The sequence below is a fragment of the Pseudomonas sp. WS 5146 genome, from assembly GCF_012985495.1.
In the GTDB taxonomy this organism is placed as follows: Bacteria; Pseudomonadota; Gammaproteobacteria; order Pseudomonadales; family Pseudomonadaceae; genus Aquipseudomonas; species Aquipseudomonas edaphica.
Window position 1 is genome coordinate 1 of record NZ_JAAQWL010000016.1, and the last position, 55,299, is coordinate 55,299.

Here is a 55,299-nt window from a genome sequence, read left to right on the forward strand (position 1 = left end):
GACAGTGATTTGGGGGGTAAACCGGCAGGGACGCCGGTTTAGCCGCGCTGGGCCAAGGATGGCCCATCGCGGCGGCCCCCCAAATCACTGGCGGATTGCGGGCATGCCGAGCCATAGCGAGGCACCGAGTGTTGGGGCGAGGACCTTTTGCTTACTTTTGACTGGGCCGGCATTCCGGTCCTTGCAAAAGTGAGCCGCCGTAAGGGCGGAACCATAGGCCGCCGTTACCGCAGCAACGGATATGTACACCTACCCCCCCAAAAAAACATTCGGGATTGATGTATAGCCTGATTAGGCTAAGGTGCTGCCCACACGCGTCCACCGCCGAGGCATCCCATGCGCCACCTGATTTTCGCCAGTGTCTGCCTGCTGACCACCGCCCTGACCGGCTGCCAGCAGACCCCGCCGGCCAACGACCAACTCGACGCCGTGCTCTGGACCCAGACCTCCATCGAACACGAGTTGATCTACCGCCAGCTGTTCGCCAACGCCACCCGCCAACTCGACGTGGCCCTGGCCGACCCGACCTGGGATGCCCTGCCCTTTCCACCCCGCAACCTGAACGGTTTACCTCCAGCGGTGGTGGTGGATATCGACGAAACCCTGCTGGACAACGTGCCGCTGAACGCGCGCGACATCATTAACAATCAAATCTATTCCTACGATCGCTGGAACACCTGGGTCGACCAGGCCAAGGCCCAGGCATTGCCGGGCGCAGTGGCTTTCCTGCAAGCCGCCGAGCAAAAAGGCATCAAGGTTTACTACCTCACCAACCGCGAACACAGCCAGGTCGCGGCCACTGTCGCCAACCTGCGCCTGCGTGGTTTTCCGGTGACCAGTGACACGCAGGTCCTGGCCGCCAGCACGCCAATCGGCCATTGCGAAAGCGCCGGCTACGGCAAGACATGTCGCCGTCAGTGGGTCGCCAGCCATGCCCGCGTATTGCTGATGGCCGGGGACTCGCTGGGTGATTTCGTGCAGGCCGACCACAACACCCTGGCCGCCCAACGCAAGGCAGTCGAACCCTATGTGAGCTGGCTGGGGCAGCGCTGGTTCCTGCTGCCGAACCCGAGTTACGGCAACTGGTACAGCGCGCCGTATGGGGATGATGAGAAGTTGCCGTTTGAACAAAAACGCAAGCTCAAACAGCAGGCATTGCAGTTGGAACAATAAGAGGCTGGCTGGTGCTCAGGCTTTGATGTTCTGCCGAATGTTCCAGCCAAACTTCACTGGCCCGCCGTCCTTGGTACCGTCGGCCTTCTGCGGCTGGTAGCTGACGTCGACGCTGGCGAAGTTGAGGGCGAAGCGGTCATGCACGACGTCGGTGTTGCTTTCAGCATTCGTGCTGTAGGACACCACCATGACTTCCTTCAGGGTGATCACCAGATACTCCACCGGGCTGGCACCGCCGGCCTTGCGTAGCACCAACCTGGCCTCGGGGTAATGCTTGCCGCTGGCGCAGGCCATCATCAGGTTGGGGCTGGATTTATCCAGCGGTTTTGTCAGGTTCAGGTTGGCGATATTGACCTTGCCCGCACCGCCGCCCGTACCGCTGTGCATCGAACCCGACTGCGACATGCCCCACGCCCATTGGGTGATGTCGATTTCGTCGCGATGAGCCTGGTCCCTTGATTCACCCTTGATATCACCCAGCTTCAAAAACATATCGACTGCCATGTTTGCTCCCTGCCTTGGTATACGTCGATAGTGACGTGGGGCGCACTTTTCCTCAGCCGCCGCGGCGCACGCAAGACGCTAACGCCGGTTAGAGACGCACCCGACGTGAAATGGCGAACCTTCCGACATTCAGCGCCACCTCCTCATCTTTAGGCTCTCGACTCCCGCAAAAACAGGAGTTAAGGATGGCGGCTTCCCTGCTCAAAGATGGACTCCCTTCGGCGCACCGCACCACACGTCAGCGGATTGAAAGCAGTATTGATCTGCGCAAGTTGTTCTTCACCATCGATAGCGACCCGGCACTGATTGGCGCGGGCGTGGTGTATATCGATGGCATGTTTAACGTGGTGGTACTGCGCGAGTTTCAGGCGATTTGCAGTGTGCGGCCGATCAAGGTCGTGCTGCGTGAGGCTCCGAAACATGTGGGGCCGGTGGAGTTCAAGCGGATGTTGGAGCATGAGCCGCGAGAGTCGGAATGGGTGGCTGAAGCGCTTGGCACGGCGGTGACCTGTACGGGGGCGATTCTGAGTTGGGTAGTCATTACCAGTGGCGTGATGTTGATGCCCTTTACGGCGGGGACGAGCGCGGTAATTACGTTTATCGGCAAGGCTGCTCTGGCTGCCAGTATGACCCAATGCGCCATCGGGTTAGGTCGAACCAGTGTAGAAGCGTTTGCGCCCCAATACCTTGATCTTCTGGATAACGAAACCTGGTATCAGGCCGTTGTTACGACGCTGGATGCCATTGCATTACTTGGCGTCGCCACTTCTGCCTTGACCACAATCAAAACAATAAACACAGCAACAAGAGTCACTGGCAAACCTCTCAAACAAGTACTCAAAGGTCTGAACCGGCAAGAACGAGCGAGACTGAATGATGAATTGCTCAGGCTTCGTGATCCTCGATTAACCCTAAAAATCCTCAAGGTGAAACAAGCCACCGGCGTATTACCAAAACGAATCAGTGCCACAGAAATGCAACTTGCTACCGCCAATCACATAAAAGACACCTTGGCTGCAACCCTGGGTTTCGCGAGCAGCTCGATGCCAGGAAATATCAAGACGTGGGCTATTGGTATCTACGAGGAAGTCAGCCAGTGAGCAAGCATGTACCAAAAAAAGGTCTTAGCGGATCCGAAAAGGATGAAATATATGAAGATCGCAAAGCCCTGACCTCTGAGGATCGCGCTTACGCATACTTCTATTTTGAGAACCCACAAACGTTCAGGAGACGCTACGCGCTAGTGATTGGCGCCGATCTAATTACCGGCTGCTCCACGATTGCAATGACTGCCGTCTTACTGTTGCTGACCTTTCTCTCCAGACTTCCGGAAGACCTTGCAATTAAGATCTGTTTTCTCGGCAGCATCGCAGCAGGCCTTGTCCTGTTTTTTTCCAAGGCTCAGGTCAACTATGGGCATATCCGCGCGGTATGGATCAGTGTCGGTATTTACTTAATTTGCTTGCTGATATCCCTACCCGCAATTGCGTACCGCCCGCCGCTTTTTCTCTACGCTATGTCACTGCTTAGCCCACTGACCGGCCTGCTGATCCTCAACAGCAACCGCTGCCGCGAACTGCGCCACAAGATGGTCGAAATCCGCCTCAAGCGCGAAGACATCATCGCCACCCTGAAAAAACAGGGCCGCTGGAAATGGTGGTGAGCGCCCTGCCACCTGTATTCGCTCAACGCCCATCAAGCCACGTTCTGCAACCGCCACAACAACTGCTCGCCACTCATCGCCGGCGCATACACATACCCCTGGCCCACCCTGCAGCCCATCGCCAGCAATTGCCGCTGCTGCTCCTGGGTTTCGATACCTTCCACCACCACGCTCATGCCCAGGCTATCGCCCAGCGCCAGGGTGCTGTGGATCACCGCGCAGCAGCGTGGGTCGGCGGTCATGCCGCGCACAAACTCGGCATCCAGCTTGATCTCGTTGAACGGCAGCTGACACAGCCGTTGCAAGGATGAAAACCCGGCGCCGAAGTCATCCAGGGACAGGTTGCAACCGAGCATGCGCAAACGCATCAGGCACGCCAGGCTGCTCGCCGAGGCTTCCAGCATGCCGCTTTCGGTCAGCTCGAAAGTCAAGCTGGAGCGCGGTGCCTTGAACGGCGCCATGACGTCTTTGATCTTCAAACTCAACCCGCCCTGAGCCAGCTGCTGAGCGTGCAGATTGAACGCCAGGTTCAAGGTCATGCCTCTTGCCCTGACGTGTTGTTGCAGGGTTAAGGCCTGGTGCATCTGTGCAAACAGCAATGGGTCGAGCAGCCCGCAACGCTCCAGCACCGGCATGAAGGCCATTGCCGGTAACAAACCGTAAAGCGGGTGCTGCCAGCGGCTCAACACTTCCACGCCGATCATCTCGTTGGTCCACAGGCTGAATTTGGGCTGGTAGTACGCGTGCAGCTGGCCGGCAGCTAATGCGTCGCATACTTGCGCCTGAGTAAACAATGGCAACGCAGGTGAAACCGCAGGCACGATCCCCCCAACAGGCTGATGACGATGCAATACCTCTTCGAGCTGATTGAGGGTCGCCAGCTTTTCGACATGGCCAAGCAAACACACGCCGAGCAGGCTGGTGAACTGTTGCAGGGCTTGGCTGATCCCGGTCGGCTGATGGCCGCTGACAATCACGCCATGCAGCCACCCTCGTTGCGCGGCATGTTGCAAAAACTCCAGCCCATCCATGCCGGACATGGACAAGTCGCACAGTACGACATCCACCCCGTGAACGCTTTCCAGGAGGGCCAAGGCTTCAATGGCATGCGTCGCCTCGATCACCGCATGCCCCAACCGTTTGAACCGGCTCACGACGACGGCGCGCTGAGAGGCTTGCTCCTCAAGGATCAGGACGCGTAAAGGCTGGCTCGTCATTGGCGTGGGCTCGTGGGTGGTGGACCCAACGATTGTCTAAAACTGCCCGGAAAAAGCGCGGATGTTTAATCCTTTATGAACGTAGGATATTTCTCAAAATACTAACTCCCGGCCAAAGGCAGCGGATCGGTTCAACGCTATCCGCCGCCTCAGGGTTTGCTACACCGGCTTGCCCATCAACGGGTCACTGATGCTATGCGCCCCCGTCTCAACCCGCCCCGCCACCCGGCGCACCCAGCCATGCTCATTACGCACGGTGAAGTCATACCAGCCACCGCTCGGCTGACGGGAGAATGTGCGTTGCTGCGAGCTGTGGCCAGCAATCTCCAGCAGCCATGGGCCTTGATGGGTGTAAGGGCAGCGCTTGATCGTCACCGAGGCTGGATGCTTGCTGGGGTTGATCACCGTCAGTTGAACGCTGTCCCCCTGGTAAGCCACTGACAGTTCGGGTTCGCGGCGTTGCAGATCACCCTTGAATGACCGGTGAAAGCCGTTCGGCCCCAATAGCCACAGGTCATAGCCACCAGCCACTGGCCAGGTATCACTGAGGTGCTGTTCGGCGCCAACGGTGTAGCGCCGTGGGATGTCTTCCAGGTGCAGTCGGTCGTAGACGTGGAAGACCGCGCCCTGTTCGCCATGGTTGAAGAAGTTCAACGTCAGCTCACCGGCGCGACGATCAACGTCACCTTCGACGTTCAACTGGTATGGCAACGCACGGGATGGCCGAGCCATGCGCGCCTGATGCGGCGCCTGTTGCCGACCTTCAGCAGGCACCACAACCTGGGCCAGTTGTTCCTGGCGCTGGCGCAGCAAATCCGCCGCCCGGCGGGTGGTTTCATGCAGTGGCGGCAACAACTCGGTGTTGGGGTTGACGAAGTTGAACGCCGAGGTGAGGTCGCCGCATACGGCGCGGCGCCAGGCGCTGATATTGGGCTCGCGCACCTGGAAGCGCTTCTCCAGAAATTGCAGCACCGAGGTGTGATCGAACGCCTGGGAGTTGACCCAACCGCCGCGGCTCCAGGGCGACAGCACCAGCATCGGCACCCGTGGGCCAGGGCCGTAAACACCACCGTCAGGCGCAGGCTGTTGCGTGGTGCCGGGCGGCGCCGGGTGCGTGAAGATTTCGCTGTCGAACTTGACCGTGGATTTACCGGCAAAGCTGCCATCGGCACGCTTGGACGGGGCTGACGGTGAAGGGACGTGGTCGAAGAAACCGTCGTTTTCATCGTAGTTGACCAGCAATACAGTCTTGCTCCAAACCTCCGGGTTTTCAGTCAGCGACTTGAGAATCTCCTGGGTGAACCAGCCACCCTGCACCGGGCTCGAAGGCCCAGGATGTTCGGAGTAATTGGCCGGGGCGACCAGCCAGCTCACCTGAGGCAAGCGGCCGTGTTTTATGTCATCGCGAAAGCCCTGGATGATCGCTTCCAGGTCACTGCCGTTTGCCGATGGCAGTGTGTTGCCGTTGCCTTTGTACAACGGCACGCGGGCGTTGAGTTGATCGCTGTAGGGCACAAAGGCCTTGAAGTCTTTCGGCGGTTCCGCCGGGTTACCGGCCGCGACACTGGCGGCGCGGTACTGGCGAAAACCAGCCAGCGGGTTGTCGCCAAAGTTATCCGGCAAGAACTGGTAGACCTTCCAACTCACGCCCGCCTCTTCCAGACGCTCAGGGTAGGTTTTCCAGGTGTAACCCACGCTCACTGCGCCAGGGCCGTCCCATTCATTGACCACCGCAGCCACATTGGCGCCGGTCGGGCCGTTGGTGCCGGTCCAATGGAACAGCCGGTTCGGGTTGGTGCCGGCGTGCACCGAACAGTGGTAGGCATCGCACAGGGTAAAGGTGTTGGCCAACGCAAACTGGAACGGCAATTCCTGCTCGCGGTAATAGCCCATTGACGTGTTGGTCTTGTAGGTTGGCCAGGCATTCATGCGGCCGCTGCCCCAGGCGGCGTGTTCGTCAACCCAGGAATGTGGCGTGCCGTCGACACGCTGGGCATTGCCGCGTGAACTGTCCAAATGATAAGGCAATACGCGCCGTCCCTTGCCCTGTTGCTCCCAGACTTTGCGGCCGCCCGGCAGCGGAATGGTGAAGCGGTCGCTGAAACCACGTACGCCGGGCAAGGTGCCGAAGTAGTGGTCGAACGCGCGGTTTTCCTGCATCAGGATGACTACGTGTTCCACATCCATAATCGTGCCGGTGCGGTTGTTGGCGGGGATCGCCAGCGCCTGGCGGATGGAGTCGGGTAGCAGGGTGTAGGCGGAGCCGATGGCGGCGGCCTTCAGCAGGGTGCGGCGGGTGAGAGTTGGCATGGCACTAATCAATCCCTGGGGTGCTTGAGATAAAAACGCTCAAGACAAAGTAGAGACTGCAAGCGACAAAAAGGTGACATGCGGTTACTGACAATCCGATGATCTGTTCACGGGCCTGCCACCAATGGTGGTGAGCAGCTTGTTGTGGCTAGAGGCTTATTGTGGCAAACAGGCTTGTTGTGGCAAGCCTGCTCGCCACAACAAGCCACAGCAAGCAAGCTATCCATAACAGCGCATTCAATAGAGTCAGGCCGTTCTGGCCGCAATCGCCTCCACTTCCACCAGCGCCCCTGGCAACGGCAATGCCACCACCTGCAACGCCGTGCGCGCAGGCTTGTTCGGCTGCTCTGGCGTGGCGAAGAACTGCGTGTAACCACGCTGCAACCCGGCAAAGTCGAGCTTGCCGTCGGTCTCTTCGCCCCCCACCAGAAACACGCGCAATTGCACGATATCGCCCAGGTCCAGGTCTTGCTGCTGGAGGATCTTGCGCAGCTTGTTGAACACCGACACCGTCTGCACTTCGGTATTGCCGTAAACCCCTGGCACGTTCGGGTCGGCCAGGTCGGGCAAGGTGCCGCTGACGAAAATCAGGCTGGCGGAGGCCGGTACGGTGACGGTTTGCGAGATGGGAAAATCGCCGACGCTGGTGCGTTGAATGCTGTCGCTCATGGTGATGCTCCTCAGGAGGCGGCGAGTGCCGCAATCTGTTGTTGTTGGGTAACGCGCTCGGCCAGCTGCGCGACCACATGCCGCGCCGAGTTGGCTGCCGACTCCTGCCAGATGCCCACACCGCTTTGCACCAGGCCGTCGCCGGCGAAGTACACGCGGCCGTGGGCCTGTTCCAGCAAGGCACTGGCGTCGGCCGGGAAGTGTTCGCGTTGCAGCCATGGGCCTTCGCTGTAGGGGATCTGTTCCCAGGACACCGCCAGCGGGTGGCGCAGGTGTTTTGAATAACCCGGATGCAGCAGTTCCACGGCTTCTTTGGACGTGGCGTACTGCCGGTCGAACGGCTTGGCACCAAATACGTCGGCGCCCTCCCCGGTCACGTAACCGGCCACCAGCAAACCGTCGCGGGTGTTGAGGTCGTTGCTGGGGTACCACAGCAGGCGCGCCGGGTGTTCGATCCACGACAGGCCGCCGTAGGTTCGATAGTCGGTTTCCCAGAAGCGCGGCGATTGCCACGCCACTTTGGTCGCCTGATCACTGCGGGTGCTGAGCAAGGCGGCTTTGACCGGGTCGCTGAAGTCGGTGTCGAGTTTGGCCAACAGCGGCAACGGCAAGGTCGAGACCAGGTAATCGGCGCGCACCACCTGTTCGCGGCCGCTGAGCTGGTCGTGGTAGGTCACCGCCACGCCGTCTTCAAGCTGGCGGATCTGCCGCACCTGGGCGCCGAGTTGCACGTGCTCGCGCACGCGCTGGTAGAAGGCGTCGGTGATGCGGTCCATGCCGCCGACAGGTTGGAACATGGTGGCGGAAAATTCCGGGAATTCGGTGTGCAATAACGCGCCCCACAACTCCGGATGCAGCAGCCGGTCCAGCGCCAGCGGGCTGCGGCTGGCGGGCAGTGCGCCGGGGTGGGCAGGCGACTCCAGGTGACCGGAGCGCAAGCTGCCTTCAAAGGCCAGTTCCTGCGACAGATCGCCATACACCTGCAAAAACGCCAGCAAGCGCGTGCGCTCTTCACTGCTCAACACATCATCGAGGGCATCGCGCTGCACGGCTTTGGCCAGCAAGCCGGACAAATGCCCGCGCGTGTCATTGATCGCCTGGCCGACGGTGAACGCCGGCTGTTGCAGGTCGGGCCGCACCTGGGCGCCGTGGCTGCTGTTGACCAGCACTTCCAGCGGCACACCCAGCTCGCTGCAATAGTCGAGAAGCGTGCGGTGCTGGCTCGGAATCCTGGCGGGACCGGCGTTGAAATACAGGCCGTTATCAAACGCTACGGTTTGCGTGCGGCCGTCCTTGTAGTCCACGCGGTCGCCATTGCGCAGGGTCCAGGTGCGCCCGCCCACGCGGTTGCGGGCCTCCAGTATTTGCACGCTGAACCCGGCGCGGCTGAGTTCCAGGGCCGTCACCAACCCGGCAATCCCGGCGCCCAGCACCAGCACACGAGTGCCCTGCCCCAGGCCCGCGTTGAGTTTCAGCGGTTGCGGGCGGCGATGTGACGACGGCCCCAAACCCAATACCGCCAATGCATCCTTGACGGCCTTTTCGCCGCCTACAGCAGCGATGCTCGACAGCGCTTCACGGCGTGTCAGTCCCATGTCGATGCTCCTAGTCCGGCAGGCCCGGTGGGTTGATCAGCGACGTGTCGACACGCTCGATGTCCAAACCCCAGCGTTGCAGCACCTGTTCGTATTGGCCGCCGGCGATCGCGCCTTCCAGGGCGGTGTGAATCGGTTGGATCAGGCCGTTGTCCTTGCGTGTGGTCACGGCAATATCTGCCTTCAACGGCCAGCCGCCGTTCACCGTGCCCACCAGCTTGATGCCACCGGTGACCGCCGCCGAATAGGCATACACCGAGTTAGGCCCGAACAGCGCATCGCTGCGACCCGATTGCACCGCCAGTTGCGCGGCGGCCTGGTCGTCGATGTATTGCAGGAGCGCAGGCTTGATACCGGCCTTTTCATTGGCCTCGTTCCAGGCCAGCAAGACCTTCTCCTGGTTGGTGCCGGAGCCGACGATGATCTTCAGCCCGGCAATGTCGGCGGCCTGTTTGATCTCGGTGATTTTGTTGGTGCTCTTGACGTAAAAGCCGAGCACATCCTGGCGATAGGTGGCGAAGTCAAAACGCTTCTTGCGCGCCTCGGTCACGGTGACGTTGCTGATCACCGCGTCGTACTTGCCGGAGCTGACGCCCAGCGGCCAATCCTCCCAACTGGTCTGCACCACATTGAGCTGCAGGCCGAGGCTGTCGGCCACCAGCTGCGCGGTGTCGGCTTCGCTGCCAATGGTGGTCTTGTCGTCATTGGCCAACAGCGCCAGCGGCGGCCCGGCCACGCCGGACACGGCCACGGTGAATTTGCCGGGCTGGGCGAACTTGAAGCCCGGCGGGATCTGCGCAATCGCCGCTTCATTGCGCGGTACATGGATACGCACGCGGTCGGGGCTGAAATCCACCTGTTGCACGGCGAACGCGGTTTGCGCAGCACCGACGGCAAGCGTCAGCAAGGCCACGCGGGCAGTATTGATGAACATGGGCAGTCACTCCTTGAACTAAAGCACCTTGCCCAGAAAGGCCACGGTGCGGGGATGTCGGGGTTGGCGGAACATCTGTTCGGGCGGGCCCTCTTCGATCAGTTGGCCGTCACACAGGAACACCACGTGGTCGGCCACTTCGCGGGCAAACCCAATTTCGTGGGTGACGATCACCAGGGTCACACCCAGTTGGGTCAGGCTTTTGATCACGTCGAGCACTTCGCCCACCAGCTCCGGGTCGAGGGCTGAGGTGGGTTCATCAAACAGCAGCACTTTGGGATCCAGCGCCAAGGCGCGGGCGATAGCCACGCGCTGTTGCTGGCCGCCGGAGAGCTGCCGTGGGTAGGCATCGACTTTGTCGGCCAGGCCGACCTTGGCCAGCAGCTCGCAGGCCTTGGCCTGCGCCTCGGCCTTGCTCCAGCGCTTGTGGGCCAGCGGTGCTTCGGCGACGTTTTCCCAGGCGGTGAGGTGCGGGAACAGGTTGAAGTTCTGGAACACAAAACCCACGTCGATGCGGCGCTTGAGAATCTCGCGTTCTTTCAATTCGTAGAGCAGGTCACCCTTGCGCCGATAGCCGACGTATTCACCGTCGATGGTGATGTGCCCGCTGTCGATTTTTTCCAGGTGGTTGATGGTGCGCAGCAAGGTGGATTTGCCCGAGCCGGACGGCCCGAGAATCACCGTGACCTTGCCTGGGTCGATGGTCAGGTCGATGTCTTTCAACACCTGCTGGTTGCCAAAGCGCTTGCCCACGCCCTGGATCTGAATGCGCCCGGCGCGTGCTTCAGCCATGGGTTTTCTCCTTGAGCCAGCCGCGCAGGCGTTGCAGCGGTGTGGGCGGCAGTACCCGCGCCGTACCACGTGCAAAGTGGCGCTCGACGTAGTACTGGGCGCTGGTCAGCACCGTGGTGATGATCAGGTACCACACGGTCGCCACCACCAGCAGCGGGATCACCGCCTGGGTGCGGTTGTAGATGACCTGCACGGTGTAGAACAGCTCCGGCAAGGCCAGCACGTAGACGATGGACGTGCCCTTGACCAGGCCGATGATTTCGTTGAAACCCGACGGCAAAATCGAGCGCAGCGCCTGGGGCAGGATGATGCGAAAAATCCGTCGCGAAGCCGGCAAACCGAGGGCCGCCGCCGCTTCATGCTGGCCGGCATCCACGCCAATCAAACCGCCACGAATGATCTCCGCCGCATAGGCGGCTTGCATCAGGCTCAGGCCCAACACCGCCACGGTGAATTGGCTGAGCACATCCACGGTCGACCACTCGGCGAACACCACGCTGGTGAGCGGCACGCCGAGCACGATGTGGTCATACAGGTAGGCAAAGTTGTAGAGGATGATCAGCACCAGCAGCGCCGGCATCGAGCGGAAAAACCAGATATAGCCCCAGGCCAACGCCGCCAGCAATGGCGAGCCCGACAGCCGTGCCAGCGCCAATGCAGTGCCGAAGAGGATGCTGAACACGGTACTGAGCAGCGTCAGCAGCAGCGTCTGGCCGAGGCCGCGCAGCACCGAGGCGGAAAAGAACCACTGGCCGAACACGCCCCACTCCCAACGCGGGTTGGTGGCCAGTGAATGCACGATGGCGAGCAGCACCAGCGCAGCGAAGATCGACCCGGCCCAGCGCCACGGGTGGCGGGCGGGAACCACTTGCAGGGCCTTGATGGGCGTTGCAACGCGGCGCTGGCGAACCGGGCTGACGTCTTCGATCAGGTCATAGGATTTGGCGACAATGGGCATGTTCTATTCCTCGCGGGTTGCGGCCTTAGAAGGCGTAAGTCAGCCGGGTGTAGTAGTACCCGCCGGTAAAACCGTAGGGCGAATAAGTGCCGTAGCTGGCGAGCATGGTGCTGCTCGGCACGCCTTGTTTCTTGGGGTAAAGGTCGAACAGGTTCTTGGCGCCGACGGCGATGTTGAGGGCTTTGGTGAGGTTGTAGCCAAGGTCGAGGTCAGTGATCCAGCGGGCGTTGTAAACCCGGTCCAGGTCGCGATTGGCCGAGGAATTGACCTCTTTGTAGGCGCCGTAGCGGGTCAGGGCCAGGTTGAGGTTGAAGCGGTCGATGCTCCAGTCGCCGCCGAGGATGAGTTTGGTCTTGGGCTGCACATCGGTGATCAGGCCACGGGCCTGGCGGTCCATCAGGTCATAGGGCGTGCCGAGGATATCGGTGGACGCCTTGTAGTTGAGGATCTTGGTCTGGTTCCAGTTGAATGCGGCGGTCCACTTCAAGGCGCCGAACTGGCCGAGGTCCTGGTTGTAGTTGCTGACCAGATCCACGCCCTTGGTGCGGGTGTCGGCGCCGTTGATAAAGTACTGGCCGCCGGAGGTGGAGTTGATGCCGTTGCTTTGCAGTACCTGAGTGACTTCGGGGCCGAGCAAGGTGCCGGTCAGGGTGATGCGGTCGCGCAGGTTGATCACGTAGGCGTCGGCGGTGAAGTTCAGGCGGTCGGTGGGCGTAAGGGTGAAACCCAGGCTGAAGTTGGTCGAGCGCTCGGGTTTCAACTCCTGGGCGCCGAGGGCCTTGGCCGCCGCCGAACCCACCGGCAATACGCCGTAGTTGATCGACTGATACACGCCGTCGACCACGCCATACGTGGTGGAGCGCGCGCTGAACAGGCTGTTGGCCAGGGACGGCGCACGGAAGCCATTGCTGACGGTGGCGCGCACGGCAAATTGCGGGGTGAAATCGTAGCGTGTGGTCAGCTTGCCGCTGCGGGTGGCGCCGACGCCTTCGTTGTAATGCTCGTAGCGAAAGGCGGTGCCGATGTACCAGTCCGGCAGCGGGTTGAAGCCCACATCGACGTAACTGGCGAGGCTGTTGCGCGAGGCGCTGCTTTCTTCATCCGGCGAAATGCCGTTGGTGACTTGCGCCCCGGATGACGCGCAGTTGCCGGGCGCCACGCAGTAGCCGCCATTGACATAAGACGCGTAGTCACCCGCCTGCACCTCATAGGTGTCGCGCCGATGTTCGAAGCCGTAGGACAGGTCCAACGGTTTTTGCAGGCCGACATCAAAGCCACGCTTGAAGTCGAGGTTGGTGGTCAGCTCGGTGGAAATCCAGGTGCCAGAAGTGAAGCTGTTGGGCGTGTACTCGCCCAGCGACGGGTTCTGGTTGTGGGTGGTGCCCTGCTCCGCTTCGTTGCGCCCGTAGGTGGTGGACAAATCCCAGTCCCACGCGCCAACGGTGCCTTTGCCGCCGAACGCGGCCTGGAAATCGTCCTCGTCGATGTACCAGGTCGGCGTGTACCCGGCCGGGTAGCCATTCGGCCCGGTGGTGATGGTGTTGGTGATGGTCGGCAGGCGGTAGTTCTGCCCCTGCTCGGCCTTGCGCCGCGAGTAGGTGGTGAAGGAATACAGGCTGAGGCTGTCATCAATCGGCAGCTCGGCGTTGTAGCCCAGGGTCAGCAGGTTGGTCTTGGGCGTGCCGTAACCGCCGTAGGTCGATCTGCCGGCCTGGTTGTAGGCTTGCTCATAGGTGTAGCCGTTGGCGCTGGCTTTGTTGTCGTCATTCTGGCTGCGGGCATCCAGGGCCAATTGCACGACGCCGCCGTTGCCGATTTCAAAACCCTTGTTGAGGCTTTGTTGCACGGTTTGCTTCTTGCCGTCGTAGCCCTGACCGACGTTGGTGACGGCGGTGCCGCTGGTATCAGCCTTGAGGATCACATTGATGACCCCGGCGATGGCATCCGAGCCGTACTGGGCGGCGGCGCCGTCGCGCAGCACTTCCACATGGTCGATGGCACTGATGGGGATCAAATCCAGGTCAGCCGGCGCCGCGCCGGTGTTGATGCCATTGATGTTCAGCGTGGCGCTGGTGTGACGACGTTTGCCGTTGACCAGCACCAGCACTTCGGCAGCACTCAAGCCCCGCAGGTTGGGCGCACGGGCAATGCCGCTGGCGTCCCAGCCGGTTTTTTCCGGCAGGGTCAGCGACGGGATCACCGCGCTCAAGGCTTCCATCAAGCCGGGCTTGCCGGTGCTTTGCAGTTGCCTGGCGCTGACCACATCGATCGGCACCGGGCTGCTGGTGACGGTGCGCTGCTCGGCGCCACGGTTACCGGTGACCACCACGGTGGACAGGGTGCTGTCGTCCTGGGCGGATGCAGTGCCGGCCAACAGGGCCAGCGTGAGTGCGGCGGTGGGGGGTAAAACTTGCTTCATGACCACTCCAGGCTTTCCGAATCGCGAAGTCGGGCAGTCGCGCGGGCGGGCGCGGTGCTCGTTTTTCAGGGTGCAGCTGCGATGGGAACTAGGTGTGGAGCGAGCGAGGGGTTTGAATCGGCAACATACGTTGAACTCCCTTCCAACGATTCTGCCGCGGGGTCTTTACCCGGTTATGGCGCGCAGAATCTGAATCACGCTGGGTACCATCCGAGGTCAGGGGTAGGCTGTTGCGATCAAACATAACGGAATGGATTTTAAAAATATAATGCTATTTGGGCATAAGCTAATATTCTCTACTTTCATTATTAGCGAATAACTTTATTCATATAAATAATGTTTTCCTGCTGATCGTTCCCACGCTCCGCGTGGGAATGCCTCATGGGACGCTCCGCGTCCCGCCCTGCAACCGGCAACCTTGTGACGCGGAGCGTCACGGGCTGCATTCCCACGCGGAGCGTGGGAACGAGCATTGGTGCGTGGGAACGAGCAGGGTCAGGCGTGGGTGCGGGTGCTTTTTTCCACCAGGCACATTGGCGTGCCGGAAACCGGCTCCTGCAGGATCTGCACCTGCACGTCGAACACCTGGCGCATCAGCTCGGCGCTGATCACTTGGGCGGGCGGGCCGTCAGCCACCAGCTTGCCGGCGTGCATCACCGCCAAGTGGTCGGCGTAGCGGCAGGCCTGGTTGATGTCGTGCAGTACGGTGATAACGGTTTTGCCCTCGGCGGCCAGTTCGCCCATCAGGTCGAGCAGTTCCACCTGATGGCTGATGTCGAGGTAAGTGGTGGGTTCGTCGAGCAACACCACTGGCGCATTCTGTGCCAGCACCATGGCCAGCCAGGCGCGCTGGCGCTGGCCGCCGGACAAATCCGCCAACGCGCGGTCGCCCAGGCTGTCCAGCTCCAGGCGCTGCATGGCTTGGGTCACCTGGGCCTGATCATTGCCACTCAAGCGCCCCCACAACGAGTTATGCGGGCTGCGGCCATAGGCGACCAACTGGCGCACGCTGACACCTTCCGGCACCGGCAATACCTGCGGTAAAAATGCGATCTGCCGCGCCAGTTGCCGAGCGGACAGGCTGGCGTAGGCGTGGCCATCCAGGGTCAACTCGCCCTGGGTCGGCTTGAGGATGCGCGCAAACGCCTTGAGCAAGGTGGACTTGCCACAGCCGTTGGGGCCGATCAGCGCGGTGACGCGACCTGTCGGCGGTGCGAACGAAAGGCCCTGCACGATACGCGTGGCGCCGTAGCCGATGTCGAGTTGGTGTGCCTGCAAAATACTCATGTCATCAACCCTTGAACCGTGCCAGCAACCAAAGAAAATACGGCGCACCAATCACCGCCGTAAGCACGCCCGCCGGGATTTCGCTGGGCGCAATCAACGTGCGTCCAAGCGTGTCGGCCAGCACCAGCAATAACGCGCCAATCAGCATCGCAGCCGGCAGCAGGTACTGATGATGCCCACCCACCAGGCGCCGCGCCATGTGCGGTGCGACCAGGCCGATAAAACCAATCGGCCCGATCACGCCGACACCCAGGCTGGTGAGCACCACCGCGCAGGCCATCGCCCACCAACGGGTACGGCCAAGCGCAGTGCCCAGGCTGTGGGCGGCCTCATCGCCGAGAGCAATGAGGTTCAGGGGTTTAGCCAGGCACAGGCCCAACGGGATCAACAGCAGAAACGGCAACACCAGCGCCACATGGTGCCAATTACGGCTCCACAAACTGCCCGTCAGCGCGAGCAACGCGGTGTTGATATCCAACGGATGGGACAGGATCAAAAACTCGGTGACGCTGGACAAGGTCACCGCAATCGCCACCCCCGACAGCGCAAAACGCACCCCGGAAAAACTCACGCCGGTGTTGTACAGCGCCAGCAGCAAGGCCCCACCGGCGCCGCCCAGGCAGGCCACCAGTGGCAGCCAGGCCATCGGCAGGTGTGGCCAGCTGATGATCGCCACGGTCAGCGCCAGCCCGGCGCCTTGGGTCACGCCGAGAATTTCCGGCGAGGCCAGCGGGTTGCGGATCACGCCCTGCACAATCGCACCGGCCAGGCCGAACGCGCAGCCAGCCAGAATGGCGATCAGGCTGCGTGGCAGGCGGTGGTTCCACACTTCAAAATCGAGGGCATCGTGGGCCAGCAGGCGCTCCAGCACGGTGGCAGGTTTGAGCCACACCGTGCCGGCGCTGAGGCTCGCCAGCAACGCCACCAGCAGCAAGCCCAGCAGCAGCCATAAACGTAAGCGTGGCCGAATCATAGGGTGCGCCTGGCAAGAAACAGGAAGAACGGTGCGCCGATCAACGCAGTGACCACACCCGCCGGGGTTTCCACTGGAAAGGCCACCGCGCGACTGAGCAAGTCGGCGCCCAGCACGATCACCGCGCCCAACGCCGCGCTGAGCGGGATCAGCCATCGGTAGTCGTTACCGAGAAACTGGCGAATGATATTGGGCGCGATCAGCCCGACAAAGCCAATGGGGCCGACCGCGCAGACGCTGGCACCCACCAGCAGCAAGCTGGCGACAAACACCTGCAAGCGCAGGCTGGCGATACCGACGCCCAACGAGCGCGCGGCGTCTTCGCCGAGGTTAATCAGGTTCAGCCGCGGCGCACACCACAGCGCCCACACGCCGCCGATCAGCGTGCACGGCCAGAGCAGTTGCACCTGGGCCGCCCCCACATTGGCCAGCGACCCGGCCAGCCAGTTCAGCACGCTTTGGGCCTGGGCCTCGACCAGAATCACCGTGAGCCGGGTCAAGGCCGCGCACAACGCAGCAACCGCCACACCGGCCAACACCAGCCGACCTTGCGCGGTGTTCGGCGACCACGCGCCGCCGAGGCTGAACACCGTGACCCAGGCCAGCGCGCCGCCCAGGCAGGTCATCAACAGGGCGCCACCGGCAAAGGGCGGCGCGACCAAACCGGTGGAAAACAAGGCCAATCCCAATGCCGCGCCAGCCGTCACGCCGAACAACGACGGCGATGCCAGGCGGTTGCGGGTAATGCCTTGCATCAATGCACCGGCCAGGCCCAGGCAGGCACCGACCAACGCCGCGCACAACGCTCGGGGCACGCGCAGCTGCGCCACGATATAGGCCATATTGCCGCCCACGCTGCCCTGGTGAATCAGGCCGTTCCAGGCATCTGTCGCGGTGATAGTGAACGGCGACCAGCTGTACAGCGAGTACCAGAACAACACGGCACCCAGCAGCACAATGCCTGCCGCCGCGAAACTGCGCTGCACGGTTATTGGCTCAATACGGCTTTGCCGCCCTTGAGAATCGCCAAGGTGTCTTCAGCGATTTGCTCCGACGCCAATACACCTCGGTTACGCGCCCAGCTGTCGCCATCGACCTCGGCCACTTGATGATTACGCACCGCACCGAGCACTTGCCACAACGGCTGCTTGCTCCAGGTGTCGACGATACTTGGGCGACGATAGTGACCAACCAGCAACCAGCCAGGGTCAAGCGCGAGCAATTGTTCCAGGCTGACAAATTCAGTTGGCGCAGCCTTGGCACGTACCGACGGCACTTTCAGGCCGATGGCTTGCAGCACGCTGCCGGCGTAGGAGTCAGGCCCGTGTACGGAAAAGCTGTCTTCACGGGCAACCCCGAACAACACGCTGGCACCTGCCGGAATCTGCTTGGCAATCGCCTGCAAGTGCTCACGGTTCTGGGCGATGCGCGCGTGCATCTGCGCGCTTTTGCCCAGGGCCGTGCCGATCAGTTCGGCGGATTTGAGGCTGCCTTCGTAATCCTCTCCACGTGATGGCAGCAACAAGGTCGGCGCGATGCTCGCCAAGTCGCTGTACAACGCCTGATGACGATTGAGGTCGGCAACGATCAAGTCCGGCTTGAGCCGGGCGATTTCTTCGATGCTCGGTTGCGAACGCAGGCCCACCGACTTCCATTGGCCGATGGCCTGGCGCACACGCGGCAAGACGCGGTTGGCATCGCCATCGTCCGCAGCACCGACCGGCGTAACGTCGACGGCGGCGAGGCTGTCGAGAAAGGAGAACTCCAGCACCACCACGCGCTTGGGCGCATCCGGCAGGTGCACCGCGTGCTGGCCATCATTAAGGTCGATGGGCGCGGCGTTCAACACGCTGGAAGACAACGCCAGGAGGCAGGCGGCAAGGGTCGGGATGGAGCGCAGCATTCGCATGACAAAGACCTCGGCGTTAAAACACCCCGGCTGGACGGGCCGGAGAAAACGGCGGGTACTATTCCATATTGAGGCGATGCAATCAAAAAACATTCTTATTAACGCGGCACGTCCGTGGTGTGGGCTGGCTTATGTGGTCAGGGCTATGTGGCAGTTGGCTTGTGTGGGAGCTGGCTTGCCTGCGATAGCATCGACCGGGTCTTACTGACAGACCGAGGTGCCTGTATCGCAGGCAAGCCAGCTCCCACATTGGTCTTCCCCTCATGATCGTTGCGTTTAGAAGTCGACGGTGGCCGACAGCAAATACGTGCGCGGCGTGGACAGGGTCAGGCCCGGCTCACTGTCATCCGAAGCACCCGCTGAACTCCAGTAGCGTTTATCGGCGACGTTCTCGACGTTCGCCCGCAAGGTGATGTGCTTATCGTCGACCTTGAAGGCATAGCGCGCACCGACGTCAAGGCGTGTCCAGGCGTCGATTTCCTTGACGTTGGACTGGTCCAGGTACTGCGAGCTGGAATAGATACCCCGGCTGGTCAGGGTCAGGCCTTCCACCGTCGGCACATCCCATTCGGCGCCCAGGTTGACGTTGTACTTGGGCGTGGCCGGGGCGCGGTTGCCGTCGAAAGTACCGTTGGTGGTGTGGGTCAGTTCGCTGTCGATAACCATCACGCCGCCCAGCAGGCGTACGCCCTTGAGCGGCTCGCCGAACACGCTCAGCTCCACGCCGTCGTTCTGGCGTTTGCCGTTGGGCCCGAACACTCGCGTAGTAGCGTTGGTTTCGTAGGCTGGCTGCTTGATGCGGAACACCGCGGCCGTCACCGCAAACGCGCCGGCGTCGTATTTGGCGCCTACTTCCACCTGGCGGCTGACAAACGGCGGGAAGATTTGATCTTCGTTGATCGAGGTCGACGGCGCGATTTTGCCTTGGCTCAGGCCTTCCATGTAGTTGGCGTACAGCGACAGTTTGTCGGTGGCTTTAAACAGGATGCCGCCGGAGGGCGAGACTTTTTCCTCATCGTAGGCCGTAGCGCCTTTGACGTTGTCGGTCCAGTCGTCGACCTTGACCCGCTGCCAGCGCGCGCCAAGGGTCAGCAGTAAACGTTCGTCGAAAAAGCCCAGGGTATCGGACAGCGCCACGCCACTGAAGCGGTTCTCGGTGTAGACCTTGGAATCCAGGCGTGTTGGCCGTGAAGGGGTTGGGGTTTCTACCGGGTTGTACAGGTTGCTCGGCGCCGCCGCGTAACGGGCGCCGCCGTTTTCAAAGTCCATGTAGAAGTAGCTGGCCGCCAGGTTGATCTCATGGCTGACCGGCCCGGTATGCAACCAACTGCGCACCCCGGCGGTAGCGGTGCGCACGTTTTCATCGCGGGTGAAATCCCGTGGCAATACGCTGAAATCCCCGGCGTTGTTGGTGACGGACACCGCGTGACGCAAGAAGTCGTGGTTGCTTTTACGCGCGCCGACGCCGCCATACAGCATCACGCTGTCACTGAGGTCGAACTCGCCGTTAATCGTGCCGAAGGTGTCATCGGTACGGGCTTTGCTCCAGGGCTGTGCGTAGTTATGCCGTACGTCATTGGCACTCGGCACCCTGGCATTGGCGCCGACTTGTACACGTTCTTGCGGCGCGTCCGTGTCGCGCTCGGTGTGGCCGACATCCGTGGAAAGGCGCAGGCGCTCGCCGCGAAAATCCAGGCCCAGTACCGCCATTTCACGGTCGACGCTCTGGTGATCCCATTCGGTATCGCCGGACTGCTTCACGCCATTGAAACGAATGCCGAACTTATTGTCCTCACCAAAGCGCCGCCCCACATCTACTGCGCCACCGGCCTGGCTGCCGGAGGCCCAGGTGCCGGTCAGCGAGGTGATGTCCTTGTCGGTGGCGCGCTTGGGCACCACATTGATCCCGCCGCCCACGCTGCCGCGCGGCGAGATGCCGTTGATCAACTGGCTCGGGCCTTTGAGGATGTCGACGCGCTCGGCCATTTCCATGTCGATGGTGTAGGTGGGCAGCACGCCGTAAAGGCCGTTGTAGGCCACATCACTGTTGAACAGGCTGAACCCGCGAATGGTGAACTGCTCGTAGCGCCCGCCCGCCGGGTTGGTGGCGCGCACCGACGGGTCGCTGGCGACCAGGTCGCCGAGGGTGCGCGCCTGCTGGTTCTTGACCGCCTCGGCGGTATAGGTGGTCATGCTGAACGGCGTTTCCATAAAGTCCCGTGAGCCGAGCAGGCCTTGCGAGCCACGCCGCGCCACCTGGCCACCGGCATAGGTATCGCCATCGGCCAACCCAGTGGTACCGACGATGGACGTGGGTGCCAGTTGCAGGCTGCCGCTTTCCGGCACCGGCATCAGCCTGTAGGCCTGCGTGCCCATCGGTTGCAATTGCAGGCCCGAGCCCGTCAGCAACTGGGCAAAGCCCTCCTCCACGCCGTATTCACCCGACAAGCCGGCGCTGCTGCGACCGCTGACCAGCGCCGGGTCCACCGACAGATTGACCCCGGCGAGCCCGGCGAAGCGCGTCAATGCGGCGCTCAGGCTACCGGCCGGCACCTGGTAACTGCGGCGGGCGGTGCTGTCTTCGGCATAGCTGAGCGGGACAAATAACGGGCTGGCACTGAGGCTCAGCATCAGGCTCAGGTTCAGCAACGGGCGCAAGCGCATGGGTCGGACTGCGGGCATGGGGAGTAGCTCTCGATTTTGTTCACTTGCCTGGAATGACAGGCGAGGCGCAAAAAAGGGACAGGGGTTGGCGATTTTTTTCAGCAGATAAAGCCTTCGTCTTGCATAGAGGGCAGCCATTGCTCACGATGTCGCCTGATTTCAATCTCTGCATAAAGGCTCACCGCATGAAGTTATTGCGTAAATGGCGCGAAAAAAAAGCGCGCAAGGCAATACGCGCGCTCTCCCCGCTGGAGCGCTCGACGCAAAAACTGCGCAACCGCTATCCAAACTACAGCTTTGGCATAGGCACCTACGGCGATTTGAAGGTGCACGACTGGCATGAAGGCACGACCCTGCGTGTCGGCGCCTACACCTCGATTGCCGGCAATGTGGAAGTGTATTTGGGCGGCCATCATCGCACCGACTGGCTCAGTTGCTACCCCTTCCCCGCCAAGATGAAAAGCCTCGCGCACATTACCGACTTTGGTGGAAGCAAAGGCGACGTGATCATTGGCAATGATTGCTGGATCAGCTCCCACGCGAAGATTCTGTCGGGCGTGACCATCGGCAATGGCGCAGTCGTGGCGGCAGGCGCGATTGTGACCAAGGATGTGGCGCCTTACGCCATCGTCGGCGGCAACCCGGCCAAACATATCCGTTGGCGTTTTGATGAATCGACTCGGCTGATCCTTGAGCAATCCGCCTGGTGGGACTGGCCGGAGGCTGAGGTGCGTGAGGTGGCGCATTTGCTGTGCAGTACGGATATCGGGCCGTTTGTGGAGTACCTCAGCCAGCGCGGGCGTTCGGCTGGCTGAAGCCTTCAGCGCTTGATCCAATCCAGATCCACGGCACCTTGAATGCCATCGACCTGGCCTTTGCTGCTGTGCTGCCACCAGTGCCAGCGCTTGCCGTGGCTACGCCAGGTTTCGGGCACCGTCGGCTGCTTGGCATCCCAGTGGGCGATCCACAACGGGCACCGGCTGAAATCGTACTTGCGCCACGCCACACGGTCAGCCCAGATGCTGGGTGACGTGTAGATGTAGGGATGGGCGCCATCGAGCACCTGCGTGCTGAGCAGCATTACCAGTTCGTACAAGGCATCGGCCATCTGATCCGGGCTCGCCGTTTCGTTGCGCGAGGTTTCTACATCAATGGCCAGGATGTGCTTCCCGACCTCGAAGTTGGCCTCGCAGAGCCGCTGCCGAATATTGGCCAGTTGTTCGCCGGGGGTACTGCTCAGTGCACGAAAGTAGTGGTAAACCCCCGCAGTCAAACCGTGGGCCAGCATCCCGGCAAAGTTTGTTGCAAACCGAGGGTCAGTGTAGGTGCCCCCTTCGGTCATCTTCACAATGGCATGGGTGACACCGGCTGACGCGACGCGGCGCCAGTCGATCTCTCCTTGCCAGCGCGATACATCAATGCCACGAGCATGGGTGGTAGGGGTTTGCTGTTCACAACTCATGAGTTTCTCCAAGACGCTGGGTGCTTTATGCAACCTTTCATCTCGGATACTTTCATTCTAAAGCGCCGAAAAACCGTATAAGAGTACTGCCTGCTTAGGGATGCGCTTGGGTATGGCAGACGGTACAAGGGTGAAAAATTGGGGCGTTCCCCAAAAAACGCGCACATGAAAAAGCCCAACCTTTTCAGATTGGGCTAAGTCATTGAAAAATATGGTCGGGACGGAGTGATTCGAACACTCGACCCCTAGCACCCCATGCTAGTGCGCTACCGGACTGCGCTACGCCCCGACTAGGCGTGTTACTGGGTTTGCTTCGTAACGAAGCGATCCGGAATATACCGCAAGCTTTTGAAATGTGGAAGTATTTTAAAAGCTTGTATCACTTCTTCAGAACCACCAGCACATCTTCGAGTTCGGAGATCATCTGGCGGATCATTTGCTTGTATTGGGTGGTGTCGTCTTTGGCTTCATCACCGGACATACGCTGGCGCGCGCCGCTGATGGTGAACCCCTGGTCGTACAGCAACGCACGGATCTGTCGGATCATCAGCACATCCTGGCGCTGATAATACCGACGGTTCCCGGTGCGTTTGACGGGGTTGAGTTGAGGAAACTCCTGCTCCCAATAGCGCAGCACGTGCGGCTTGACCGCACAGAGCTCGCTGACTTCACCAATGGTGAAGTAGCGTTTGCCTGGGATGACGGGTAGTTCGTCGTTATGACTTGGTTCCAGCATAAGCCTCAACTCGGGCCTTCAACTTCTGCCCTGGACGAAAGGTGACCACACGGCGAGCCGTGATCGGGATTTCTTCTCCCGTTTTTGGATTGCGGCCAGGCCGCTGGCGTTTGTCCCGCAGGTCAAAATTGCCGAAACCGGACAATTTGACCTGTTCGTTGTCTTCCAGAGCGTGCCGAATTTCTTCAAAGAACAGCTCGACCAATTCCTTGGCTTCGCGTTTGTTCAGACCCAACTCTTCGTACAGACGTTCCGCCATCTCAGCTTTCGTCAAAGCCCCCATACGTCACTTCCTTAACGTGGCGTTCAACCTTTGTTCGAGCGAGGTGAGGATATTTTGTGTCGTGGTATTCACCTCATCGTCATTAAGAGTGCGCGATGGATGCTGCCAGGTCAAGCCAACTGCAAGGCTTTTTCTATGCGGATCAATGCCTTTACCCTGATAGACGTCAAATAGCCTGAGGTCTGTCAGCCATTCCCCTGCATTTTCACGGATTACGTCCAGAACGGCAGTGGCGGCCACTTCACGGTCGGCGATCAGCGCGAGGTCACGACGCACTTCAGGGAAGCGCGACAACTCGCTGAATTTAGGCATCTTGCCCGACGCCACTTCAGCCAGAACCAGCTCAAAAACAAAGACCGGACGGTCAAGGCCCAGGGTTTTCGACAGCTCAGGGTGGATAGCACCGACAAAACCCACCAAACGCCCTTCGCGCTCGATACGTGCAGTCTGGCCCGGGTGCAATGCCGGGTGGCTACCAGGCACAAACGTGAAGTCATCCAGTGCACCGGCAAAGCCCAGCACCGCTTCCACATCGGCTTTAACGTCGAAGAAGTCCACGCCATCGCGGCCCTGTGCCCAGCCTTCTGGCAGGCGGCTACCGCAGACAACACCGGCCAGCATCGGCTCTTGCTTGAGGCCGTCGAGTTGGCCGACAAAACGCAGGCCGCTTTCGAACATGCGCACGCGGTCCTGCTGACGGTTCAGGTTATGGGAAAGTGCCTTAACCAGACCCGGCCACAGCGACGAACGCATGGCAGCCATGTCATTGGAGATCGGGTTAGCCAACAGCAACGGCTCAACACCTGGGTTGAACAGCTCAAACTGCTTTGGATCGATGAAGCTATAAGTCACCGCTTCCTGGTAGCCACGGGCAACCAGCAGGCGACGCAACTCTGGCAGGTGCGCACGCGCCTCGGCCTTGGGTTGCGGTGCCAGACGCGCTTGCGGGTAGCGAACCGGCAGGCGGTTGTAGCCGTACAGGCGGGCCAGCTCTTCGATCAGGTCGACTTCCAGGCTGATGTCGAAACGATGGCTTGGCACTTCTACGTGCCATTGCCCTTCCCCACCGGCGGAAATACCCAGGCCGAGTGCGGACAGCAGTTGCTCGATTTGCGCAGGTTCAATCACCAGGCCAAGCATTTGCTCGACGCTTTTGGCGCGCAGGGTGATCGGTGCAATCGACGGCAGGAACTGCTCGTTGACGGTTTCAGTGATCGGGCCGGCTTCGCCGCCAGTGATTTCCAGCAGCAGGCCAGTGGCGCGCTCCATGGCTTCACGGGCCAGTTTCCAGTCCACGCCACGCTCGTAGCGGTGCGACGCATCGGTGTGCAGGCCGTAGGAACGGGCCTTGCCAGCGATGGCGATCTGGTCGAAGAATGCGCTCTCAAGGAAAATATCGCGGGTGGTTTCGGACACGCCGCTGTGCTCGCCACCCATCACGCCGGCAATCGCCAGGGCGCGGGAATGGTCGGCAATTACCAGGGTGTCAGCGCGCAGGCTGACTTCCTGGCCGTCGAGCAATACCAGCTTCTCGCCTTCTTCGGCCATGCGCACGCGGATGCCGCCATTGATTTCGGCAAGATCGAAGGCGTGCAGCGGTTGGCCCAGCTCCAGCATCACGTAGTTGGTGATGTCCACGGCGGCATCGATGCTGCGCACGTCGGCGCGACGCAGGCGCTCAACCATCCACAGCGGGGTTGGCTTGGACAGGTCGACGTTGCGGATCACACGACCCAGGTAACGTGGGCAGGCGTTTGGCGCCAGTACGTCGACAGGGCGCACTTCGTCATGCACTGCAGCGATTGCGGCAACCACTGGGCGGGTGACCGGGGCGTTGTACAGCGCACCCACTTCGCGGGCCAGGCCAGCGAGGGACAGGCAGTCACCCCGGTTCGGGGTCAGGTCGACCTCGATGCTGGCGTCTTCCAGTTCAAGGTAAACGCGAATGTCCTGACCCACTGGCGCATCGGCCGGCAGCTCCATCAGGCCATCATTGCCTTCGCCGACTTGCAGCTCGGCCTGGGAACACAGCATGCCGTTGGACTCAACGCCACGCAGCTTGGCTTTCTTGATCTTGAAGTCGCCCGGCAGTTCGGCGCCGATCATGGCAAACGGAATCTTCAGGCCCGGGCGCACGTTTGGCGCTCCGCACACGACCTGGAAGGTTTCCACGCCATTGCTGACCTGGCACACACGCAGCTTGTCGGCATCGGGGTGCTGCTCGGTGCTCAGCACCTCGCCCACCACCACGCCGGTGAAAACACCGGCGGCCGGCGTTACGCTATCGACCTCAAGGCCGGCCATCGACAGACGAGCAACCAGCTCGTCGCGATCTACCTGCGGGCTTACCCAGCCACGCAGCCATTGTTCACTGAATTTCATCCTGCTCTCCTAAAGATTCGTTACGACTAGCGAAATTGCGCGAGGAACCGCAAGTCGTTGTCGAAGAACAGACGCAAGTCGTTCACGCCGTAACGCAGCATGGCCAGGCGCTCAACGCCCATGCCGAAGGCAAAGCCCGAGAACTCTTCCGGGTCGATCCCGGACATGCGCAGCACGTTAGGGTGAACCATGCCGCAGCCCATCACTTCCAGCCAGCCGGTCTGCTTGCAGACGCGGCAGCCTTTGCCGCTGCACATCACGCATTCCATGTCGACTTCAGCGGATGGCTCGGTGAACGGGAAGAACGATGGACGGAAACGCACCGCCAGCTCTTTCTCGAAGAACACCCGCAGGAACTCTTCGATGGTGCCTTTGAGGTCGGCGAAATTGATGTCGCGATCGACCAGCAGGCCTTCGACCTGGTGGAACATCGGCGAGTGGGTGATATCAGAGTCGCTGCGGTACACACGGCCTGGGCAGACGATGCGGATCGGCGGCTTGTTCGCTTCCATGGTGCGGACCTGTACCGGCGAGGTATGGGTGCGCAACAGCATGTTCGCGTTGAAATAGAAGGTGTCGTGCATCGACCGGGCCGGGTGATGGCCTGGGATGTTGAGCGCCTCGAAGTTGTGATAGTCGTCTTCGACCTCGGGGCCTTCGGCAATGCCGTAACCGATATGGGTGAAGAACTGCTCGATACGTTCCAGAGTCCGGGTGATCGGATGCAGACCGCCCGAGGCCTGGCCACGACCAGGCAAGGTGACGTCAATGGACTCGGCGGCGAGCTTGGCCGCAAGATCGGCCTCCTCGAGCGACGCCTTGCGCGCATTGAGCACCTCGGTGACACGCTCCTTGGCGACGTTGATCAGCGCGCCGACTTGCGGACGCTCTTCAGCCGGCAAATTCCCCAGGGTCTTCATCACCTGAGTCAATTCACCTTTTTTGCCAAGGTAGTGAACCCGGATTTGCTCCAGGGCATTTACATCTTCAGCGCTATGCACAGCCTCAAGAGCTTGGGCAACGAGCGCATCCAGGTTTTCCATGTACAGACTCCAGATACAAAATAGGGGAAGAGCTTGAAGGCTCTTCCCCTATTTATGACGTTTACCACCTTGGGCTACAGGAGCAGCCCAAGGTGACTGTCGGGGGTACTTAAGCCAAGGTGGCTTTAGCTTTCTCGACAATCGCAGCAAACACCGCTTTTTCGTTCACGGCCAGTTCAGCCAGAACCTTACGGTCGATTTCGATGGACGCTTTTTTCAGGCCAGCGATGAAACGGCTGTAGGACAGACCGTTAACACGTGCACCAGCATTGATACGAGCGATCCACAGAGCGCGGAACTGACGTTTTTTCTGACGACGGTCGCGGTAGGCGTATTGGCCTGCCTTGATTACCGCTTGCTTGGCAACACGGAATACGCGTGAACGCGCGCCGTAGTAGCCTTTAGCAAGTTTCAGAATTTTTTTGTGACGCTTACGGGCAATGACGCCACGCTTTACACGAGCCATGAGTTATTCCTCTATTCTTGACTAAAATTAACGAAGGCGCAGCATGCGCTCGACTTTTGCCACGTCAGACGGATGCAGCAAGCTGCTACCGCGCAGTTGACGCTTACGCTTGGTCGACATTTTGGTCAGAATGTGGCTCTTGAAAGCGTGCTTGTGCTTGATACCGTTAGCAGTTTTCAGAAACCGCTTAGCAGCACCACTTTTAGTTTTCATCTTTGGCATGTTCGGTACTCCGCATTCAGTTGATAAACATAATCAGAAGGCCTGCCGTGCCCTGTTGATTACTTCTTCTTTTTCGGGGCGATGACCATAATAAGCTGGCGTCCTTCCATCTTAGGATGCTGTTCGACCGAACCGTACTCGAGCAAGTCAGCTTCAACCCGCTTGAGGAGTTCCATCCCCAGCTCCTGGTGGGCCATCTCACGGCCGCGGAATCGCAAGGATACCTTGGCCCTGTCCCCATCACTCAGGAAACGTACCAGGTTGCGCAGTTTTACCTGGTAATCCCCTTCCTCCGTCCCTGGACGAAACTTGATTTCTTTTACTTGAATCTGCTTCTGGTTCTTCTTCGCTGCGGCAACCTGTTTCTTCTTCTCGAAGATCGATTTGCCGTAGTCCATCACCCGACAAACAGGTGGGATTGCATCGGCGGAGATTTCCACCAGGTCCAATTTGGACTCTTCAGCAATACGAAGCGCTTCATCAATCGAGACGATGCCAATCTGCTCGCCGTCAGCGCCAATTAACCGAACCTCGCGTGCCGAGATATTCTCGTTGATCGGGGCTTTCGGTGCAGCTCGTTTATCTTGTCTCATTTCACGCTTAATAATAATTACTCCGAATCTGGGCGACCACGCCGGGAAACCGCTTGCGCGAGGAACTCAGCGAACTGGGCGACGGGCATCGAGCCCAGGTCAGCACCTTCACGAGTACGCACAGCGACAGTCTGCATCTCGACTTCCCGATCTCCGATAACCAAAAGATAGGGAACCTTGAGCAAAGTATGCTCGCGGATTTTAAAGCCGATCTTTTCATTTCTCAAGTCGGACTTGGCACGAAATCCGCTTTCGTTGAGAGTTTTTTCAACTTCAGCGGCAAAATCGGCCTGTTTATCAGTGATATTCATGATCACTGCCTGGGTCGGAGCCAGCCACGCAGGGAATGCACCCTCGTAGTGCTCGATCAGGATACCGACGAACCGTTCGAACGAGCCGAGGATCGCCCGGTGCAGCATAACCGGGTGCTTGCGGCTGTTATCTTCGGAGACGTATTCGGCTCCCAAACGGATCGGCAGGTTAAAATCGAGCTGCAGGGTACCACACTGCCAGACGCGACCAAGGCAATCTTTCAGCGAGAACTCGATCTTCGGACCGTAGAAGGCCCCCTCACCCGGCTGCAGATCGTACGCAAGGCCCGCGCTATCTAGCGCAGCGGCCAGTGCAGATTCAGCGCGATCCCACAGTTCGTCGGAACCAACACGTTTTTCCGGACGAGTGGACAGTTTCATTTCGACTTCGGTGAAACCGAAATCGCGATAAACATCCATGGTCAGCTTGATGAACGCGGCGGATTCAGCCTGCATCTGCTCTTCGGTGCAGAAGATGTGAGCGTCGTCCTGGGTGAAGCCACGCACACGCATGATGCCGTGCAGCGCACCCGACGGTTCGTTACGGTGGCAGGCACCGAACTCGGCCAGGCGCATCGGCAACTCGCGGTAGCTCTTCAGGCCCTGGTTGAACACCTGCACGTGGCATGGGCAGTTCATTGGCTTGATGGCGTAGTCGCGGTTTTCCGACTGCGTGGTGAACATGTTGTCGGCGTAGTTGGCCCAGTGTCCGGATTTCTCCCACAGGCTGCGGTCAACAACCTGAGGCGTCTTGATCTCCAGGTAGCCGTTGTCACGCTGAACCTTGCGCATGTACTGCTCGAGCACCTGGTACAGGGTCCAGCCGTTCGGGTGCCAGAACACCATGCCCGGCGCTTCTTCCTGGAGGTGAAACAGGTTCAGGCGCTTGCCGATTTTGCGGTGGTCACGCTTTTCAGCTTCTTCGATGCGCTGGATGTAGGCCGCCAGTTGCTTCTTGTCAGCCCAGGCCGTGCCGTAGATCCGCTGCAATTGTTCGTTCTTCGCATCACCGCGCCAGTAGGCACCGGACAGCTTGGTCAGCTTGAACGACTTGAGGAAGCGTGTGTTCGGCACGTGCGGACCACGGCACATGTCGACATATTCTTCGTGGTAATACAGGCCCATGGCCTGTTCGTCCGGCATGTCTTCCACCAGACGCAGCTTGTAGTCTTCGCCACGGGCGGTGAACACGTCGATCACTTCGGCGCGCGGCGTGACCTTCTTGATCACGTCGTAATCTTTTTCGATCAGCGCGTGCATGCGCGCTTCGATAGCGGCCAGGTCGTCCGGAGTGAAAGGACGCTCATAGGCGATATCGTAGTAAAAGCCTTCGTCAATGACCGGGCCGATCACCATTTTTGCCGTTGGGTACAGCTGCTTGACCGCATGGCCAATCAGGTGCGCGCAAGAGTGGCGAATGATCTCCAGCCCCTCTTGATCCTTGGGCGTGATGATTTGCAGGCTGGCATCACCAGTGATCAGGTCGCTGGCGTCAACCAGCTTGCCGTCGACCTTGCCGGCCACGGTGGCCTTGGCAAGACCTGCACCAATGGATGCGGCGACCTCGGCTACGGAAACCGAATGATCGAATGAACGTTGACTGCCGTCGGGAAGAGTAATAGTTGGCATGGCGCCTCCTCTCCTAGTGGTGACCCCTACCAAAGGTCACGTGGGTTGGGATGAGCCAGTACAAGATCCAACACCAGGCCGTTCAATGATGAACGCCTGCCTTACAGCGGCAGGAGCCTTTCGGCCAACCGATAATCGAACCAGAGTGACTGGAGTGAACTCAAAAAACATGGCAAGGCGGCAATGGGCGCGCCTGGAAATAGCCAAGCAGAGGATGCTAGCACAGATGAACGGTCATCGCGCCTGCCGCGCCTGATGAAACATAAAATCCCGTGTTTGATGCCTGTAAAAGTGAACTTGAGCTGTACGAAAGCCCTCAAACCCGCTGAGAATCGCTGTTTGCCCACGAATCAAAGGAGCACTTCATGATGCGCTTTACCTCGACCCTCGCTCTCGCCGCTTCCCTGGCTTTCTTGTCTGTTGGCGCGCACGCCGCCGCCCCTTCGAACTGGCCTGAAGGTGCCCGTGACAGCTTCATCAAGGATTGCAGCTCGGCAGCCCAACAAAACGTGGACGCCAAAACCGCCAAAAGCCATTGCGAATGTGGCGCGGACAAGATCAATGCCGAATTGAGCACCGCTGAAATCAAAGAGCTCATGACTAACCCGAACTCCAGCCCCGAGCTAAAAAACAAAGCTGTCGCGGCTATTTCGTCCTGCAAAGTCGTGAAGAAAAAATAACAACGACCACTGATCAGACGGCCATTTGACTGAAAAAACAGCCTGAAAACTGCCATTTCGCACAAATTACGCAGCTTTTACGGCTTTTTTTAACAGCTGGTATTTCGCTGCAAAGCCCCGTAGATCGGGGCTTTCAGCCAACCAAGGCACTAAACGCAACGCTATTGATTAGCAAACAATGCCTTGGGGGGGCTTACAAGCCGAACATTTCGACTATGATACCCCGGTGTGCCCAGTTGGCCTGAGCAGCACAGCACTACTGAAAATATATGTTTCTTGGAGATACACCATGTCTAATCGCCAAACCGGCACCGTTAAATGGTTCAACGATGAAAAAGGCTTCGGCTTCATCACTCCTCAAGGTGGCGGTGACGACCTGTTCGTACACTTCAAAGCTATCGAAAGCGACGGTTTCAAAAGCCTGAAAGAAGGCCAAACCGTTTCCTTCGTGGCTGAGAAAGGCCAAAAGGGTATGCAAGCTGCACAGGTTCGCGGCGAGTAATTCTCCGCTGAGCTAAAAAAAACCCCGTCCATGTGACGGGGTTTTTTATGGGCGCTGCAAAAGCCGGGAGGCGATCAGCCGCAGTTGACCCGCGTGATCACCAGGTTGTCGTCGGTGTTCAGGTTCAGACGGTCGGAGCGGTATTCCAGGGTGATCATGTCGTTAGGCTTGAGGATACGTGCGTTCTGCGCGCCGGCACGGGTACGCGCCTGCTCCAGCAGTTGAGGCGAGGCTTTCTGGCCGATAGCGAATTCGGCAGCCTTCGACTCGCAGCGAGTGTGACCTGCATCGGCAACGGCGGCATCTTTGCCCGGCTCAGGGGCACCCGGGGTGCTGCAACCCGCCAACGCGAGTGCTGCCAACAAAGTACCGAATGATGCGAGCTTCCAAGGCATGAAGCCTCCTATGAAAAAAATGGACAGAGATCGTGCGACAGCGATCTGGCGGTTTGGTTTCAAGACGTAAATCGCCTAAGAGCAAGTCTGCCTGACTCAAGGCGAGCATTCGCCGGATCAATCGTCACCAGATATGAACGAATTCAGTAGATATCGATGTAGTCAAACGGCGGCTTCGGCCAGTTCTGCTGGAGCGCGTTGAAAATCTGCCGGACCCAGACTTCATCGCTGGCCGCGACGTTACCGACATAACCCGAGCCTTTGGCCCAGGTCTCGAGGCGAAACAGCAGGCCGTCGATGTCGACTCCGCCTACGGCCTTCCCGGAAGAAATAAACGCGATACCGCCCTTGGTCACCCGCAACTGGGTGTGCTCGTCGTCACTGGCACTCGCGAGCAACTGGCGCACGGCTTCCAGCGTGAGGTTCTCGGGGTTGTTCAAATCGATCTGCACCTGGTGTCCCCGGCAATTGAATGGGGTAACAGTGTCGCACAGCATCGGCCTCATCCCGAAACGTCTCATGCCTAAGTAGCACTGCCAAACCCTACGCAAAAATGGTTAACTGCCCCGGTTAGAACCGCGTTCCAGCGCATTGCCCAGCCTTCCCGCCCCGTGAGCCCCGACCATGAGTACCGTAACCCTCCAAGCCGACATCAAAGCCAAGTGGCCTCAAGGACAAAGCTCCTACAGCCCCGGAAGCCCGGAGGAGTTGGCCATCATCGGAATCGACCTGCTGGTCAAGGAGCTCGGCACTCAGGCCGCACAGGCGTTCATCGGCCAGGTATTCGAGAAATACCCGGCCGACCACATGGGCGCTCATAACCCCGAGCGCGAATAAGACCCGGCCGGCGAGCGCCGACCGGCAAACACCTTACTTCAGACGGGCCAGGCGCTCGGTCAACAGATCGAAGAAGCCCTGGGCGTCGCCGTTCTCAACCCAGAATGCGTTCTTCGGCTGCTTGAGGCCGTCATACCAGTCGACGACGGTCTGGCCGAAGGTCGGGCCTTCGCGGCTGTCGATCACCACGTTGACTTCACGGCCGCTGAACAGGGAAGGCTTGAGCAGGTAGGCAATCACGGTAGCGTCATGCACCGGGCCACCCGGGATGCCGTAGTGCTCCATGTCGCCCTTGACGTATTCATTGAGAATATCGCCCACCACCTTGCTCGCATTGTTCTTGATGTCGGCAATCTGTTTCAGGCGCGCGTCACTGGTCAGCACCTTGTGGGTCACGTCCAGCGGCAGGTAAGTCAGCTTGACGCCACTTTTGAGCACAATTTCAGCCGCGACAGGGTCCGCGAACAGATTGAACTCAGCCACCGGGGTGATATTGCCGCCATTAAAATGCGCCCCGCCCATCACCACCACTTCCTTGATGCCTTGGGTGATCTCCGGCGCCTGGGTCAACGCCAGTGCCAGGTTGGTCTGCGGGCCGAGCATGGCGATGGTGATGCTGTGAGGCTTGGCGGTGCTGAGGGTCTTGATCAGGTAGTCAACGGCATTGCCTTCGGCCAGGCCTTTTTTCGGCTCATACACGGCGACCCCGGAAATACCTTCCTTGCCATGGATATTCTCCGCATAGATCGGCGTGCGCAGCATGGGTTTTGGCGCGCCGGCGTACACCGGGATGTCTTCGCGCCCTGCCCACTCGCGGGCCAGGCGCGCGTTGCGGGAGGTCTTGTCGAGGCGCACGTTACCGGCGACGGTGGTCAGCGCACGAATGCTCAGCTCCTGCGGGGACGCCATGGCAAACAGCAACGCCACGACGTCATCGGCGCCTGGGTCGGTGTCGATGATCAGGTCGATTTTTTCCGCCGCGTGGGCGCTGGCTGCGGTGAGTGCGGACAAAAGCAGGACACTCCGAAATAGATTCTTCAGGGTTGGGAGACCACGTTGCATGAAACACTCCTTGTCGTAGGGAAACTCTAGAAGGTAACGCCGGACACCAGCGCGATATTGCAATACGGCTGGCACTCGCCCGTGCGCACCACGGCGCGGGCCTTGCGGCTGAGCTGCTTGAATTCTTCATGGCTGACCAAACGGCGCTCGCCCAAGGCGGCCTGTTCGGTCAACACATTAAGTGGCGTCAGCGCAGGTGGCTGCTTGAGCAGGATCTCTTCGGCCAACACATGGCTTTCTACCTGCATCTCGCTGAGCACAATGCGCAGGGTGCTGATGAAATCCGGAATGCCCTGGGTGAGCGCCAGGTCAATCAACTCGACGCCTGGCGGCACTGGCAGGCCGGCATCACCGATCACCAGGATGTCACCGTGGCCGAGGGATGCGATCACGCGCGACAGCGCAATATTGAGCAATGGTGTCTTTTTCATGAGGGGATAAAACCTTGTACGTCCTGCAGCGTAGGAATAGAGGGTTGCGCACCCGCCCGCGTGACCGACAGCGCGGCAGCCACCTGGCCAAACCGGATAGCTTCGGCTTCACTTTTGCCATTGGCCAGCGCCGCGGCAAAACCACCAACAAAGGTGTCACCGGCAGCTGTGGTGTCCACCGCCTTGACCTTGGGCGCCTGCAAGTGCTCGAAACCTTTGCCATCGGCAAACAACGCGCCCTGACTGCCAAGGGTAATAATGACCTTGCCGGCACCCGCCTTGAGCAGCAGCGTTGCGGCAGCCTTGGCGCCGTCGAGTGAATCGACCGTCACACCACTCAAGGCGCTGGCCTCGCTTTCGTTGGGGATCAAATAATCGATCGAGGCATACCATTCCTCTGGCAGCGGGCCACTGGCCGGTGCCGGATTGAGGATCACGGTCTTGCCCAATTCACGACCGCGCTTGAGCGCCTGGCCAACCGTGTCCATCGGCACTTCCAACTGGCAGACAATGACATCTGCTGCCTGCAGTACCGCGTCAGCCGCCTGCAACGACGCGGGCGTGAGCTCACCGTTGCTGCCAGCCACGATCACAATCGCGTTCTGGCTGCTGTCATCCACCACAATCAACGCCACGCCGCTGGAGCCATCCACCGTGCTGACGGCCTGGCAATCGATGCCCTCCACCAGCAGCGCATCACGCAATTGCGCGCCGTAGGCATCCGTGCCCACACAGCCGATCATCGCCACCTCAGCGCCAAGGCGCGCAGAGGCCACCGCCTGATTGGCGCCCTTGCCGCCCGGCACGGTGGAAAACGTCTGGCCGATCAGGGTTTCACCGGCGCGCGGCAAGCGACTGGCGCGGGTGACCAGGTCCATGTTCAAGCTGCCTATTACCACTACTTTTGCTGGCATACATCAGTACTCATCAATTCGGTTCAGCGGTATTGGGCGAACACACCGGCAAACGGCGCCGTCGACTCACGCAAAACAATGCTCGGCGTCACGATGCGCTGATCGATCGGCAGTTGGGGTGTTGCAATTCGTCGCAGTAAAAGCTCGGCCGCCGTCTCGCCCAGTTGCACGATCGACTGCCCGACCGTCGTCAGCGCCGGGTACACGTAGCGACCCATTTGAATGTCGTCAAAACCAATCACCGACAGCTCGCCAGGCACACGGATATTGCGCTCGGCGGCTGCACGCAACACGCCGAAACCAATCATATCGTTACTGGCGAAAATCGCGCTGGGCGGGTTTTCCGACAGCAGATGTACCGCCGCGGCATAACCACCGGTGCTGGTGAAATCGCTTTCCTGGGTGCGATTGGCCAGCACTTCCACGCCCGCCTCACGCAGCGCGCGGTGATAGCCGGCAAGACGCATTTGCGCCACGCGGGTATGACTGGGGCCGCCAATGCAGGCGATGTCGCGGTGACCAAGCTCCAGCAAATGCCGGGTTGCCAGGTAGGCACCCTGCTCATGATCGATGCGCACCAGGTCGACATCAATGCCGTCCAGTGCTCGGTCGACAATTACCATGGGGGTGCGCACTGCGCTCAAGCCTGCGGCAAGGCCACTGTCGTCGCCGCCCACCGAGGTTACGATCAGGCCGTCGATGCGCTTTTCCAGCAACACGCGCAGATAGCTGCGCTGCTTTTCGGCGTTATCGTCGGAGTTGCAGAGGATCACGCAATAGCCATTACGCTCGCAGTAATCCTCGATACCCCGCGCCAGCTCGGCAAAATACGGGTTAAGGCTGTTGGGCACCAGCAGGCCGATGGTCGCAGTGGTCTTGGCCTTGAGCGAGCGCGCGACGGCACTCGGCACGTAGTCCAGTTGCTTGATCGCCGCTTCCACCTTGATGCGCACAGGCTCGCTGACCGGCCGCGTCTTGTTCACCACATGGGACACGGTGGTGTAGGAAATACCTGCAAGCGCGGCCACATCCTTGATCGTTGCCATGGTTCAGCCCCGCCGACTGGCGCGCTGGCTGCGGTAGGTGTCGAGGACCACGGCAATCACGATTACGGCGCCGGTAATGATGCGTTTGGTTGGCTCTGTCGCACCGATCTGCGCAAGGCCGGCGGCCAGTACCGAAATAATCAGCACACCGAAGAAGGTGCTGATAACCGAACCGCGCCCACCCATCAGGCTGGTGCCGCCGATCACTACGGCGGCGATAACTTGCAGCTCCAGGCCGGAGCCGGCATTCGGGTCCGCCGCTTCCAGGCGGGAAATCTGGAACAATGCCGCCACCCCGGCCAGCAGGCCCATCAGGCTGAACACCAGGATCTTGTAAGGCTTGGGGTTGATACCGGCCAGGCGCACGGCTTCTTCGTTGGTACCGATGCCGATCAGGTAGCGACCGAATACGGTACGGGTCAGCACCAACTGAGCGGCGATGATCACCAACAGGGCAATGATGAACGACGGCGAAATCCCGAAAGCCACTGGGTTCGACAGCCAGGCATAGGAGTCACCGATATAGGCGGTGCGCGAGCCGGTCATCTGGTAGGCCACGCCACGCGCCATTTCCAGCACGCCAAGGGATACGATAAACGACGGAATGCGCCATGCCACGGTAATCGAACCCGTAATGGTGCCCGCCAACGCAGCGCAGCCCATGCCCAGCAATGCGGCTGGCAACACGCTCCAGCCCCAGCCCAGAATCGCCACACTGACCGCCGAAGCGGCCAGTGCCAGCACCGAGCCCACCGACAGATCAATGCCGCCGATGATCAGGATGAACGTCATGCCCACCGCCAGCACCATCAGGTCCGGGATCTGGTTGGCCAGGGTGCTGAAGGTGTCATAGGACAGGAAGTGGTCGCTGAGCACCGAGAACAGCGCAATCATCGCGAGCAAGGCGCCGGCCAGCCCCAGGTAGGTGCCCAGGCCGTAGAAGTTGCCGCCGGTTTTTCCCGGGGAAGAAGTGGTTTTCATGGTGTTTCCCTAAGCACTGCGTCGTTGAGCAGCGCGTCACGTTTTTGATAGCCGGCAAAGGCGGCGGCGAGCAATTCGTCCTGGGTCCAGCTGTCGCGCTCGAAGGTCTCGATCAAGCGCCCGGCAGACAGCACACCGATGCGATCGCAGATCAGCATCAGTTCGCGCAGGTCACTCGATACCACCACCAGCGCTTTGCCCTGGCGCGTCAATTCGCCGAGCAAGGCATAAATGTCGAACTTGGCGCCGACGTCGATACCGCGAGTCGGCTCATCGAACAGCATTACCGCGCAGTCGCGCTCCAGCCAACGGCCAATCACGACCTTCTGCTGGTTGCCGCCCGACAACTCGGACACCAACTGCGCCGGGCTGGAGCTGCGGATGCGCATGGCATCGATCTGGCGCTTGGCCAAGGCAGTTTCGTCGCGGCTGTTGACCACGCCGCCACCGGAGATTTCCGGCATGTTGCCCAAGGCAATGTTGGCGCTGATGGATTGGGTCAGCAGCAGGCCTTCGCCCTTGCGGTCTTCGGTGATCAGCGCGATGCCATGGCCCACTGCGTCCACCGGCGAGCGAATGCTCACCACTTGGGCTGGCGAACCCAGGGCCACGGTGCCGCTGTCGGCCAGGTCGGCACCGAAGATAAGACGCAGTAATTCAGTGCGGCCGGCGCCGATCAGGCCTGAAATGCCATAGATCTCACCAGCACGCACCTCAAAGGACACATCGCGAACCTTGTCCGAACGGGTCAAGCCTTTGACCGTCAGCGCCGGGCCGCCAATGGTGCGTGGCCCCAGGTCGATCTGCTCACCCAGCTCGCGGCCGACCATCAAGGTCACCAGCTGCTCACTGTTGTAGTTGGCCATCGGCTCGACGCAGACCAGCTTGCCGTCACGCAGTACTGCAATGCGCTGGGCAACACGGGCGAGCTCTTCAAGCCGGTGTGAAATATAAATGATCGCCACGCCCCGAGCCTGCAGGCGGGTGATTTGTTCAAAGAGCATCTCGACTTCACGGGCCGTGAGCATGGCCGTCGGTTCGTCGAGGATCAGTACATGGCAGTCGCCGATCAGGTTGCGGGCGATCTCGACCATCTGCTGATGGCCAATGCCCAGCGTCCCCACCAGGGTGTCCGGGTCGATCGCATCCAGGCCGACCTGGGCCATGGCTTCGATCGCAGCTTTACGCAGTTGCTTGCGGTTGATCCAGCCACAGTTGCGGGGCAGGTTGTCCAGGAACAGGTTTTCGGCCACGGTCAGGGTCGGCAGCAGGTTGAGTTCCTGCATGACCATGCGCACGCCCAGCTCTTCAGCCTGGGTGCGGCTGCCGGGACGGTAATCCTGGCCATTGAACTGCATGTGCCCGGTGGTCGGCGTGACCAGCCCACCGATGATTTTCGACAAGGTGCTTTTACCTGCGCCATTCTCACCGGTCAGCGCCAGCACTTCCCCGCGATTGAGCGTCAGGGTGATGTCGGACAGTACCGGTTGGGCATAGGTCTTGCCGATACCGCTGACCGAGAGGACAGCGTTCGGGGCGGAAGATGACATAGGAAAATCTCCAGGCGCCCGCTCAGGACGAGCGGGCGCTGTTGGGTGCTGCCAGGATTACTTCTTGAGGACGAGTTCGACCGGGGTTTCGATCACGCCGTCTTTGGCATCGACTTTTTCACCCTTGACCAGCTTGAGCGCGTTCTGGATACCGAACACCGCTTGCTGGGCCGCGGCCTGGTCGGCGGTCGCGAGTACGCGGCCGTCTTGCAACATAGGCTTGATGGCTTCGATATTGTCGTAGCCAACCACCAATACCTTGCCGGCCTTGCCTGCCGCACGTACGGCGGAGACAGCGCCCAGGGCCATGTTGTCGTTACCCGCCAACAGCGCCTTGAGGTCCGGGTATTCGCTCAGCATGGCGGACGCCACTTTCTGGCCCTGGTCGATTTCCCAGTTACCCGATTGGGTGGAAACAATCTTCATGCCTGCCGCGTCCATCGCATCCTTGTAGCCTGCGGTGCGCTGCTGGGCATTGGTGGTGGTCGGCACGCCTTCGATGATGCCGACCTTGTCACCTGCCTTCAGTTGCTTGGCCAGGTAGTCACCCACCAGCTTGGAGCCTTTGCGGTTGTCCGGACCTACGAACGGGATATCGAGGTTTTTGCTTTTGAGCACGTCCGGGTCAAGGCGATTATCGATGTTGACGACCTTGATGCCGGCATCGGAGGCTTTCTTCAACACGGTGACCAGCGCCTTGGAATCAGCCGGAGCAATCACGATGGCGTTTACTTTGGCGAGGATCATCTGGTTGACGATATCGATCTGCGCGCTGGTGTCGGTTTCGTTCTTGATCCCGTTGGTGATCATGTCGAAATCGGCGGCGTGTTCTTTCTGATAAGCCTTGGCGCCGTCCTGCATGGTCACGAAAAATTCGTTGGCGAGGGACTTCATCACCAGGCCGACCTTGGGTTTGGCGGCGGCGTCATCGGCAAAAGCAGAGGAAAGGGGCAGAGCAGCGGATGCGGCAGCAAGCACAGCGACAGCAAGAAGACGTCCAGCAAATGGCAGCTTCATGGGTTCACTCCGATCTTATGATTATTGTGAGCAACGCTTGCACTGCGAAACATCTCGCAAACGTTTGCGTTGTTCAAACTATGAGAACCTTGTCGAGATTTGTCAACGGGTGAAAAGCGTCTTTCATCCAGGCGCTCGGTTACCTTCCCCTACACCCTGCGGGTCGCAGGATTGAACCTCAGCTTCTCCCGGTCGTTGTCTAAAACGACAGGCTATGGCGCCCAAGTCCCACACCCACCGTTGATATTCCATCATGGTTTTCGGACAACCGAACGCAATACCACCCTGCTGTTCGGAATGCCGGACGAGCACGCTGCCCACTTATCTTAAAATTCAATATAAGTTGTTTTAAATCAACACGTTAATTTATGACCGCGAACATCATGGGCTTGGTACAAATCCTGCTCTTTCCAAGCACCTCGCGGCATTCAGAACGGCCCGGGTGTTCTCGATGAACCTGCTACAGCACTCATCAAAAACCAGAGAGAAAAATAATGAAATCTGCACTGAAGACTTTTGTTCCGGGCGCCCTCGCCCTCCTGCTGCTGTTCCCCGTTGCCGCCCAGGCAAAGGAAGTTGAAACCAAGACCAAACTGTCCAACGTCGTGATCCTCGCCACCGGCGGCACCATTGCTGGCGCCGGCGCCAGTGCGGCCAACAGTGCCACGTACCAGGCGGCCAAAGTCGGCATCGAACAACTGATCGCCGGCGTTCCTGAGCTTAGTCAGATCGCCAACGTACGCGGCGAACAAGTGATGCAAATTGCGTCCGAAAGCATCAACAACGAAAACCTGCTGCAACTGGGCCGCCGTGTTGCCGAGCTGGCCGACAGCAAGGACGTGGACGGTATCGTGATCACCCACGGCACCGACACCCTGGAAGAAACCGCTTACTTCCTCAACCTGGTGGAAAAAACCGACAAGCCAATCGTGGTGGTCGGCTCCATGCGCCCAGGCACCGCCATGTCGGCGGACGGCATGCTCAACCTGTACAACGCCGTGGCCGTTGCCGGCAGCAAAGACGCGCGCGGCAAGGGCGTGCTGGTGACCATGAACGACGAGATCCAATCGGGTCGCGACGTCAGCAAAATGATCAACATCAAGACTGAAGCGTTCAAAAGCCCATGGGGCCCGCTGGGCATGGTGGTTGAAGGCAAATCCTACTGGTTCCGCTTGCCTGCCAAGCGTCACACCATGGATTCCGAATTCGACATCAAGACCATCAAGAGCCTGCCGGACGTTGAAATCGCCTACGGTTACGGCAACGTGAGCGACACGGCTGTCAAAGCCCTGGCCCAGGCCGGCGCCAAAGCCATCATCCATGCCGGTACCGGTAACGGTTCGGTGTCTTCCAAGGTGGTGCCTGCCCTGCAGGAACTGCGCAAGCAAGGTGTGCAGATCATTCGTTCTTCCCACGTGAATGCCGGTGGTTTCGTTCTGCGCAATGCCGAACAGCCTGACGACAAGTACGACTGGGTCGTCGCACATGACCTGAACCCACAAAAAGCCCGGATTCTGGCGATGGTTGCCCTGACCAAGACCCAGGACAGCAAAGAGCTGCAACGGATGTTCTGGGAATATTGATCCCCCGGTAACACGCGTAGAGGCGGGTTTGCCCGCCTCTACCTCTCCTCTTACACCTGGATACAACTCCCCGCGCTGCATAACCCCCGCTCGAATCGCCGCCAGATAAACCTTCTGAATTTTAAGCAGTTGCGAAAATCGTAACAGTTAAATACTGTATGCCCGTACAGCACACTAAGGAATACTCCGTGGCAACGTCCTCTTCTGCAGCGCCAACCCCTGACGCCTACGCACGCCTTGCCGTTCGCGTGCAAAAAATCATCAATTCGACCAACGCCCAGAAAGCCAAGGCGGCCTTGATCTTCCGCTTGCCGGATGAGCCTGAGGAGGAATGGGCGCGCTTGCTGGAGGAGATTGCGGAGAACGACAACGTCACCCTCGCCTACCGGGATGACGGTGGCGTGCAGATTTTCTGGGTTGTGCCGAAGGAAGATTGATTCAATGAGTGGCCGTTTTATTGCTGTTTTTTGCCTGTTTTTTGCCGTTACAGCCCACGCACAGGCGCCTCGAACCTTCAGCGAGGCCAAGAAAGTCGCCTGGAAGCTCTACGCCCCGCAATCCACGGAGTTCTACTGTGGCTGCAAATACACCGGCAACCGGGTCGATTTGAAAGCCTGCGGTTACGTACCGCGCAAAAATGCCAACCGTGCCGCACGCATCGAATGGGAACATATCGTCCCGGCCTGGCAGATCGGACATCAGCGCCAGTGCTGGCAAGCCGGCGGGCGCAAAAACTGTACGCGTCACGATGATGTGTTCAAGCGCGCCGAGGCGGACCTGCACAACCTGGTGCCGAGCATCGGCGAGGTCAATGGCGACCGTAACAACTTCAGTTTTGGCTGGCTGCCGGCGCAACGCGGGCAGTACGGCTCATGCCTGACCCAGGTCGATTTCAAGGCCAAAAAAGTCATGCCCCGCCCGTCTATTCGCGGAATGATCGCCCGAACGTATTTTTACATGAGCAAACAATACGGCTTGCGCCTGTCAAAACAGGACCGCCAGCTGTATGAAGCCTGGAACAAGACCTATCCGGTGCAACCCTGGGAGCGCCAGCGCAACCAGACTGTGGCGTGTGTGATGGGGCGCGGTAACGAGTTCGTCGGCCCGGTAAACCTGAAGACCTGCGGTTGAGCGTGGGCGGAGTTGCCGCCCACCCTGCCGGTTATTGCGCGACCTTGTGCTCGATAACCTCTGATTCGGTATCGTTTTTCTTGGCCCGTGCGAGCTTTTCGGTCAGCAGCGCCTGCTTGGCTTCAGCCTCGGCCTTGCTCGCGAACGGGCCTAGATACACCTCGTCCTTGCCGTCTGTTTTGACGATATAGAAGTTGAAACCATGTTCGAGCAACCAGGCAGTCAGGTCGGTGATTGCTTGCAGCTTATGGTCCGGCGGGCCTACCCACACATCCCATTCCTGAGCGGCAATCGCCCCGGTTTGTGGCTGGCTCTCGGTCACGGCAGGCTTGGCCTTGGGGGCGTCAACCGGTTTACCTTCACCGCAACCGGCCAACGCCAACACCGCAATTGCCATCGCTACTTTACGCACTGCCCTGCTCCTTTAAGGATAAAGAGGCAACTTTATCATTCACTGTCTATTCTGGCCGTCATAAACGTTGGCTTAAACAATGCGAATGATGTATCGCAGACCTGTATGATGCCGCCATGGGAATTAATGTCGCCTCTATGCGTCCTAAAAGAGGCAGTCACAGGGAAGCGCTTAGCAGTAAGCTACACACATCCGACACCTGCCCTGTCTGAAACATGTGTCCTTAAAAGTAATCAAGGAGAAGTCCATGCTGATACTCACCCGCAAAGTTGGTGAAAGCATAAACATCGGTGATGACATCACGATCACCATCCTGGGCGTCAGCGGCCAGCAAGTACGAATCGGCATCAACGCACCCAAGGACGTTGCCGTGCATCGCGAGGAGATCTACCAGCGCATTCAGGCTGGCCTGACAGCTCCGGACAAAAACCAGACTCCTTGACGCCTCACTCAGTAGCCAGCCTTTTCGTTCATTGTGATGGCTGGCGAAAACCCTTCCGCCCACTCGCGCTTCCTGCATGATCGGCGTGCTTTATGCTTTCAGCTACGCTGCAAGATAAAACTGTCTTGGCGACTGGAACTTGTTGCGTAATTCGCGGCCGAATCCACTGACTATAACCCTACCATCAGTGTGCGTTCAGGAGCACGTCGATGAGACCGATTGCAAAACAACCGCTTGCCTCCAAGTCTTGGGGGATCGCCCTGCTGATAGGGCTGGCCTTCGTGGTGCTGGGATATGGCGTGAAGTTCGAGATCGAAACAGTCAGTGACCCCGGCAAGCGTTCGTCGATGGAACTTACACTCTTCTTGTGCGGCTACCTGTTCGTGTTCTGCCTACAGCCTATCCAGAAAGCCATTTTGCGCAAATTATGCCAGCGCGCCGCGCAACGTGAGCACCCGAAAACCGCACGTTGATGGCGGCTAATCTGCTATTAGATCGCCGGTATTTACAGGTCGGCGGCAGGATCTATGCTTGGGCTTGCACGGTTTCTGAAAGGCATTGACGCAGATGGATACCCTCAGCAAATCTCAAATCGAAGCGGCCCTGGCGGCGCGTTTGCCCAGCTATGCGATCACCTGTACGTTACACGCTGACGGCACCCTTTCCGCCATCCTTAGTGGTCCGGAAACCGACCATTTCGCGATTACCGGCATCGTGCGCGCGCACTACCATGGCCCCGAGGCGATTGCCCGGCTTGCCAATGAAATCCTCAGGGAAATGGTGCTTTCGCGCCAAGGCATCAAGAGCAGCCGACTGCAGGCGCCACCCGACTCGCCTTCCTGCGCACAAAGCCGAGACCAATAACGGGCTCGGCTTTTTCGTTTCAGTCTTCCAGGCGCTGCAAGCGTAACGTGCCCTCTGCATCGCGCAGAACCTGCAGCGGCTGATAGTCGTTAATGCAGGCATGCGCCGTGACGATCGGCGTCAGGTGTGTATTGGTTACAACCAGCACATCCGCGCCGGCCGCCTCCCCGGCGCGAATCCCCACCGAAGCGTCTTCGAACACCAGGCAATCCTGCACCGGCACACCCAGACGCTGGGCGCCCAGCACGTAACAGGCGGGATCGGGCTTGCCGCTGGCAACGTCCTCGGCCGTCACCAGCACGGCTGGGGGCGTAATACCGGCCGCAGCCAGGCGTCGTAGCGCGAGCGCCTTGGGCGCAGACGTGACCAGTGCCCATTGATCGCCAGGCACGCTATTCAGAAACCCGACAGCACCGGGAATCGCCACCACGCCTTCGACGTCGTTGATTTCGGCCTCGGTAATCCACTGTGCTTCAACTTCGGGGTCCACGCCTGGCAGTGCCTGGCGAGTAATAGTGTCAATGGCGCGTGCGCCATGAATGGTGGTCAGGAACGCCGCCACCTCCAGACCGTGGCGTTCAGCCCAGATGCTCCACACGCGCTCGGCGGCGGCAATGGAGTTGAGCAGGGTGCCATCCATATCAAACAGGAAGGCGCGGTAACGTTGGGTGAATACGGCTGGACCTCGAATGGACACTGCGTGGCTTCCTCATAGGCGGTAACAAATAATCGGCCCGATGCAATCTACGGGTCACCTCCTCGCTTGTAAACGCCAGCGGTATCTGGCGGCCCCTGCGATTGAATGACAGGTTTGTAATGAGCCTGTAAGGCTTGTCAGCACCCTCGCTTCATACAGTGGCGTCGTCAGTCACCCACACCGGGTGGCACAACTTCCCACTGATGATGAAGGGCCGCACGATGAAACCTGCCAGCAAACTCTGCCTGATCGCCGCCAGCCTGTTGATGCTGGGCACCGGCACCGCCATGGCCGGCACTGTCGCGCCGGTCAAGGCCAACAATGTGGTGCTGGTGCACGGGTCCTGGGCTGACGGCTCGAGCTGGTCCGAGGTGATCACGCGCCTGCAGGCCGCCGGGCTGCATGTGACCGCCGTACAAAACCCACTGACTTCGGTGGCCGATGACGTCGCTGCCACCAACCGCGTGCTGGACCAACAGGACGGCCCTACCGTGCTGGTCGGTCACTCCTACGCCGGCACCGTGGTCAGCGACGCCGGGGCGAACCCCAAGGTCAGCTCACTGGTGTACGTGGCCGCCCGTGCACCGGACGCCAACGAAGACTTCGTCGCCCTGTCTGCCAAATACCCCAGCACGCCGGTGCGCGCCGGTGTCGTCGAGCACGACGGTTACCTGACGCTGAACCAGGACGCCTTCCTCAAGTACTTCGCCGCTGACGTGCCGCGCGCCAAAGCCCTGCAGCTGTACGCGGTACAGCAGCCGATCGCCAAGACCCTGTTCAACGGCCGCACGGTGAATGCCGCCTGGCACACCAAGCCGTCCTGGTACGCAGTGTCGAGCAATGACCAGACCATCAACCCGGACCTGGAGCGTTTTCTGGCCAAGCGCATGAACGCGACCACCATCGAACTGCCGTCGAGCCACTTGTCGCTGGTGTCCCACGCCAAGGCAATCACCGACCTGATCCTCGAAGCGTCCGGCCGCCAGCCTTAAACCACGCATTACAAACTTGTCATGATCCTGTTGGCTGGCTGTTTGGGGTGCCTGGTTACTGTGAACTCACTGCCAGCCCCGGCAGCCAACCCTTAAAGAGAGCTACTGCCATGAAACTGTTTATCCTGGGCTTTGCCGCTTTGCTTGCTACCGGCTCTGCGTTCGCTGCCGACACCGCCCCTGACGCTAACGTGATCCACGACAAAACCGGCTTCTTCGTGCACCTGGACGTGGCCAAAGTGCTGTCGAGCACCGACACCTACGGCCAATGCGGGATCGTCCCGGCACAACTCAAATACCTCGACTCCCAAGACCGTGAACACGTGCTGGACTACCAGGTGCAAGGCATCGGTTGCCCCAGTGACAATTGATCCGGCTACACTTGCGCAACGCAGCGAACCAGGGCACTTCCCATGAACATCCTCGTAGTCGAAGACGAACCCAAGGCCGGCAATTACCTGCTCAATGGCCTGCAGGAACTGGGTTACTCGGTGAGCCTTGCCCGCGACGGCGTAGACGGCTTGCACCAGGCACTGGAAACGCCCTTCGACGTCATCGTGCTGGATGTGATGATGCCGAAAATGGACGGCTGGGAAGTGCTGCGCCGCCTGCGCAAAGAGGCTGACACGCCGGTGCTGTTCCTCACTGCCCGCGATGACATCGCCGACCGCATCAAGGGCCTGGAACTGGGCGCCGACGACTACCTGATCAAGCCCTTCTCCTTCGCCGAACTAGTCGCGCGCTTGCGTACCCTGACGCGTCGCGGCCCGAGTCGCGAAGAAGAGCAACTGCACATCGCCGACCTGCAGATCGACGTGCTCAAACGCCGCGTCACCCGCGGCGGCACGCGCATTACATTGACCAACAAGGAGTTCGCCCTGCTGCACCTGTTCGCCACGCACCAGGACCAGGTGTTATCACGCTCGATGATTGCTTCGCGGGTCTGGGACATGAACTTTGACAGCGACACCAATGTGGTCGACGTCGCCGTGCGGCGCCTGCGCCTGAAAATCGACGACCCATTCCAGCTCAAATTGATCCACAGCGTGCGGGGCATCGGCTACCGCTTCGACACCCAGCCATGAACCCTCGCCGCCATTATTCGCTGACCCTGCGCCTGGCGCTGATCTTCGCCCTGCTCGCCTTCGCCCTGCTCGCCACCTTGGGCGTTGCGTTGTACCGCGAGCTTGAGCGTGAACTGATCAAGCGTGACGACGCCGCGCTGATCTATCGCGCCGACCAGTTGCGCAACCTGCTCAAGGACAGCAACACCCTGGACCTGATCAAGACCAAGCCGGAGCTGTTCCAGAACATGCTGGGCAACAGCGAGTCGGTGCTGAGCATCGCGGCGCCGGGGCAAAAGCCGTTGCTGCTGGTAAACCCGGGCAACATTGCAATGCCAGATGTGCCGCCCGTGCCCACCAACCGTGAACTGGGCTTTGCCGACGTCCACCATTTACCCGGTATCAATGGCGTGCCTTTCGCCACCGTGGCCGCGTCCATCGACTCGGGCGACCTGGGCAGCCTGCAAGTCACCACCGGGCGCCTGATGACCGAACGCACGGCGATGCTCGCCAGCTATCGCTTGAGCGTGTTTATCCTCGCCAGCATCGCCGCGGTCATTCTCGCCATCGTCAGCTACCTGCTGGTGCACCGCGGGCTGGTGCCACTGCGGCGCCTGGCCGTGCACACCCAAGGTATCGGCGTGGGCAACCTGGCCGAACGCCTCGACAGCCACGGCGCGCCCAAAGAGCTGCTGCCGATGATCGACGCCTTCAATACCATGCTTGAACGGTTGGCCAAGGGCTTTGTGCAACTGAGCCAGGTATCCACCGACATGGCCCACGAGCTGCGCACGCCGATCAACAACTTGCTGGGGGAAACCCAGGTCGCCCTGCAACAGAGCCGTAATGTGGAGAGCTACCAGCAACTGCTGGCGTCCAATGTCGAAGAACTCGAACGCCTGGCACGAATGCTCGACAACATGCTGTTCCTCGCCCGTACCGACCCGGCCAGCGCACTGCGCCAACGCCAGGAACTGAGTGCGGCGGATGAAGTGGAGCGTATAGCCGACTACTTCGAAGGGTTGGCGAGTGATGTGGATATTCACATTCAGGCCGAGGGCGAAGGCCTGATCTGGGCCGAACCGATGCTGTTGCGCCGCGCCTTGGCAAATTTGTGTGCAAACGCCATCAAGTACGGCGCACCCAGTTCGCAGTTGCTGATTCAGGCCATTCCAGACGCCGAGGGCATCAACTTGCGCGTCAGCAACCAGGGGCAGACGATTCCCGCCGAGCATTTGCCGCGCCTGTTCGAGCGTTTTTACCGGGTGGATGAGTCACGGGAACGCTCGGCCCAGTCCAATGGGCTGGGGCTGTCGATTGTGGCGACCATCATGCAGCTGCATAACGGCCGCTACCGGGTCACCAGTGAGGCCGGAGTGACCTGTTTTGAGTTGTTTTTCCCCAGGCGCGAAGCCTGAACACCGCGAGCCGGGTCAACTGACCTCGCCACCGGCCTGCACCACATCAACCGGTGTGTTCCATGCCACCTGCACCGCCAGGCGCAAGCCTTCTAAGGTTGTCACCAATGGCATCGATGCCAGCCCAGTCCCCACCACCTGCTCCGGCAAGTTCGGCACATGGATGAACCCACTGCGAACGTCCGTGCCGGCCAGCGCGTGCTGCAACAGATAAAACACCTGATTACACACAAACGTACCCGCCGTCTGCGAAACCGCCGCAGGCACCCCGGCCTCGCGCAATGCCTTGACCATGGCCTTGATCGGCAATGTGCTGAAGTACGCCACCGGCCCGTCGATCACCACGGGCGTATCGACAGGTTGCTCACCCAGGTTGTCCGGGATGCGCGCATCGTTAACGTTGATCGCCACCCGCTCCATGGAAATGCTGCTGCGTCCAGGGCCGAGGCCCGTAGCGATCACCATCGCCGGGCGCAATTGCGTGAGCCACTCAGCCAGGCACTCCCCCACCAAGGCAAATGCACAGGGCAGTCGGCGCGCAACAATCTGCACATCCTCGCCCAATAGCATCCCATCCAACTGGCGTACAGCCTCCCAGGACGGGTTGACCGGGTCTTGATCAAAGGGCTCGAAGCCCATCAACAGTAACGTTTGCATCCTGGCCTCACATCAACAGGTAAAGCAGCACAATATTGACCACCAGCATCATCAATGCCGTGGGCAATTGCGCCTTGATGACCGCGTTCTTGTCCGGCAACTCCAGCAAGGCTGCCGGAACTATATTGAAGTTGGCCGCCATCGGCGTCATCAACGTGCCGCAATAGCCGGAGAACATGCCAATCGCCGCCATTACCGCCGGGTTGCCGCCGTAGATGCCCACCAGCACCGGCACGCCGACACCGCCGGTCATCACCGGGAACGCCGCAAAACCATTGCCCATGATCACGGTAAACAGCGCCATGCCCAATACATACACCATCACCGCCACCAGCTTGAAATCCAGGTTGATATAGGTGGTGGTGACATGGGCAACCGCGGTGCCGACCCCAGCTTCATTGAACAGCAAGCCGAGCATGGCGAGCATTTGCGGCAGCACCATGGCCCAGCCCAAGGCTTCGGTCAGGCGCCGGGATTCACGCAGGGCTTGCACCGGTGTGTCGCGGGTCAACCAACAGGCCAGGCCGAGGGCGATCAGGCAACCGATGCCCAGGGAGACGAAGGTAGTGTTTTTCGGGTCCAGCAATGGCACGCCACCGATTTCGGTGTGCTTGAGCAATACCGAGCCAATCACGGTGGTCAGCGGAATGGCCAACGCCGGGATAAACAGCTTGTGGCCAAGCCGACCGGCACTGGCGCGGGCAGACTTGTCATGCAACTGGGCATGCACACCGCGCCCCACGCCACCCAAACCTGCGATCAACGCCATCACCACCACGCCAACGCCGATAACCACCGGCGGCAAACGCTCCCCGACCAGGAACGGAATGGCAAACAGCAACCAGAATACCGCGCTGGACCAGCGCTTGGGATGGGTACGATCCAGCAGGATCATGCCTGCGGTAATCAACAGCAGAATGCCGGCAAGCCAGTACAGGTACTCAATCGAGATAATCATTGCGCAGCCTCCACCGGCGTGGCGACGGGCGTCATCTCGCGAGTAAGCCTTCGGTCGAACCGGTGCAGGCGAATCGCGTGGATGATAAACGCACAAATCGCCGTCGGAATGCCCCACACCGCAATGTGCAACGGCTCCACATCAATCCCCGAACCGAGCAGGAAGGTGTGCATCAGCGCAATCGCACCAAAGGCAACAAAGATGTCTTCACCGAAAAACAGCCCGACGTTATCGGTCGCCGCACACATCGCCAACACCTTGTGGCGCAGTTTGTCCGGCAGCTTGCCGTAGCGTTTTTCCGCTGCGCCTTCGGCCATCGGTGCCAACAGCGGGCGCACCATCTGCGGATGCCCGCCCAGGCTGGTGAGGCCCATGGCTGCGGTGGACTCGCGCACGAACAGGTAGATGATCAACAAGCGCCCCACCGTGGCGCGCTCGAAGCGGGCGATCCAGTTCTGCGCATGCAGGCGCAGGCCATGGCGCTCCAGCAGGCCAATAACGGCCAGGGGCAGCAACAGGATCAATTGCAGGGCGCGGGTCTGAAGGAAGCCTTCGCCCATGCTGGCGAGGATTTTTTCCAGCGGGAAGTGGGCTGCGAGCCCGGTGGCGATGGCTGCGGCGGTCACCACCAGCAACGGATTGAAGCGCAGGACAAAGCCAACCACGATGACAAGTACGCCGATCAACGGCCATAGGTTCACAACAGTTTGCATGACGATTAAGTCCTAGAATGCGCGCTGCGGCGCCATGACGGCAGGATGTGAACAAAGGGTTCACAGCATGAAAGTGGCGTGCAGCCCGACGTGGTTTTTTATTGTTGACCTGGGAGGTCGAGCGTCAGTGGCGGCAACTGTGCTGCTTGGGGGCGGGAGGTGTCCAACAAGAAAAATTGTTGCTGCAAACCAATAAATTTTGTCGGTGATGGGCGCCGGGTGGCCCGGCGCTTTGAGGGAGTTCAGCTCAAGCGCTTGTGGAAAAAATGGCGTTTATGGCCCGGCGGGAAATCAGCAATGTGGCCAAATTCAGTGAAGCCCTGCTTGCGATAAAACCCGGGCGCCTGGAAGCTGAAAGTGTCCAGCCAGATGCCCTCGCAACCGCGTTCACGGGCCAGGTCTTCAGCCGCACGCATCAATCGCGTGCCCGTGCCTTGGGTGCGCATCTGGTCGGGAATGCTCAACAGTTCAATGAACAACCACCCGAAGGAAATCTCCCCGTAAAGACCGCCCACTACTTCTTGAGAAGCGGGATCACGCAGCAAAATACCGACCGTTTCGGACGGCATCTGGCCGGTGTGGCTGCGGTTGAAAGCCCGCAGCGGCTTGAGAATGGCCTCGCGCTCCTGCGCCGTCACGTCGAACGATACTTCCATTGCCAATTCCATTACGGACTCCATGGGTTGAATTCAATCGTTCCTCAGTATGCCTTGGGCGCACCAAACCTGAGTGGATCTGCGCCAGTTTCATTAACCCAGCGGCGCTCAATCACCTTAAGTCGTCTCGACAGCATGGATCTCGTTACAGACCTATACTCAATACAGTGTTGCGCGGTCCTGCGCAGCGCTCAGCGCAGTATTGCCGATGGAGGCAGCCGCTATGTACGCCGGACAAACGAGTATGGCGACAACAAATGGTGAGATACGGTGCCAGATGTTTGCACAGATTATCTGCCTGTTATCGGTGGCTACGCTGTTCTGCTAGCAGTTCTCAGCGCAGTAACCCGCAAAGCGGTATGGGCAGGTATTGGCAAAATTCCAGCCAAAAAAAGAGCCCACCTTTCGGTGAGCCCTTCAACACTCAAGGTTTTGCACGTGTCAGAAGTGTGAGACTCAGGCCAGCTCGGCCAAATCTTTTACGTCAAAAGGCTTCAAGTCGGCCGAATTGCCCGTTCGAATTTTCCTCACCCACTGCGCGTCACTCAGCAGTGCTCGCCCAACAGCGATCAAGTCGAACTCCTCTTTCTCCAATCGCTGCACCAAATTGTCGATGGCTGCCGGTTGGGAGCTTTCGCCGCTGAAGGCGCCGAGGAAGTCGCCGGACAACCCCACAGAGCCGACACTGATAGTCGCAGCGCCTGTCAGCTTTTTGGCCCAGCCGGCAAAGTTCAGACCCTGCTCGCCGTCCAGTTCCGGGAACTCGGCTTCCCAGAAGCGCCGTTGAGAGCAATGCAAAACGTCCACGCCGGCCTCCACCAGTGGCACCAGCCAATCGGACATGCTTTCAGGCGTCGTAGCCAATCGGGCGCTGTAATCCTGCTGCTTCCACTGACTCAGACGCAGAATGACCGGGAAATCCGGCCCTACGGCTGCGCGTATGGCCTTGACCACTTCCGCCGCGAACCGTGAACGCTCCTTGATCGTTGCACCGTTGAAGTGGTCGGAGCGTTCATTCGTACCTGTCCAGAAAAACTGGTCCAGCAGGTATCCGTGGGCACCGTGTATTTCGACGGTATCAAACCCCAGCCGCTTAGCGTCAGCAGCGGCCTTGGCGAACGCCGCAATGGTGTCGGCAATCGCCTCATCATTCATGGCCTGCCCCAGTGGTTTTTGAGGACCGGCAAGCCCCGACGGGCTCTCAAACCCACCGGCGGGCGCCCAGTCTTCCTGGAAACTGGGCGCGGCCCCGACGTGCCAGATCTGCGGCCCCATTTTGCCACCGGCGCGATGAACACCATCGATTACTGCTTTCCAGCCTGCGAGTGATTCATCGCCATGGAAAAACGGAATCCGCGACATATTACGAGCGCCCGGACGATCCACCACAGTCCCCTCAGACAGAATCAACCCGACCTGGTTTTCCGCACGCTTGCGGTAATAAGCGGCGATTTGTTCGTCAGGCACACCGCCCTTGGCGAAAGCGCGCGTCATAGGCGCCATTACAATTCGATTCTTCAGGGTCAAGGACTTGATCGTGAACGGCTGAAATAGAGAGTCGAGATTCGTAGAACTCATTGAGAGATGCTCCGAGCAAAAGGAAACTCCATGGTATAAGGTGTATACCTAATATCAATAAGGCACTTAAAAGTGCTCAGGTATACCCGAGGAAACTACATGCAGGAAAAAGCTATTCAGGCGTTGGGGCAAAACGAGAACCCTCCAGTCGTCTACGCCGCTGATTGCACCAGCCGGATACTGCTCGATCAGATCGCGGACAAATGGTCCGTATTGATACTGGCAACGCTCTGTAAAAGCCCGCTGCGCTTCAATGAAATCAAACGTCGACTCGACGGCATTACGCAAAAAGCGCTCACGCAAAGCCTGCGTCGCCTGGAGCGCAATGGCATTTTGTCGCGCCGCGTCATTCCCTCTTCTCAAGTCGCCGTCGAGTACAGCGTTACGGACCTGGGGCATACGCTGGAAGAGCCATTTCGTGCGTTATATAGGTGGACGCTCCAACATTCTGAAGCTGTGATGAACGCCCAGGCGGCATTCGATAAGCTTGCAGAAGAGCAGCAGCACGACGGGTAAAAGCATAACGATGGCGGCGGGAGTGTTGATAAGGAAGTTTTACAAATCGCAGGCAACAAAAAAGGGCCCACCTTTCGGTGAGCCCTTCCAGACCGCCCAGCAGAGCGGATTTTGTTTGGTAGGCGCGATTGGACTCGAACCAACGACCCCCACCATGTCAAGGTGGTGCTCTAACCAACTGAGCTACGTGCCTGCTGTGAGGCGGCATTCTACGGAATTCCGAAGGGGTGTCAACATCTTTTTTGCAGCTAACCCTATGAATATGCGAATTTTTTATTTGTGAAAGGCATGCCCGGGGTTTTCGGGTGGCTGGCAGGCAATTTTCAACTCAGGTAGGATCGGCGCACTCGTAAAAAATATAAAACAGAGGTTCCAGGATGGCGAACACCCCCTACCCCCAGTCGTATTACGCCGCGTCCGCGAATGCGGTTCCGCCACGCCCGGTGCTGCAAGGTGAAGTCGAAACCGATGTCTGCGTGATTGGCGCCGGTTATACCGGCCTGTCCAGCGCGCTGTTTCTGCTGGAGAACGGTTTTCGCGTGACGGTACTGGAAGCCGCCAAGGTCGGCTTTGGCGCCTCGGGCCGCAATGGTGGGCAGATCGTCAACAGCTATAGCCGCGACATCGACGTGATCGAACGCAGCGTTGGCCCCAAGCAGGCGCAGTTGCTGGGGCAGATGGCGTTTGAGGGCGGCAGGATCATTCGTGAGCGCGTGGCCAAGTATCATATCCAGTGCGACTTGAAGGACGGCGGTGTGTTCGCTGCACTCAACAGCAAGCACATGGGCCACCTGGAGTCGCAGCAGCGCCTGTGGGAGCGCTACGGCCATACGCAGCTTGAGTTGCTGGATGAGCGCCGTATCCGCGAAGTGGTGGCCTGTGACAACTATGTCGGCGGCCTGCTGGACATGAGCGGCGGCCATATTCACCCGCTCAACCTGGCACTGGGCGAAGCAGCGGCGGTAGAGTCCCTGGGCGGCACGATTTACGAGCAGTCTGCGGCGGTGCGCATCGAGCGCGGCGCCAACCCTGTGGTACACACCGCCGAGGGCAAGGTCAGGGCCAAGTTCATCATCGTCGCGGGCAATGCCTACCTGGGCAACCTGGTGCCGGAGCTGGCGGCCAAGTCGATGCCGTGCGGCACCCAGGTCATCACCACCGCGCCGCTGGGCGATGAACTGGCCAAGACCTTGCTGCCGCAGGACTACTGCGTCGAGGACTGCAACTACTTGCTGGACTACTACCGCCTCACCAGTGACAAACGCCTGATCTTCGGCGGTGGCGTGGTGTATGGCGCGCGCGACCCGGCCAACATCGAAGCGATCATCCGCCCGAAGATGCTCAAGGCCTTCCCGCAGCTCAAGGATGTGAAGATCGATTACGCCTGGACCGGCAATTTCCTGCTGACCCTGTCGCGCCTGCCACAGGTGGGTCGCCTGGGCGACAACATCTATTACTCCCAGGGCTGCAGTGGCCACGGCGTGACGTACACGCACCTGGCAGGCAAGGTGCTGGCAGAAGCGTTGAGAGGCCAGGCAGAGCGTTTTGATGCGTTTGCCGACCTGCCGCACTACCCGTTCCCGGGCGGGCAACTGTTGCGCACACCGTTTGCGGCGATGGGCGCCTGGTATTACGGGCTGCGGGATAAGCTGGGGTTCTGATTGCGATAGCTGGCTGCCGACGATGGCCATACCTTGGACCGAGGTGTAGCTATCGCAGGCAAACCAGCCCCCACATTGACCAGTGGCAACTTCAGAAGAAGCTCAACCCAAAATATCAAATCGCAGACACAAAAAACCCCGGTCTTTCGACCAGGGTCTTTGCTATCGGATCAAAGCAGCTTAACACTTGCTTTGTGCTCCAAGGCGTTCAGTGGGCCTTGGGGCAGATATGGCGCAGCGGACGGGACTCGAACCCGCGACCCCCGGCGTGACAGGCCGGTATTCTAACCGACTGAACTACCGCTGCGTATCGCTTGACCAGTTGAACCTAAACCCTCAACTGTCTTT

The 55,299-nt window shown here is 59.8% G+C and carries 58 protein-coding genes and 3 tRNA genes; 19 read left to right on the plus strand and 42 right to left on the minus strand.

From position 1 onward, the window contains the following. The first annotated feature begins 336 nt into the window (after positions 1 to 336). On the plus strand, positions 337 to 1,173 hold the full coding sequence (locus HBO41_RS27770) for a 5'-nucleotidase, lipoprotein e(P4) family (RefSeq protein ID WP_169988545.1): 837 nt from the start codon (positions 337 to 339) through the stop codon (positions 1,171 to 1,173). Between the two features lie 15 nt (positions 1,174 to 1,188). Here HBO41_RS27770 and HBO41_RS27775 read toward each other — a convergent pair whose 3' ends face one another. Next, positions 1,189 to 1,677, minus strand: coding sequence for a type VI secretion system tube protein Hcp (locus HBO41_RS27775; protein WP_169988547.1), 489 nt, complete (start codon positions 1,675 to 1,677; stop codon positions 1,189 to 1,191). Between the two features lie 185 nt (positions 1,678 to 1,862). Between HBO41_RS27775 and HBO41_RS27780 the strand changes: the two genes are divergently transcribed. Both HBO41_RS27780 and HBO41_RS27785 read left to right on the plus strand, forming a co-directional pair. Then, positions 1,863 to 2,777, plus strand: coding sequence for an NAD synthetase (locus HBO41_RS27780; RefSeq protein WP_169988549.1), 915 nt, complete (start codon positions 1,863 to 1,865; stop codon positions 2,775 to 2,777). Next, positions 2,774 to 3,340 carry a hypothetical protein gene (locus tag HBO41_RS27785; RefSeq protein ID WP_017138715.1) on the plus strand — a complete coding sequence of 189 codons (567 nt, stop codon included), beginning with the start codon at positions 2,774 to 2,776 and terminating at the stop codon, positions 3,338 to 3,340. The genes HBO41_RS27780 and HBO41_RS27785 overlap by 4 nt, the downstream gene beginning before the upstream one ends. 32 nt (positions 3,341 to 3,372) lie before the next feature. Here the strand turns inward: HBO41_RS27785 and HBO41_RS27790 are convergent, their stop codons facing one another. The 13 genes from HBO41_RS27790 to HBO41_RS27855 form a co-directional block, all read right to left on the minus strand. After that, complete coding sequence (locus tag HBO41_RS27790) at positions 3,373 to 4,557, minus strand: EAL domain-containing protein (protein WP_169988551.1); 1,185 nt, start codon at positions 4,555 to 4,557, stop codon at positions 3,373 to 3,375. Between the two features lie 159 nt (positions 4,558 to 4,716). Further along, complete coding sequence (locus HBO41_RS27795; RefSeq protein ID WP_169988553.1) at positions 4,717 to 6,867, minus strand: phosphocholine-specific phospholipase C; 2,151 nt, start codon at positions 6,865 to 6,867, stop codon at positions 4,717 to 4,719. A 246-nt stretch (positions 6,868 to 7,113) separates the two neighbouring features. Then, a complete protein-coding gene (locus HBO41_RS27800; protein WP_169988555.1) occupies positions 7,114 to 7,536 on the minus strand; it encodes a RidA family protein in 423 nt (140 codons plus the stop codon). A gap of 11 nt (positions 7,537 to 7,547) precedes the next feature. Next, positions 7,548 to 9,131 carry an FAD-dependent oxidoreductase gene (locus tag HBO41_RS27805; protein ID WP_169988557.1) on the minus strand — a complete coding sequence of 528 codons (1,584 nt, stop codon included), beginning with the start codon at positions 9,129 to 9,131 and terminating at the stop codon, positions 7,548 to 7,550. Between the two features lie 10 nt (positions 9,132 to 9,141). Continuing rightward, entirely contained in the window at positions 9,142 to 10,065 is a 924-nt protein-coding gene (locus HBO41_RS27810) for an ABC transporter substrate-binding protein (protein ID WP_017138709.1), read from the minus strand. An 18-nt stretch (positions 10,066 to 10,083) separates the two neighbouring features. Next, positions 10,084 to 10,857, minus strand: a complete 774-nt coding sequence (locus HBO41_RS27815) for an amino acid ABC transporter ATP-binding protein (protein ID WP_169988559.1) — start codon at positions 10,855 to 10,857, stop codon at positions 10,084 to 10,086. Continuing rightward, complete coding sequence (locus HBO41_RS27820; RefSeq protein WP_169988561.1) at positions 10,850 to 11,815, minus strand: amino acid ABC transporter permease; 966 nt, start codon at positions 11,813 to 11,815, stop codon at positions 10,850 to 10,852. Before HBO41_RS27820 ends, HBO41_RS27815 begins: the two co-directional genes overlap by 8 nt. Before the next feature lie 25 nt (positions 11,816 to 11,840). Further along, on the minus strand, positions 11,841 to 14,234 hold the full coding sequence (locus HBO41_RS27825) for a TonB-dependent siderophore receptor (RefSeq protein ID WP_169988563.1): 2,394 nt from the start codon (positions 14,232 to 14,234) through the stop codon (positions 11,841 to 11,843). 495 nt (positions 14,235 to 14,729) lie between these two features. Further along, positions 14,730 to 15,521 carry a Fe(3+) dicitrate ABC transporter ATP-binding protein FecE gene (fecE, locus tag HBO41_RS27835; protein WP_169988565.1) on the minus strand — a complete coding sequence of 264 codons (792 nt, stop codon included), beginning with the start codon at positions 15,519 to 15,521 and terminating at the stop codon, positions 14,730 to 14,732. Between the two features lie 4 nt (positions 15,522 to 15,525). After that, on the minus strand, positions 15,526 to 16,494 hold the full coding sequence (locus HBO41_RS27840) for an iron ABC transporter permease (protein ID WP_169988567.1): 969 nt from the start codon (positions 16,492 to 16,494) through the stop codon (positions 15,526 to 15,528). Next, complete coding sequence (gene fecC / locus HBO41_RS27845; protein WP_169988569.1) at positions 16,491 to 17,480, minus strand: iron-dicitrate ABC transporter permease FecC; 990 nt, start codon at positions 17,478 to 17,480, stop codon at positions 16,491 to 16,493. The genes HBO41_RS27840 and fecC overlap by 4 nt, the downstream gene beginning before the upstream one ends. Positions 17,481 to 17,482: 2 nt before the next feature. Next, positions 17,483 to 18,397, minus strand: coding sequence for a Fe(3+) dicitrate ABC transporter substrate-binding protein (locus tag HBO41_RS27850; RefSeq protein WP_017138702.1), 915 nt, complete (start codon positions 18,395 to 18,397; stop codon positions 17,483 to 17,485). A 282-nt stretch (positions 18,398 to 18,679) separates the two neighbouring features. Beyond that, positions 18,680 to 21,085, minus strand: a complete 2,406-nt coding sequence (locus tag HBO41_RS27855) for a TonB-dependent receptor (protein ID WP_169988571.1) — start codon at positions 21,083 to 21,085, stop codon at positions 18,680 to 18,682. Between the two features lie 167 nt (positions 21,086 to 21,252). Between HBO41_RS27855 and HBO41_RS27860 the strand changes: the two genes are divergently transcribed. Further along, a complete protein-coding gene (locus HBO41_RS27860; RefSeq protein ID WP_138449536.1) occupies positions 21,253 to 21,882 on the plus strand; it encodes a CatB-related O-acetyltransferase in 630 nt (209 codons plus the stop codon). A gap of 5 nt (positions 21,883 to 21,887) precedes the next feature. Here the strand turns inward: HBO41_RS27860 and HBO41_RS27865 are convergent, their stop codons facing one another. From HBO41_RS27865 to thrS, 10 genes are all read right to left on the minus strand, one after another. Continuing rightward, on the minus strand, positions 21,888 to 22,529 hold the full coding sequence (locus HBO41_RS27865) for a glycoside hydrolase family 25 protein (protein WP_099549938.1): 642 nt from the start codon (positions 22,527 to 22,529) through the stop codon (positions 21,888 to 21,890). Between the two features lie 212 nt (positions 22,530 to 22,741). Next, positions 22,742 to 22,818: transfer RNA gene (locus HBO41_RS27870), tRNA-Pro, on the minus strand. 90 nt (positions 22,819 to 22,908) lie between these two features. Next, a complete protein-coding gene (locus HBO41_RS27875; RefSeq protein ID WP_003219935.1) occupies positions 22,909 to 23,265 on the minus strand; it encodes a MerR family transcriptional regulator in 357 nt (118 codons plus the stop codon). Beyond that, positions 23,246 to 23,548: an integration host factor subunit alpha gene (ihfA, locus tag HBO41_RS27880; protein ID WP_002553164.1), complete on the minus strand. Its 303-nt coding sequence runs from the start codon at positions 23,546 to 23,548 to the stop codon at positions 23,246 to 23,248. The genes HBO41_RS27875 and ihfA overlap by 20 nt, the downstream gene beginning before the upstream one ends. Before the next feature lie 3 nt (positions 23,549 to 23,551). Further along, complete coding sequence (gene pheT, locus HBO41_RS27885; RefSeq protein WP_017138780.1) at positions 23,552 to 25,930, minus strand: phenylalanine--tRNA ligase subunit beta; 2,379 nt, start codon at positions 25,928 to 25,930, stop codon at positions 23,552 to 23,554. A gap of 26 nt (positions 25,931 to 25,956) precedes the next feature. Next, positions 25,957 to 26,973 (minus strand): phenylalanine--tRNA ligase subunit alpha, encoded by a 1,017-nt coding sequence (gene pheS, locus HBO41_RS27890; protein WP_034117607.1) that lies wholly within the window; start codon positions 26,971 to 26,973, stop codon positions 25,957 to 25,959. 109 nt (positions 26,974 to 27,082) lie between these two features. Continuing rightward, positions 27,083 to 27,439, minus strand: coding sequence for a 50S ribosomal protein L20 (rplT, locus tag HBO41_RS27895; RefSeq protein WP_003174975.1), 357 nt, complete (start codon positions 27,437 to 27,439; stop codon positions 27,083 to 27,085). A gap of 27 nt (positions 27,440 to 27,466) precedes the next feature. Further along, on the minus strand, positions 27,467 to 27,661 hold the full coding sequence (gene rpmI / locus HBO41_RS27900) for a 50S ribosomal protein L35 (protein WP_002553160.1): 195 nt from the start codon (positions 27,659 to 27,661) through the stop codon (positions 27,467 to 27,469). Between the two features lie 59 nt (positions 27,662 to 27,720). Then, complete coding sequence (infC, locus tag HBO41_RS27905) at positions 27,721 to 28,272, minus strand: translation initiation factor IF-3 (RefSeq protein WP_015884933.1); 552 nt, start codon at positions 28,270 to 28,272, stop codon at positions 27,721 to 27,723. Beyond that, positions 28,272 to 30,194 (minus strand): threonine--tRNA ligase, encoded by a 1,923-nt coding sequence (gene thrS, locus HBO41_RS27910; RefSeq protein WP_017138778.1) that lies wholly within the window; start codon positions 30,192 to 30,194, stop codon positions 28,272 to 28,274. The genes infC and thrS overlap by 1 nt, the downstream gene beginning before the upstream one ends. Before the next feature lie 365 nt (positions 30,195 to 30,559). Between thrS and HBO41_RS27915 the strand changes: the two genes are divergently transcribed. Together HBO41_RS27915 and HBO41_RS27920 are read left to right on the plus strand one after the other, a co-directional pair. After that, positions 30,560 to 30,874 carry a hypothetical protein gene (locus HBO41_RS27915; RefSeq protein WP_017138777.1) on the plus strand — a complete coding sequence of 105 codons (315 nt, stop codon included), beginning with the start codon at positions 30,560 to 30,562 and terminating at the stop codon, positions 30,872 to 30,874. Between the two features lie 289 nt (positions 30,875 to 31,163). Next, positions 31,164 to 31,376, plus strand: a complete 213-nt coding sequence (locus tag HBO41_RS27920) for a cold-shock protein (RefSeq protein WP_003234260.1) — start codon at positions 31,164 to 31,166, stop codon at positions 31,374 to 31,376. 74 nt (positions 31,377 to 31,450) lie between these two features. Here the strand turns inward: HBO41_RS27920 and HBO41_RS27925 are convergent, their stop codons facing one another. Then, the gene (locus HBO41_RS27925; protein WP_017138776.1) at positions 31,451 to 31,771 is read right to left on the minus strand and encodes an I78 family peptidase inhibitor; all 321 of its coding nucleotides are present in this window, start codon (positions 31,769 to 31,771) and stop codon (positions 31,451 to 31,453) included. Positions 31,772 to 31,914: 143 nt separating this feature from the next. Beyond that, positions 31,915 to 32,223 carry a hypothetical protein gene (locus HBO41_RS27930; RefSeq protein ID WP_026013818.1) on the minus strand — a complete coding sequence of 103 codons (309 nt, stop codon included), beginning with the start codon at positions 32,221 to 32,223 and terminating at the stop codon, positions 31,915 to 31,917. 172 nt (positions 32,224 to 32,395) lie between these two features. Here HBO41_RS27930 and HBO41_RS27935 point away from each other — a divergent pair, with 172 nt between their 5' ends. Beyond that, a complete protein-coding gene (locus tag HBO41_RS27935) occupies positions 32,396 to 32,608 on the plus strand; it encodes a hypothetical protein (protein ID WP_017138774.1) in 213 nt (70 codons plus the stop codon). A 33-nt stretch (positions 32,609 to 32,641) separates the two neighbouring features. Here the strand turns inward: HBO41_RS27935 and HBO41_RS27940 are convergent, their stop codons facing one another. The 7 genes from HBO41_RS27940 to HBO41_RS27970 are packed head-to-tail and all read right to left on the minus strand — an operon-like array spanning position 32,642 to position 39,609. Then, positions 32,642 to 33,670 (minus strand): nucleoside hydrolase, encoded by a 1,029-nt coding sequence (locus tag HBO41_RS27940; RefSeq protein ID WP_169988573.1) that lies wholly within the window; start codon positions 33,668 to 33,670, stop codon positions 32,642 to 32,644. 26 nt (positions 33,671 to 33,696) lie between these two features. Beyond that, positions 33,697 to 34,101 carry a D-ribose pyranase gene (gene rbsD, locus HBO41_RS27945; RefSeq protein WP_017138772.1) on the minus strand — a complete coding sequence of 135 codons (405 nt, stop codon included), beginning with the start codon at positions 34,099 to 34,101 and terminating at the stop codon, positions 33,697 to 33,699. Further along, positions 34,098 to 35,015, minus strand: a complete 918-nt coding sequence (gene rbsK, locus HBO41_RS27950; protein WP_099549916.1) for a ribokinase — start codon at positions 35,013 to 35,015, stop codon at positions 34,098 to 34,100. The genes rbsD and rbsK overlap by 4 nt, the downstream gene beginning before the upstream one ends. Before the next feature lie 23 nt (positions 35,016 to 35,038). Further along, positions 35,039 to 36,061: a LacI family DNA-binding transcriptional regulator gene (locus HBO41_RS27955; protein ID WP_169988575.1), complete on the minus strand. Its 1,023-nt coding sequence runs from the start codon at positions 36,059 to 36,061 to the stop codon at positions 35,039 to 35,041. A gap of 3 nt (positions 36,062 to 36,064) precedes the next feature. Beyond that, a complete protein-coding gene (locus HBO41_RS27960) occupies positions 36,065 to 37,042 on the minus strand; it encodes an ABC transporter permease (protein ID WP_017138769.1) in 978 nt (325 codons plus the stop codon). Continuing rightward, positions 37,039 to 38,592, minus strand: a complete 1,554-nt coding sequence (locus HBO41_RS27965) for a sugar ABC transporter ATP-binding protein (RefSeq protein WP_017138768.1) — start codon at positions 38,590 to 38,592, stop codon at positions 37,039 to 37,041. The genes HBO41_RS27960 and HBO41_RS27965 overlap by 4 nt, the downstream gene beginning before the upstream one ends. Before the next feature lie 57 nt (positions 38,593 to 38,649). Beyond that, positions 38,650 to 39,609 (minus strand): sugar ABC transporter substrate-binding protein, encoded by a 960-nt coding sequence (locus HBO41_RS27970; RefSeq protein ID WP_017138767.1) that lies wholly within the window; start codon positions 39,607 to 39,609, stop codon positions 38,650 to 38,652. A gap of 494 nt (positions 39,610 to 40,103) precedes the next feature. Here HBO41_RS27970 and HBO41_RS27975 point away from each other — a divergent pair, with 494 nt between their 5' ends. The 3 genes from HBO41_RS27975 (at position 40,104) to HBO41_RS27985 (ending at position 42,323) form a co-directional block, all read left to right on the plus strand. After that, on the plus strand, positions 40,104 to 41,192 hold the full coding sequence (locus HBO41_RS27975; protein ID WP_017138766.1) for an asparaginase: 1,089 nt from the start codon (positions 40,104 to 40,106) through the stop codon (positions 41,190 to 41,192). A 188-nt stretch (positions 41,193 to 41,380) separates the two neighbouring features. Beyond that, complete coding sequence (locus HBO41_RS27980) at positions 41,381 to 41,629, plus strand: DUF1654 domain-containing protein (protein WP_017138765.1); 249 nt, start codon at positions 41,381 to 41,383, stop codon at positions 41,627 to 41,629. A 4-nt stretch (positions 41,630 to 41,633) separates the two neighbouring features. Next, positions 41,634 to 42,323 carry an endonuclease gene (locus tag HBO41_RS27985; RefSeq protein WP_056861270.1) on the plus strand — a complete coding sequence of 230 codons (690 nt, stop codon included), beginning with the start codon at positions 41,634 to 41,636 and terminating at the stop codon, positions 42,321 to 42,323. 31 nt (positions 42,324 to 42,354) lie between these two features. On the opposite strand, the gene HBO41_RS27990 is transcribed toward HBO41_RS27985, so the two are convergent. Further along, positions 42,355 to 42,720: an SPOR domain-containing protein gene (locus HBO41_RS27990; RefSeq protein ID WP_017138764.1), complete on the minus strand. Its 366-nt coding sequence runs from the start codon at positions 42,718 to 42,720 to the stop codon at positions 42,355 to 42,357. Between the two features lie 262 nt (positions 42,721 to 42,982). Between HBO41_RS27990 and csrA the strand changes: the two genes are divergently transcribed. The 3 genes from csrA to HBO41_RS28005 all read left to right on the plus strand — a co-directional run bounded on the left by csrA (position 42,983) and on the right by HBO41_RS28005 (position 44,041). Next, entirely contained in the window at positions 42,983 to 43,177 is a 195-nt protein-coding gene (gene csrA / locus HBO41_RS27995) for a carbon storage regulator CsrA (protein WP_003192511.1), read from the plus strand. Between the two features lie 209 nt (positions 43,178 to 43,386). Next, complete coding sequence (locus HBO41_RS28000; RefSeq protein WP_017138763.1) at positions 43,387 to 43,650, plus strand: hypothetical protein; 264 nt, start codon at positions 43,387 to 43,389, stop codon at positions 43,648 to 43,650. Between the two features lie 94 nt (positions 43,651 to 43,744). After that, positions 43,745 to 44,041 carry a hypothetical protein gene (locus HBO41_RS28005; protein WP_017138762.1) on the plus strand — a complete coding sequence of 99 codons (297 nt, stop codon included), beginning with the start codon at positions 43,745 to 43,747 and terminating at the stop codon, positions 44,039 to 44,041. A 19-nt stretch (positions 44,042 to 44,060) separates the two neighbouring features. Here HBO41_RS28005 and HBO41_RS28010 read toward each other — a convergent pair whose 3' ends face one another. Beyond that, positions 44,061 to 44,738, minus strand: coding sequence for an HAD-IA family hydrolase (locus HBO41_RS28010; protein ID WP_099549912.1), 678 nt, complete (start codon positions 44,736 to 44,738; stop codon positions 44,061 to 44,063). Between the two features lie 221 nt (positions 44,739 to 44,959). Between HBO41_RS28010 and HBO41_RS28015 the strand changes: the two genes are divergently transcribed. The 4 genes from HBO41_RS28015 to HBO41_RS28030 all read left to right on the plus strand — a co-directional run bounded on the left by HBO41_RS28015 (position 44,960) and on the right by HBO41_RS28030 (position 48,212). Next, complete coding sequence (locus HBO41_RS28015) at positions 44,960 to 45,730, plus strand: alpha/beta fold hydrolase (RefSeq protein ID WP_169988577.1); 771 nt, start codon at positions 44,960 to 44,962, stop codon at positions 45,728 to 45,730. 110 nt (positions 45,731 to 45,840) lie between these two features. After that, complete coding sequence (locus HBO41_RS28020) at positions 45,841 to 46,101, plus strand: DUF2790 domain-containing protein (protein ID WP_058419832.1); 261 nt, start codon at positions 45,841 to 45,843, stop codon at positions 46,099 to 46,101. Between the two features lie 42 nt (positions 46,102 to 46,143). Beyond that, on the plus strand, positions 46,144 to 46,815 hold the full coding sequence (locus HBO41_RS28025) for a heavy metal response regulator transcription factor (protein WP_017138758.1): 672 nt from the start codon (positions 46,144 to 46,146) through the stop codon (positions 46,813 to 46,815). Beyond that, positions 46,812 to 48,212, plus strand: coding sequence for a heavy metal sensor histidine kinase (locus HBO41_RS28030; RefSeq protein WP_099549910.1), 1,401 nt, complete (start codon positions 46,812 to 46,814; stop codon positions 48,210 to 48,212). Before HBO41_RS28025 ends, HBO41_RS28030 begins: the two co-directional genes overlap by 4 nt. Positions 48,213 to 48,227: 15 nt before the next feature. Here the strand turns inward: HBO41_RS28030 and pcp are convergent, their stop codons facing one another. From pcp to HBO41_RS28055, 5 genes are all read right to left on the minus strand, one after another. After that, complete coding sequence (gene pcp / locus HBO41_RS28035; protein ID WP_169988579.1) at positions 48,228 to 48,869, minus strand: pyroglutamyl-peptidase I; 642 nt, start codon at positions 48,867 to 48,869, stop codon at positions 48,228 to 48,230. A gap of 7 nt (positions 48,870 to 48,876) precedes the next feature. Continuing rightward, positions 48,877 to 49,827 carry a DUF979 domain-containing protein gene (locus HBO41_RS28040; RefSeq protein WP_169988581.1) on the minus strand — a complete coding sequence of 317 codons (951 nt, stop codon included), beginning with the start codon at positions 49,825 to 49,827 and terminating at the stop codon, positions 48,877 to 48,879. Next, on the minus strand, positions 49,824 to 50,540 hold the full coding sequence (locus tag HBO41_RS28045) for a DUF969 domain-containing protein (RefSeq protein ID WP_169988583.1): 717 nt from the start codon (positions 50,538 to 50,540) through the stop codon (positions 49,824 to 49,826). Before HBO41_RS28045 ends, HBO41_RS28040 begins: the two co-directional genes overlap by 4 nt. Before the next feature lie 242 nt (positions 50,541 to 50,782). Then, complete coding sequence (locus HBO41_RS28050; protein WP_017138753.1) at positions 50,783 to 51,208, minus strand: N-acetyltransferase; 426 nt, start codon at positions 51,206 to 51,208, stop codon at positions 50,783 to 50,785. Between the two features lie 444 nt (positions 51,209 to 51,652). Further along, on the minus strand, positions 51,653 to 52,774 hold the full coding sequence (locus HBO41_RS28055; RefSeq protein ID WP_017138751.1) for an NADH:flavin oxidoreductase: 1,122 nt from the start codon (positions 52,772 to 52,774) through the stop codon (positions 51,653 to 51,655). 99 nt (positions 52,775 to 52,873) lie between these two features. On the opposite strand from HBO41_RS28055, the gene HBO41_RS28060 reads away from it, so the two are divergent. Next, complete coding sequence (locus tag HBO41_RS28060) at positions 52,874 to 53,290, plus strand: helix-turn-helix domain-containing protein (protein WP_017138750.1); 417 nt, start codon at positions 52,874 to 52,876, stop codon at positions 53,288 to 53,290. 116 nt (positions 53,291 to 53,406) lie between these two features. Here the strand turns inward: HBO41_RS28060 and HBO41_RS28065 are convergent. Then, a tRNA-Val gene (locus HBO41_RS28065) sits at positions 53,407 to 53,483 on the minus strand. Positions 53,484 to 53,667: 184 nt separating this feature from the next. Between HBO41_RS28065 and HBO41_RS28070 the strand changes: the two genes are divergently transcribed. Beyond that, positions 53,668 to 54,951: an FAD-binding oxidoreductase gene (locus tag HBO41_RS28070; RefSeq protein WP_169988585.1), complete on the plus strand. Its 1,284-nt coding sequence runs from the start codon at positions 53,668 to 53,670 to the stop codon at positions 54,949 to 54,951. 230 nt (positions 54,952 to 55,181) lie between these two features. Here the strand turns inward: HBO41_RS28070 and HBO41_RS28075 are convergent. Beyond that, positions 55,182 to 55,258: transfer RNA gene (locus HBO41_RS28075), tRNA-Asp, on the minus strand. Between the last annotated feature and the right edge of the window lie 41 nt (positions 55,259 to 55,299).

Coding starts and splice junctions, on each gene's coding strand:
- HBO41_RS27825 (WP_169988563.1), bottom strand. CDS start 14,234: ATGAAGCAAGTTTTACCCCCCACCGCCGCACTCACGCTGGCCCTGTTG.
- ihfA (WP_002553164.1), bottom strand. CDS start 23,548: ATGGGGGCTTTGACGAAAGCTGAGATGGCGGAACGTCTGTACGAAGAG.
- fecE (WP_169988565.1), bottom strand. CDS start 15,521: ATGAGTATTTTGCAGGCACACCAACTCGACATCGGCTACGGCGCCACG.
- HBO41_RS27840 (WP_169988567.1), bottom strand. CDS start 16,494: ATGATTCGGCCACGCTTACGTTTATGGCTGCTGCTGGGCTTGCTGCTG.
- pcp (WP_169988579.1), bottom strand. CDS start 48,869: ATGCAAACGTTACTGTTGATGGGCTTCGAGCCCTTTGATCAAGACCCG.
- HBO41_RS28020 (WP_058419832.1), top strand. CDS start 45,841: ATGAAACTGTTTATCCTGGGCTTTGCCGCTTTGCTTGCTACCGGCTCT.
- HBO41_RS27795 (WP_169988553.1), bottom strand. CDS start 6,867: ATGCCAACTCTCACCCGCCGCACCCTGCTGAAGGCCGCCGCCATCGGC.
- HBO41_RS28025 (WP_017138758.1), top strand. CDS start 46,144: ATGAACATCCTCGTAGTCGAAGACGAACCCAAGGCCGGCAATTACCTG.
- HBO41_RS27965 (WP_017138768.1), bottom strand. CDS start 38,592: ATGTCATCTTCCGCCCCGAACGCTGTCCTCTCGGTCAGCGGTATCGGC.
- HBO41_RS27860 (WP_138449536.1), top strand. CDS start 21,253: ATGAAGTTATTGCGTAAATGGCGCGAAAAAAAAGCGCGCAAGGCAATA.
- HBO41_RS27775 (WP_169988547.1), bottom strand. CDS start 1,677: ATGGCAGTCGATATGTTTTTGAAGCTGGGTGATATCAAGGGTGAATCA.
- HBO41_RS27810 (WP_017138709.1), bottom strand. CDS start 10,065: ATGTTCATCAATACTGCCCGCGTGGCCTTGCTGACGCTTGCCGTCGGT.
- HBO41_RS27805 (WP_169988557.1), bottom strand. CDS start 9,131: ATGGGACTGACACGCCGTGAAGCGCTGTCGAGCATCGCTGCTGTAGGC.
- HBO41_RS28000 (WP_017138763.1), top strand. CDS start 43,387: ATGAGACCGATTGCAAAACAACCGCTTGCCTCCAAGTCTTGGGGGATC.
- HBO41_RS27935 (WP_017138774.1), top strand. CDS start 32,396: ATGAGTACCGTAACCCTCCAAGCCGACATCAAAGCCAAGTGGCCTCAA.
- HBO41_RS28055 (WP_017138751.1), bottom strand. CDS start 52,774: ATGAGTTCTACGAATCTCGACTCTCTATTTCAGCCGTTCACGATCAAG.
- rbsD (WP_017138772.1), bottom strand. CDS start 34,101: ATGAAAAAGACACCATTGCTCAATATTGCGCTGTCGCGCGTGATCGCA.
- HBO41_RS28050 (WP_017138753.1), bottom strand. CDS start 51,208: ATGGAATTGGCAATGGAAGTATCGTTCGACGTGACGGCGCAGGAGCGC.
- HBO41_RS27970 (WP_017138767.1), bottom strand. CDS start 39,609: ATGAAGCTGCCATTTGCTGGACGTCTTCTTGCTGTCGCTGTGCTTGCT.
- HBO41_RS27800 (WP_169988555.1), bottom strand. CDS start 7,536: ATGAGCGACAGCATTCAACGCACCAGCGTCGGCGATTTTCCCATCTCG.
- rbsK (WP_099549916.1), bottom strand. CDS start 35,015: ATGCCAGCAAAAGTAGTGGTAATAGGCAGCTTGAACATGGACCTGGTC.
- HBO41_RS28070 (WP_169988585.1), top strand. CDS start 53,668: ATGGCGAACACCCCCTACCCCCAGTCGTATTACGCCGCGTCCGCGAAT.
- HBO41_RS28040 (WP_169988581.1), bottom strand. CDS start 49,827: ATGATTATCTCGATTGAGTACCTGTACTGGCTTGCCGGCATTCTGCTG.
- HBO41_RS27915 (WP_017138777.1), top strand. CDS start 30,560: ATGATGCGCTTTACCTCGACCCTCGCTCTCGCCGCTTCCCTGGCTTTC.
- HBO41_RS27780 (WP_169988549.1), top strand. CDS start 1,863: ATGGCGGCTTCCCTGCTCAAAGATGGACTCCCTTCGGCGCACCGCACC.
- rplT (WP_003174975.1), bottom strand. CDS start 27,439: ATGGCTCGTGTAAAGCGTGGCGTCATTGCCCGTAAGCGTCACAAAAAA.
- HBO41_RS27815 (WP_169988559.1), bottom strand. CDS start 10,857: ATGGCTGAAGCACGCGCCGGGCGCATTCAGATCCAGGGCGTGGGCAAG.
- pheS (WP_034117607.1), bottom strand. CDS start 26,973: ATGGAAAACCTGGATGCGCTCGTTGCCCAAGCTCTTGAGGCTGTGCAT.
- rpmI (WP_002553160.1), bottom strand. CDS start 27,661: ATGCCAAAGATGAAAACTAAAAGTGGTGCTGCTAAGCGGTTTCTGAAA.
- HBO41_RS27850 (WP_017138702.1), bottom strand. CDS start 18,397: ATGCTGCGCTCCATCCCGACCCTTGCCGCCTGCCTCCTGGCGTTGTCT.
- HBO41_RS27955 (WP_169988575.1), bottom strand. CDS start 36,061: ATGGCAACGATCAAGGATGTGGCCGCGCTTGCAGGTATTTCCTACACC.
- HBO41_RS27865 (WP_099549938.1), bottom strand. CDS start 22,529: ATGAGTTGTGAACAGCAAACCCCTACCACCCATGCTCGTGGCATTGAT.
- HBO41_RS27855 (WP_169988571.1), bottom strand. CDS start 21,085: ATGCCCGCAGTCCGACCCATGCGCTTGCGCCCGTTGCTGAACCTGAGC.
- HBO41_RS28005 (WP_017138762.1), top strand. CDS start 43,745: ATGGATACCCTCAGCAAATCTCAAATCGAAGCGGCCCTGGCGGCGCGT.
- HBO41_RS27875 (WP_003219935.1), bottom strand. CDS start 23,265: ATGCTGGAACCAAGTCATAACGACGAACTACCCGTCATCCCAGGCAAA.
- csrA (WP_003192511.1), top strand. CDS start 42,983: ATGCTGATACTCACCCGCAAAGTTGGTGAAAGCATAAACATCGGTGAT.
- HBO41_RS27820 (WP_169988561.1), bottom strand. CDS start 11,815: ATGCCCATTGTCGCCAAATCCTATGACCTGATCGAAGACGTCAGCCCG.
- HBO41_RS27920 (WP_003234260.1), top strand. CDS start 31,164: ATGTCTAATCGCCAAACCGGCACCGTTAAATGGTTCAACGATGAAAAA.
- HBO41_RS27940 (WP_169988573.1), bottom strand. CDS start 33,670: ATGCAACGTGGTCTCCCAACCCTGAAGAATCTATTTCGGAGTGTCCTG.
- HBO41_RS28060 (WP_017138750.1), top strand. CDS start 52,874: ATGCAGGAAAAAGCTATTCAGGCGTTGGGGCAAAACGAGAACCCTCCA.
- HBO41_RS28045 (WP_169988583.1), bottom strand. CDS start 50,540: ATGCAAACTGTTGTGAACCTATGGCCGTTGATCGGCGTACTTGTCATC.
- HBO41_RS27960 (WP_017138769.1), bottom strand. CDS start 37,042: ATGAAAACCACTTCTTCCCCGGGAAAAACCGGCGGCAACTTCTACGGC.
- HBO41_RS27990 (WP_017138764.1), bottom strand. CDS start 42,720: ATGGCAATTGCGGTGTTGGCGTTGGCCGGTTGCGGTGAAGGTAAACCG.
- HBO41_RS27985 (WP_056861270.1), top strand. CDS start 41,634: ATGAGTGGCCGTTTTATTGCTGTTTTTTGCCTGTTTTTTGCCGTTACA.
- HBO41_RS27925 (WP_017138776.1), bottom strand. CDS start 31,771: ATGCCTTGGAAGCTCGCATCATTCGGTACTTTGTTGGCAGCACTCGCG.
- HBO41_RS27790 (WP_169988551.1), bottom strand. CDS start 4,557: ATGACGAGCCAGCCTTTACGCGTCCTGATCCTTGAGGAGCAAGCCTCT.
- pheT (WP_017138780.1), bottom strand. CDS start 25,930: ATGAAATTCAGTGAACAATGGCTGCGTGGCTGGGTAAGCCCGCAGGTA.
- HBO41_RS27975 (WP_017138766.1), top strand. CDS start 40,104: ATGAAATCTGCACTGAAGACTTTTGTTCCGGGCGCCCTCGCCCTCCTG.
- thrS (WP_017138778.1), bottom strand. CDS start 30,194: ATGCCAACTATTACTCTTCCCGACGGCAGTCAACGTTCATTCGATCAT.
- HBO41_RS27770 (WP_169988545.1), top strand. CDS start 337: ATGCGCCACCTGATTTTCGCCAGTGTCTGCCTGCTGACCACCGCCCTG.
- HBO41_RS28030 (WP_099549910.1), top strand. CDS start 46,812: ATGAACCCTCGCCGCCATTATTCGCTGACCCTGCGCCTGGCGCTGATC.
- HBO41_RS28015 (WP_169988577.1), top strand. CDS start 44,960: ATGAAACCTGCCAGCAAACTCTGCCTGATCGCCGCCAGCCTGTTGATG.